Source organism: Hymenobacter glaciei (assembly GCF_039539585.1).
Classification (GTDB): domain Bacteria; phylum Bacteroidota; class Bacteroidia; order Cytophagales; family Hymenobacteraceae; genus Hymenobacter; species Hymenobacter glaciei.
Window position 1 is genome coordinate 173,015 of sequence record NZ_BAABDK010000033.1, and the last position, 57,671, is coordinate 230,685.

Consider the following 57,671-nt stretch of genomic DNA (forward strand, 5'->3'; position numbering starts at 1 on the left):
AGGCCAGCAGGAGCAGGGCGATAATGGATTTGAATAGGGAAGGCATTGGAGGATAATGCATAATTCAGAACGTCATGCAGAGCGCAGCGAAGCATCTCGCGTGCTGTTACTAATCAATGTTGCTTTCATGATTGAGTTAGTGCCACGAGCGAGATGCTTTGCTGCGCTCTGCATGGCATATGGCGACATGTTCTATCAAAACCGGAAATTGTACGTGAGCGACGGAATGACCGGAAACAACGATACCTGCTTGGCGGCAAATCCCGTAACGCGGTTTGAGGGCTTGTCGCGCACGGTGTCGAAAAACACGAAGTAGGCGTTGCGGCGGTTGTAGGCGTTGTAGATGCTCAGCGTCAAATCCTGGTTGCGGCGGGTACCGATTTTATACACTGCACCGAGGTCGAGGCGGTGGTAGGGGATGAGCTGGTAGGAATTGCGGTCGGGGTAGATGGGCACCGGGCGCGGGTCGATGCCCACGCTGGAACCCGGAATATCCTGCACGCCGAAGCGGCCGAGCGGCAAGGTGGTCAGGTTGCCCGAAGTGAAGATGAAGCTGGCCGTGAGGCTGAGCCGGGCATTGAGCTGGTGCAGCACCACCACGGTCAGGTTGTGGCGGCGGTCGTAGTTGGGGTGGAAGTCGCGGCCGCCGTTCACGCCGTTGGTGCCGTTCTGGGGCTGGAAGTTGCGCCAGCTCCAGGCCAGGGTGTAGCCAATCCAGCCGGTGGTGCGGCCGGTTTTCTTCTCCAGGTACACCTCGTTGCCGTAGGCCCAGCTTTTGCCGAAGATGAATTCCGCGTCCAAATCCGGGTTGGCAAACAGCTGCGCGCCGTCGCGGAAATCGACCTGGTTCTGCCCCCACTTGTAGTACAGCTCGTTGGTGAGCAGATACTTGCCGCCGAACAGCAGGAAGCTGGCCCCGCCGCTCACCTGCTGCGAGCGTTGCGGCTTTACCCGCAAGCGCGAGGGGTACCAGATGTCCGTCGGCAGCGTCGCGCCCGAGTTCGTGACGAGGTGTACGTACTGGTACATCAGCGCGTAATTCAGCTTGAACGAGGTGTTGTCGTTCAGCGAGTAGCGGGCGGCGGCGCGGGGCTCGAGGCCGCCGTACTGGTTGTCGCCGCTCCGAAAACCCGTCAGGCGCAGGCCGCCTTCCAGCTGCAATTTGTCGGTGGCCTTGTAGTTGTCGGAAGCATATACGGCGCCATCCAGGCCGTAGTAGTTCACGTCGGAGCCGAAGTTGATGCGGCCGTCGGCGGAGTTGGCATCGAGCCGGCCCACGCCAAAGGTGTGCTGCGTGAGGACGCCCCCGAATTTCAGCTGGTGCCGGTCGTCGGGCGTGTACTCAAAGTCGGTGCGCCCGGTGTAGTCGGTGATGCGCGAGCCCAGCGTGAAGCTGAACTGGTCGAGCTTGTTGGTCAGGGTGTACTTGTAATCGGAAACCGAGGCCGTGGTGTTCACAAACAGCTTGGGCGAAAACACGTGGTTCCAGCGCAGCGAGCCCAGCGTGTTGCCCCATTGAAAGCTGAAATTGAAGCCGTTGTTGCTGCTGAAGCCGAAGATGTCGCGGCCCAGGTAGCCGGTCAGGAACAGCTGGTCTTTCTCGCCGAGCGTGTAGTTGGCCTTGGCATTGAGGTCGTAGAAGTAGTAGTCCGGAATCGGGCTATAATCTTCCTTGTTCTCGTTGCGCTTGTTGATGGCGCGGGTGAAAATGTCAAAATACGTGCGCCGCCCGCTCACGATGAAGGAGCCTTTCCCCTTGTCAATAGGCCCCTCGAACGTGCCGCGCGACGAAATCAGTCCGATGCCGCCGGTGGTTACATACTTCTGCCGGTCGCCTTCGCGCAGCTTTACATCCACCACCGACGACAGCCGCCCGCCAAACTGCGCCGGAAATCCCGACTTGTACAGGTCCACGCTCTGCACCGCATCGGAGTTGAACACCGAAAACAGCCCGAACAAGTGGTTGGGGTTGTACACCACCGTATTATCCAGCAGCACCAGGTTCTGGTCGGCTGAACCGCCGCGTACGAACAAGCCGCTGGTGCCCTCGCCGCCGCTCTGCACACCTGGCTTCAGCTGCAGCGTTTTCAGAATATCGACTTCGCCAAACAGCGCCGGCAGCAGCTTGGCCTCCCGAATGCTGATGCGCTCGACGCCCATCTGGGTGCTTTTCAGTTTCTGCTCCAGCGACACGCTGCCGGTTACCAGCACCTCGCCTAGCTCCTGGTTGTTTTCCTCCAGGTCGAAGCTCAGGCGCTGGCTTTTCGTCAGGTTCAGGTCGCGCGTGATGGTGCGGTAGCCAATGGAGGTAACCACCAATTGCACCCGGCCGGCCGGCAAATTCAGGCGGTAGTGGCCCACCGAGTCGGCCGCCGTGCCGGTGGCCAAGGCCGGCACCGCCACGCTGGCCCCGGGCAGCGTTTCGCCGTGGGCACCCCGCACGGTGCCGCTGAGCGTTACGCGCCCAGCCTCCTGTGCCCAACTGGGCACGGCACTCAGTATCACCAGAAAAACCATGAGCCAGAAACAGCGCGTCGTCAAACTAAAAACCATACAGCAGCGAACAAGACGAAGCACAAAGGTAGCTGTCCCGCAACGCCGCACCCGGCCGGATAGTTTATGCCCGGGCCGCTATTGCTCCACAAACGGCCGCAGAGCCTGCACAATTTGTGGGGCGGGCACCACGCCGGCCTGCCGCCACACCGGCTGCCCTTTATGGAACAGAATCAGGGTCGGGATACTCTGCACCCGGTATTGCTGGGCTACGGCCTGGTTGCGGTCCACGTCTATCTTGATAACCCGCAGCTTGCCCCCGTGCTGGGCGGCCACCTGCTCCAGAATGGGCGCCATGGTTTTGCAGGGACCACACCAGGTGGCAAAGAAATCGACCAGCACGGGCATACCGGGGCTGTCGATGAGCTCGGAGAAGGACTTGCGAGGCACGGGACTACAAATTAGTAATGAAAAAATAACCGTTCAGACGGGGCCAAAACGCAACAGGCCCGGCTGGGGGCCGGGCCTGTTGTACGAGAAATGACTGGGGCCAAGATGCGCCGCTGCAATTCCTTATTGTTCTTTTTTAATAATGGTCACGTCGTTGCTCACTTCCGGGAACACAAAGCGGCCGCTCACGGCACGCGCGCCCTTCACGCGGCACTCCCAGGTGTAGCGTCCGGGCGTTGCCTGGGCTGCTTCGCCTTCACCGGTTTTGAAGTAGTCGGGGTCAGAGGGGTCCGTGGGGAAAAGCACGTCCACGCCGCTCTGGCCTCTGGGTATTTCCTTCACCAACAAATAATCCTTTTGGGTGCGCTCGTTGTGAACCACGAAGGTGGCCGTGTAAGGACCAAGCTGGCCGTATTTGTCCAAGATGCCGAGCTTGATTTGGGCGGTGGTGCTCACCATCCAGGTTTGAGCTTTGGCAGCCGGGGATAAGCCCAGGAGCAACCCGAAAAATCCGACAAATAGCAATTTTCGTAGCAGAAAAGAAGGTGCTGAAATCATCACGATATAAAGAAAAAAGTGGGTGAAATTACTGGTGCAGGATTGGTCGCCTAATGTTCCGCAGTAGGCACTTTCATGCCAAGATAATGTACTTGTAATGGGATTGCAAATGTGTGCTCTCAAATGGTTGTTCAAATATTCCAACATTTGGCGCAAGCAGAAATTGGGTTTTCGATGAACGACAATTAATCGACGTCCACAGAGGCTAAGTTGCGGCCGAAGCGCGCAGATGGAAAGTCGGCGGTTGGTTTCGCGTTAATAATCAGGCGGCTTGGCGGCGGTAACCCGGCCCGTAGTGGGAGGGTGCACGCCAGGTCGTCATTCCGACGCAGCTTTGCAAGATGAACCGCTATTTCGTGCCATTTGCCCAACTCCGCAGGCAGCCCGCTATTGTTGTCGACAGCGTGGGACTCGGCGCTGTCCTCACGCTGGCCCACTGGCGGGGGGCCGCTACGCCCAGCGTTCTGCGCGACGATACCAGTGCCGGTTCCGCCTTCCGGGCCCTGCATCATCCCGAAACGCCGGGCCTCTCGGCAGGCGCCGTTACGGCCAATCATTTCGACGTGGACGGCTTCGTGGGCGTTTGGAGCCTGCTGAACCCGGCGCTGGCGTTGCGCCACGAAGCGCTGTTGCGCCAGGTGGCCGGATTAGGCGATTTTCGGGAAATAGACTTCGCCAACCCCGAGGCCAGCCACGCGCTGCAGCTGGTGTGCTGGCTGAATGCCGAGGAAAAGGCCCGTTTTTATGAGCCTTTCGGGGCGCCTGCCCGACGACGCCGCGAGGATGAAGCTTCGGCCGAAAAATTCGACTGGTTTTTGCCGCGCTTTGCCGAAGTGCTGGACACTCCCGAAGCTTTCCGAGCGGCCTGGCAGCCCGAATTTGACCGTGTGCAAGCGGCAGTGGTCCAGCTACAAGCACCCTCAGCAAAGCGCCGGAATTATCCGGAGATTGGCTTGGCGGTAGTCGAAGCCCCCGCTCCGGTACCGTACTACGCCTTGTTTGGCCCCACTGCGGGAATGGACATCGTACTGAGCGTATACGATGGCAACCGCTACGAGCTCGAATACAAATACACTACCTGGATTGACCTCGAAAGCCGCCCTACGCTGCCCCGCCTGAACATGGCCCCGCTCGTGGCCCGGCTGAATGCGCTGGAAACCAGCGGCCGCGCCTGGGCCGCCGACGGCATCACCGATACTGGCCCGCTGCTGCGCCTCGGCGGGAAAAAGCTTACCAAAGCCGAGCGCTACGCCGACCCCGACGGCCGGCCAATTTATGCGTCATCCATTGCGCCGGCAGCGATGGAACAAGAAGTTGTGGCGTTTTTTCGGCAGGGGTACGCCGGCATCCAACCAAAGAAGTACTGGACCTGGGCGGAGGTGAAAGCAGCGGTTTAGTTGTTAGACTTGTTCCCAAATACTGAAAAGCACCAAATTGGCGGTCATGCTTCATCTTGCGTCCGCGCAGTCGAAGCATCTCTACCGCTTCGTTGCACCGATTGGATTGCTTACACGGTAGAGATGCTTCGACTGCGCGGACGCAAGATGAAGCATGACGTTCTTTTTTTGTTTTCTCTTATTGGGGAACAAGTCTATTATATGCTTGATGTCAGTTGTTAATACAAACCTGGCTGCCTGACCAACAATTGACACCACGTAACCAGCCTTACACCGCGCAATTGGTTTCGTCGCCGCGCACATCTACCACGTGCACGCTGCTGTTGCCTCCTGCACCGGGCCGCACCCGAATCTGGGTACCAATGCGCTCCTTCAGGTCGGAAACGTGGGAGATGATGCCAATCATCTTGCCCGAGTGCTGCAGCCGTTCGAGGGCGTCGAGGGCTGTATTAAGCGCATCCGGGTCGAGGGTGCCGAAGCCTTCGTCGATGAACAGCGACTCGATGCGGGCCTTGTGGCCGGCCAGCTCGCTCAGCCCCAGTGCCAGGGCTAAGCTTACAAGGAAGCTTTCGCCGCCCGAAAGCGACGCCATTGGCCGCACGGTGTCGGCCTGGTCGTGGTCAACAATTTGGAGTTCCAGGTTGCGGTTAGGCGTTTTCAGAATGGTGTAGCGGCCCGTGAGCTGGCGCAGGCGCAGGTTGGCCAGCCGGGCCAGGTGCGTGAGCGTCAGGCCCTGGGCAAACTGGCTGAACTTGTCGCCCCGCGCCGAGCCAATCTGTTCGTTGAGGTCCTGCCATCGCTGCTCTTCCTGCTGGCGTAGCAGCAGCTCTGCCAGGCCGGCGGCTTGCTGGGCGCGGGCGTCATCGTCCTGCTTCAGCTGGTTGCCCACGGCCCCAAGCTGCTGTTGCAGCACGTCATCAGCAGCCGAAAGGGTGTTGAGCTGCGCCGTGAGCTCCGCCGTGGTGTGGGGCGTGAGGCCGGCTTCGGCGTGGTGGCTTAGCTCAGTGGTAAGCTTGGCCTGAAGCGTGCGCGCCGCTTCCTGGGCCGTGCGGTGCTGCTGGCGCCGTTGGGCAAGGCGCTCGGCCTCGGCAGGAGGCAGCAGCAGGGCCTTTGCCTCGGCGGCGGTGGCAAAGCCGGCCGTGGAGAGGGCAGTAGCCAGCTCGGCCTGGCGTTCGGCAAACGCCGCCTGGTGCGTTAGCAGTTGCGTTTGCAAGGATTCCTGGGCGCTTTGCTTCACGGCCAGGTCCTGTTGCTGCGCGGCCAGCTGCTGGTGAACCTGTTTGAGGTCCTCGGCTAGCTTTTGGGTGTTGTGGTGCAGCTGCTCGGCTTCGGCGCTGGGATTGGTGCCCGCGTAGTAGGCTTGGCGGGTCGCTTGCTGCTGCTCCAAGGCCAATTCATCGTCTTTGATGGCGGTGGCGACGGCGGTTATCTCCAGGAGCCTCCGGCTCAGCTCTTCGACGCGGGCCTTGTGCACCACCTCTTTCTCCAGCAGCGCTTTTCCTAGCTGGGTCAGGGTGTTCACTTGGGCTTCGTAGTGGTCGGCTCGCTCCTGCAACGTCACCAGAATGCTGTCGTAGGGTGGCCGGGCGGGTAAAGCCAGCTGGTGCGGCCGAAGAATATCCTGGATGGTGCTACGGAAAATGTCGGCTTGTTCCTGCCATTCTACCAGCTCATCGGCCAGCTTGGCCAGTTCGAAGTCGAGGCTGCTTTGCCGCTCCAGCAGCCGCGGAATCTCGCGTTGCGCAACCGTGGCAGCTTCTCCGGCTTGCAGGTACTTCTCGCGCAAAGCAGTCAGCTTCTCATCGAGCACAGCGAGGCGGCGGCGGGCAGCCACCGCGGCGGCTTGTTCGGCAGTGGTTTCAGCCAGCAAGGTGCCCACCGCGGCGGGGTCGGCCGGCAAGCTGGGCGTGGGCACCAGCGTAGCGGCCACCGCAGTGGCGTGTTGGCGGGCTGCCTCAGCGGCATCCAGGGCTTCCTGACGAAGCTGCTGGCGCTGGCGCTGCTCGGTCTGGCGGCGGGTGCACGAGGTAGTGGCATGGCGCAGCTCTTCCTCAAGCGCCGCCAGCGTTTGCTGCTGCTGGGCCACGCGCTGCTCTTGCTCGTCGGCTTCGGCGGCAAAATCAGCGGCAAAAGCGTGCTCCAGGGCCCCGCACAGCGGGCAGGGCTGGCCATCTTGGAGTTGATGGCGGTGAGCGTTGAGGTCGGCCAGGGCTTGTTGGGCACGCAACTCGCGCCGGTAGCTTTCCAGCAGCCTCTGGCTGTCGTTGCGGCGGGTTTCGAGGTGGGCGACGGCGGTTTCGGCTGCTGCCTGGGCCGGGGCTTCCTGCGCGATTTGGGCGGCCAGGCTTTCGGCGCGGGCTTGTTGCTGGTGGGCAGTTTCGGCCTTCGGCAACAGCAGCTGCAACCCCTGCTGCCGGGTGGTGAGGTCGTCGGCGCGCTGCGCCAGGGCGGCGGCATTGGTACCGTTCAGCAGGGCGTCGCGTTCGTTGCGGCAGGGCTGGCCCTCGTCCTTGATGGCCTGCTGGCTGGCCAAGGCGTTGGCTTCGAGGCCGCGCTGGCGTAGCAGGTCGGCAGCGGCTTCGCTTTGGTTTTTGCGCAGCTCGGCCCCACGCGCTTCGCGGGTGGCTATTTCCTTTTGAGCGCCCTGCAGGTCGATAATTTCACGGCCCAGCTGCAGTAGCTGTTCCTTCAATTTCGCTTCGGGACTGTGGTCGATAAGCCAAGAGTCGAGGGTGGCGTTTTGGCGGCGCAGCTCTTCAATATTGGCGGCCTGTTGGGCCAGTGTGGCTTCGTCTTGCTGGTGGTTTTGCTGGTTTAGGAAGTGGGCGTTGCGCCTAATTGTGAGCTGATTGCGGGTAGCGGCAATTTCGGCGTCGTGCTGCTGGGCTTTGCTCAGTACTGGGCGCAGGCGGTTTTCTTCGGCCAGAGCGTCGGCGTGGGCAGCGGTGGCGGTGCGGTGGGCCGTGGCCGCGGCAGTGGCCGCCAATGCCAGGCGGGGTAGGGCCTCGGCCAGCTCCCGTAGCTGCTTTTCGTCGCTGATAACTTCCTTCTCGGCGGCCTCTGCCAATTCCAGCGGCTTGTCCACAACTGCCGCGCGCAGGTGGCCTTCGAGCCGGGTAAATTCTGGTTGCAGGGCTTCGTCGGCCAGTTGCAGGCGCTCTACATCGAGAGCTGTTGCAGCCAGCTGGCGGTCCAGCTGCTCAAGTTCGGTGCGCCAGGCCAGGCAAATGGCCAACTCCTGCTGCTCTTCATAGTGCTGCTCGGCCTGCTGGTGCAGCACGTCGAGCTGCCGTTCCAACTCGGCCCGTTCCTCGTCTGAGAGCAGGCGCGTGGCGTCCAGCTTGGCACGCAGCAGCTTGGTCTTCAACTCTTCCTCCTTCGCCTTTTCGAACGCGGCCACACTTAGCTGCGAGTAGATGCCCACGTTGGTCATCTTTTCGAGCAGAGCGCTGCGCTCTTTTTCGGGGGCGTGCAGGAAGCGGGCAAACTTGCCCTGGCTCAGCAGCACCGACTGCTCGAACTGCCCAAAGTCCAGCCCCGAAACCTCGCTCACTCGGGCGGGCACGGCTTCCTTGCCCGAAACCACGGCCACGCCCGAAGGGCTCATTACCAGGGTCATGGCATCCTGGCCGAGGCCGCCTTTATCTTCGCCGCGGGTTTTGCGCTTCACTTCCCAGCGCGAGCGGTAGCGCACGCGGTCCACCGTACCCGTGTCGGGATTGGTTTCGTGTACTTCAAATTCAACTTCCGAAAATGCGTCTTTGGCGTGGCGGCTCACCATCTCGCCCACCTGCCGGTCGTGGCGCGGCACCCGGCCGTAGAGGCCCACGGAAATTGCGTCGAGCAGCGTACTTTTGCCCGCACCCGTGGGGCCCGTAATGGCGAAGAGCCCCGTATCAGCCAGGGGCGTTTCGTCGAAGCGAATGAGGAACGGTCCGGGCAGCGAGTTTAGATTGGCAAAGCGGACGCTGATAATTTTCATAGTCTAAAATTACGCCCGCCCCACCAGCAAGAAGCAGGCGGGGCGGGCGAGAAGTCAACTTAAATGCGCCTAAAGAAGCCTATTTGGCTGTGCTTGGGACCGTAGCACGCTGGCGCCGGGCATCTTCGGCCAGGTAAAAAGCGGATTCCTGCTGGTAAGCTTGCAGGTCCCAATGCGATTGTGCACGGGCCAGGCTCACGATGGACGCCTGAAAAGCCGTGCGCTGCTCAGGCGTGCACAGGGCACTGGTCGAATCGGCCCGCAGGGCATTGCGGAAACGGTCGAGTTGGGCTTCTACGGCCGTGACTTCAGCGGCACCCTTCTTGGGTAACTGCTCGGTGGGCGTGCGCAGCACGGGGTACGACTGGCCCCGGTATTTCTCTACGTTGGCTGTCGGCAAGTCGACTGCTGCTGCTTTCCTGCGCGAAGCCATGCGGCCCAGATTGAATGCCGCCACAACGCCGTTGGCAATCAAGGAAGCCTGCGCCTGCGCGTGGTCAGCGGCGGCCATCACGAGCACTAAAGCAAGGATGGGTAGTTTTATGTTCATAAAAAGCAAATCAAGAAGGAAGAAAAATAAATCTACGGCCAAGGGCCGAACAAGTAAATATACACTGCGGGTACGCTTGCAAATGGCTTTCGCAACGACGCACAGCTTATTCGCGGCCGCCTCCCATCTGGGGGTCGGTTTCGCTCAACAGCTGACGCAGCTCGCCAAATGTGGCCGTGAGTGTGGCGGCGCGCTCGGGCGGCAGGCCTGCTACGCGCCGGGCAAATACCTCCTCTACCGTCAGCTCGTGCAATAGCGCCAGCGGGGCTGCGTCGGCGGCCAGGTCGGGCTGTTCGGTGGCGCGCTGGTGGCGCACGCCGCGTGGGGCAATTACCTGCTGCTTTTGCAGTTGCAGCACGGCCTGCACGCGGCGCTGCACTTCGGCGGGTGTTTCGTCGGAGCGCACCAGTACGTCGGCCCAGGCCACCAGCGGGAAGGCCGAGTTATCGTAAGCCAGGATGTCGGCCTCTACTTCCTCGAGCGAGCCGTGGAAGCGCTGCAGCCGCCGGGCCACCGGCACCAGCAGGCCCGTGATAGTGGGCGCGCCCGCGCCCTTAAATTCCAGGAGCAGCACCTGCTGCTTGTCATCGGCCTCGGTGAAGGACAGCGGCACTGGCGAGCCCGAGTAGCGGATGTGCGCCCGGCCACCCACCACTTGCGGGCGGTGCAGGTGGCCCAGCGCCACGTAGTCGAACGCCAGCGGGAAATGTTCGGCTCCCACCAGCCCCAGCCCGCCAATGTGCACGTCGCGCTCGGCTCCCTCGCGGGCTTCGCCGCCAGCCGCATAGAGGTGGCCGGTGGCGAGCACGGGCACGTCCTGCTCGCGCAGGCGGCGCACCACGTCCATCTCCGAGAGCGCCGCGTAATGGCCGGCAATGCTTTGGCGGATGCGGATTTGGCGGTCGTCGGGGCTTTCGCCAGCCACGGCCAGGCGAATATCGCGGTCGCGCAGAAACGGCACGGCACACACCACCAGGCCCGGGCGGCCATTGGGTCCGGCCAGGTGCAGCACTTGCTCGGCAGGGTCGGCGGGTACGCCGCCCACTACGTGAATGCGCAACTGCCGCAGCAATTGCCGCGAGGCGTTGAGCATGGTAGGCGAGTCGTGGTTGCCGCCTACTACCACAATGTCGCGGCAGCAGGTGCCCTGCATGCGCACCAAAAAGGTGTAGTATTGCTCCTGCGCCGTGTAGGAGGGCGATTGGGTATCGAAAATGTCGCCGGCAATCACCAGCGTATCAATGGCCTGGGCCTGCACCGTCAGCAGCAGCCAGTCGAGAAAAGCCTGTTGCTCGGTGGTGCGTTCCTGGCCGGTTAGGAAGTGCTGGCCGAGATGCCAGTCGGCAGTGTGGAGAACGCGCATAAGGTAGAGTGAATCTCAAAGATACCTGAACCAGGAAGAACCTTACAGTGGCCTTGGCCCGGGGTTCCCGCTGGCGCACGTTTGCGCCGCTTGCGGGCCGTTTCTGTCGCGCAGTAGTCGGTGGCAGAAGCCTGGTTCCGGGGCATACCTTCGCGCGTCGTTATATAGCCGCGCTGTTGGTGGGCTGGTTACTGCTGGTGAGGCTTTCGGTCTTCCAGGCGCACGCCGGCAGGCTGATGGAAAGCAGGCAGGCAATCAGCAGAAAACTGAACTCCATGCCGTTGCGGCCACCACCCACCACAAACCAGCCCTCCGGCCAATGCACGGTGGCAATGCCCACCAGCAGCACCACAATGTTGAACGCGGCTGCCGGCCGCAGCCACCGGTTCAGCAGCAGCAACAGGGCCGTGAGCACCTGCCCCAGTACTACTGCCCACGCCAGGGGCACGCCGAAGGGTGCAAAGCCGATTTTGTTCAGTAACAGCTCGCCAAAATCGTGCACGTCGGTACCCGTGAAAACGCCATGCAGGCTGTGAGAGAGCAGAATAATGGCTACTGCCAGCCGAAGCAGAAACAAACCCTTAAATACACGCATGCTATTGGTAAATAAAAAGCCGCAGCTGTTCATTGCATCGAATGAACGGCTGCGGCATACCCGTTTTTCGGCGGTCCTAGTGAACGGCTTGGTTCTGAAAGTCCGTAATGGCCTCGCCTAAATCCAGCACCTGCACACCGGGCAAAGCGGCTTGCACAATGCTGGCCCCCGCCGCCGAGCGGTAGCCGCCCGCGCAGTGAATGAGTACCGGCTTATCGGTCGGGATTTCGTGGGCCCGCTCGCGCAGTTCGGGCAGTGGTATCACCAGCGCATTATCGAACACTGGGGTTTTCGCTTCGGTGCGGTTGCGGATATCGACAATGGTGAACTGCCCGGGGTGCTGACGCACGGCTTCAACATCTACGGCAGGCGACGTGGCGGGCAGGGCCGCCGGGGCCAGCAGCGCCCCTTTAATATTGCCTTCGTAGCCTATTTTGGCGGTTTTGCGCTCCACAGTGTCGAGCGCAATTTTGGTGTCGGCCAGCAGGTAAAATTTCTCTTTCGGGCCCACCACCGAGCCCAGCCAGGTTTCGAATTTGCCGCCGTCCTGCAGGTTAATGGCGCCCTGTAGGTGGCCGGCGCGGAATTTGGCAGCCGGGCGGGTATCGATGAGTAGCACGCCGGGTTCCAGCGGGTCGGTACTGCCGAGGTGCGGCACTGCCCGAATGCTGTCTTCGAAGCTGGGGGCGCCCTGCTTGTTGAGCTGCACGTCGTGGGCGAAGTACTTGGGCACGAAGGGCTGGTCTTCGAGCAGCACTTTGATGAACTCCAGCTCCGACATGGGCTGCAGCGCATAGTTGGTTTTCAACTCTTTGGCGATAGTCGAGTCGAGGTCGAGGCTGGTGGTTTTGCCGCAGAGCGAGCCGGGGCCGTGCGCGGGGTATACTCGGGTGCTGCCGGGCAGGGTCATCAGCTTGTTGCGGGTGCTGCGGTAGAGCTGTGCGGCCAGGGCCTCGCGCTGGTGGCCACCCACGGCCTCGTCCTCGCGCAGGTCGGGCCGGCCCACATCGCCCACGAATAGGGTGTCGCCGGTGAATACGGCCCGGCTCTGCGCCATCTCATCCATCAGCAAAACACTGATGCTGTCGGGCGAATGCCCGGGCGTGTTGATGGCATGCAACTCCATGTTGCCAATTTTCAGGCGGTCGCCGTCATCGAAATGCTTGTGTGGGTATTTGGCCCCCACCAGCTTGCTGCAGTAGATGGTGGCTTCGGTTTCTTGGGCAATCTCCAGGTGCGACGACACAAAATCGGCGTGCGGGTGTGTCTCAATTACGGCAATGATGTTGGCCTCGTGCTCGTCGGCGAAGTCGTAGTAGGGCTGGGGGTCGCGGCCCGGGTCGATAACGGCAATCTGGCGGCCGCAGCGCACGGCGTAGCTGGCGTGGGCCAGGCCTTTGTCGTAGAACTGCTGAATTTGCACGGCCGAGGCCGTGCTACTGGGGAGGGGAGGCATAATGTAATGCGGTTGAGGAGCCTTCACAGCGGCGGCCCTGCAGATTGGTTGAGGAAGAACTCAAATATAAACGCTGGATGCGGAGTGCTCCCGGCACCGGCGGTTCAAGGCCAGGTTACACGCTCTAAATCGGGCAGCGCGCGGTCGGGCTGCCACCCCCAACCCACAATTACCTGGTTTGGCTCGATGGACAGCACCGTAGGAACAGCCGGCCGGGTGGCTACCAGGGGCCGTAATGCATGGCGGCCCGGTTCATACAGTAGCACTTGCCGGTAGGTATTTAGAATAAGGAAGCGGTGGTCGGGGCTCAGACCCAATGAGTGGAACGCGGCCGAGTGTGTGGGTGAGGTCGCAGTTGTATCGACCACTAGTAAGGTAGAAGGCAGGGTTTCGGGTACCGTCAGGGTATGCAAGTCGGTGAGCAGGCCAGTGGGCAGGCGCCGCGCCAGAATAAGCCCGGTGGGCTGTTCGTTCAGGTAATTACCAATCATGAAGAAGCCCGTCCCAGTCTGAGTAAGAAGCAGTCCACCAATAGCAGCCAAGATAATCGTTTCGGCATTAGGCACCTGCCGGAAAGTCTGGCCGATGAGCTGGTAGCTGCCACCGGGGAGGGCATACGCTCCCTGCCAATGGAAAGCCGGGCGCTTGCCACTCGGCCATAACACGGACTGGGCCAAGTGTCGTTGGCCATTGGGTTTGATGACCAGTAGGAAATCGACCCGCTTGGTGCGGGGTGTGGCCTGCCCGGCCGGTATCTGGCGCACATGTTCAGTGTCGGAATGGCCCAGCAGCAGCAGGCCCTCGGGCACCAGCGAGGCCGCTTCCAATTCGTCTTTAGTCTGCAGCGACCCTTGGTAGACTAATTCACCACTAGCTAGGGCACAAGTATGAATGAGAGGCAGCGGCGTCGCTTCGGTGAGTAGCTTTTGCTGCAATATCCATAAGTGCGTTTCGTTGGCCAGCGCCTGCAGGATGGGCTCGGCTGGCAGCTCGCGCGTCCAACGCGTCGACAAATCGGTGGTCAGGCAGCGCGCCAGGCAAGCCGTTTTGGTCGGCATTAGCAACACAAAACCCTGGCCGCCCGCCAGGCCTACCAACTGCGGTGGCGGTAGTGGCCGCAGGAGCGAATGCGCCCCGGCAAATACCAGTCGCGTCAGCCGAACTACACGCCCCAGCGAGTCGGTGAGTAGCAAGGCGCTGGAATCTGACGCGTATTTGCGTAGCACGTAAAGGCTGCGTGTTCCGCTTTGGGCCGAAGCCGTCAGCGCGTACAGTTGCGGCAGCACCACCTGCACCTGTTGGCTACTGCCGTCGGCTGCCAGCACGCATTGCAACAGCTTGTATTCGCCGGCGCGAATGGTCTGCACGTTGCTGCCGACCACGCGGGTACCGCCAGCCATTGGTTGGGCATGTAGCGAAAGGCTGGTTAGCAGCAACAGCACCAGGCTAGTCAGCCGCTGGGTATTTAAGCAGGCATTGTGAAGCAACATAAAAGGAGTAAGCAGCTAAGCAACCGACAATATTACCGCATAGCCGCCTTTGAAACCTTACCAATAGCTTCCAAAATGAGAATATGCTGGTATGTCCTCCAAAACAAAACAGCCTCGCCTGAAAAAGGCGAGGCTGCAGAAAATGCAAGCGAGGTGCGAAGCTTAAGCTTTGGCCTTCACCTTCATTTTGCCGCCGTCTTTGCCGTGGCCGTGGTGCTCGCCTTTCAGCTTGTCCATCTTGGCGTATTGCTCGGGCGTGAGAATGGCTTTGAGCTGGGTTTCGTAGCGGTCGTGGGCGGCTTTCATTTCGGTGCGGCCGGCCTTACGGTCAGTGCCGTACTTGGCTTTGAGGGTAGCGCTTTCCTGCTGACGGGCCAGCAGCAGCTGCTCAACTTTGGTTTCCTGGTCGGCATTCAGCCCGAGTTCTTTGGCCATTTTGCCGGCTTTGTGGTCGGCCATTTTGGCGGGGTCTTTCGGGCCCTGCTTGCCTTTGGCGTAGTGGCGGGCAGTCTGTTTGGCATTGGTGCCGGTGGCTTGCACAGCGGTTTGGGCGAAGCTGGTGCCGGCGGTAGTCAGGGCCAAGGCGGTGAGCAGGAACAGGGTCTTTTTCATGATTGAGAGAACGTGGGGTGGTGAAGGGGACAACCGCTGCACTAGCAAGCTGGTCGTGCACTGTGCAAGACAAGCCATGTGCCAGAACCGGGCGTTGCCCCGGGCTGCAGCTGCTTCCGCCTCGAACAGTCGACTAACCGGCTGGATTCGCCGCCCTGGAGGCGCGTTATTCCGTCGGAGCCTGAGCCGCCGGCCGGGCTCCCGGGCGAGCCACGGGCCGCCGGCCGCCGGGCAGCTTGCCCACCTGCTCAACCTTCATCTGGGTGTACTTGGTGAACTGCTCGGGCGTGAACACTGCCTTGAGCTGCTCGTCGAACTTTACTTCGGCGGCTTTCATGTCCTGGGGCGAGCCGTAGCGGCGGCCGCCGGTGGTGCGGCCGGCTCTCAGGGTCTGGAGCTGCTCGCGCTGGGCCAGCAGAATGGGCTGCAGCTTGGTTTGCTGGGCGGCGGTAAGGCCGAGCTCGGCGGTGAGGTACTCGATGCGGCGGGCCACCATGCCCTCGGGAGTTTGCTGGAGGCCACCAGCGGGCGGCACGGTACGCACAATGGTGCCGGGCGTGGAAGTAGCGGCCGGGGTTTGGGCCAGGGCGGCCGAGGTAGTAGCTCCGCCCACAGCGAGGAGCAAGAATAGCTTTTTCATGAAGCGAATAAGAAGAAAAAAGAGGATAAGCCAGCGGTAGTGCAGGCCACCGAACGGCAATATCGGAGGTGCCAAGCAAGGAGCGGGCCAGCCAGCGCGGCAACCCCGGCAGGAAACGGAGCCAAATTGCTGCCTATATTTCGGCCCCGCTGCCGTGCACGGCCCATTTTGCCGGGCTGCTTACGGGCAACGGACTCGTTTTTTTCTCCTCATTCCTTCATTTTTTCTTTCTCATTCACACCACTACACATGGCAAGTATTTTCGCCAAAAAACCTCTGGCCGTGCTCCTGGGCGAGGCCAACTCTTCCGGGCACGGCGCGCTTAAGCGCACGCTGGGCGCGGGCAACCTTGTGGCACTGGGCGTGGGCGCCATCATCGGGGCCGGCCTGTTTGTGCGCACCGCCAACGCCGCCGCGCAGGCCTCGGGCCCGGGCGTGACGCTGGCTTTCATTCTGGCGGCCTTCGGCTGCGTGTTCGCCGGCCTGTGCTACGCCGAGTTCGCCGCCATGATTCCGATTGCCGGCTCGGCCTATACCTATGCCTACACCACCATGGGCGAGTTTGTGGCCTGGGTAATTGGCTGGGCGCTGATTATGGAATACGCCCTGGGCGCGGCCACCGTGAGCATTGCCTGGAGCGAGTACCTAAACAAGCTGCTGGAGGTCTTCGGCACCAGTATACCGTATAATCTAAGCCACTCGCCCTTCGAGCACGCCGTGGTGAACGGCGTCACGCAAACCGGCCTAATGAACCTGCCGGCCCTGTTCATCATCATCGCCCTAAGCCTGCTGCTGGTGAAAGGCACCCAGGAATCGGCCATGTTCAATGCCGTCGTTGTAATACTGAAAACGGCCATTGTACTCATTTTCATCGCAGTGGGCTGGCAGTTCATCAACTCGGCCAACCACACGCCTTACCTCATTCCGGCCGATGCCGTGGTGAAAAACGCCGCCGGTGAGGTGGTGCGTACCTACACCGACTGGAACAAGCACGGCGTGGGCGGCATTTTTGGCGGCGCGGCCATTGTGTTCTTTGCTTTCATCGGGTTCGATGCCGTGAGTACGGCCGCGCAGGAAGCTAAAAACCCCAAGCGCGACATGCCCATCGGTATTCTGGGCTCGCTGGCCATTTGCACGGTGCTCTACATTCTGTTCGGCCACGTGCTGACGGGCGTAGCCAGCTGGCGCGAATTTGCTGACCCGGCTTTGGGTGGTGAGGCTTCGGTGGCCTATGCCATTCGGGCGCACATGCCCGGCTATGGCTGGCTGGCTACGGCCGTTACCTGCGGCATTTTGCTGGGTTTCACTTCGGTTATCCTGGTGATGTTGATGGGCCAGAGCCGTGTGTTCTTCTCGATGGCCAAAGACGGCCTGATGCCCAAAGCCTTTTCCGAGCTTCACCCCAAGTTCAACACGCCCTACAAGTCCAACCTCATGCTGATGGTGTTCGTGGGCCTGTTCGCCGCCTTCGTGCCCGGCTCGCTGGCCGGCGACCTGACCTCGTTCGGCACCTTGCTGGCCTTCGTACTCGTGAGCCTGGGCGTCTGGATTATGCGTCGCTCCGACCCCGACCAGCCGCGTCCGTTCCGCTCGCCGCTCTCGTCGCCCAGCTTCCCGCTGGTACCGGTGATGGGTGCCCTGGTCTGCTCGGCTCTTATTGCCAGCCTCGACTCCTTCACGCTGCAGGTGGCCGTGGGCTGGATGCTGCTGGGCTTCATCGTATACTTCCTCTACGGCAAGCGCAACTCCATGCTGCAAAAAGGCGTGGTGGTAGTGCCCACCGAGATGGACGAGGAAGCTTTCATCAAGCCCGACCCCAACAACCTCTAAACTCAGGTGTAGTATCCGCTAATCAAAAATCCCCTCCGGCGCATGCCGGAGGGGATTTTTTGTTGAAGGCAGCTTGGTCTACCCACAATCACGCGCCAATGTGCTCTGAATCACGGTAAAACCGTGCGATAAGTGGCCAGCTAGGCCAGCGCCGCATCTTCGTCGGTGAACCAGTTGGCGCGGAAGGTGCCGAAAATAGCCCTGGGTGGGGCAAAGCTGCGGGCGCTTAAGGAGTGCCACAACTCGGGCCGGGCAATGAAAGCCAGTGTGGGCCCGCCGCCCAGCACGCGGTGTACCCGGGGCAGAAATTCGTCGCTCAACCACGCATACACGTCGGGCGGGCGGGCATCAATGTCGGCGCGGCCACCGAGCAGCCAGTAGGGGTAGCGGTGCTCCCGCGCCGCGGCTAGCAGTATCTCGCAGGCTTCGGTGAATTCGAGCGAGGAAAGCGGCCGGAGCACTGTGCCCCGCAGCAGGGCGGGTGCGGACTCGTACCGCACTGCATAATATGGCTGGGAAGGAGTAGACAGCTGGGCGGGGAGAGCAATGGCAATGCATTCGTGTCGCCGGGCACTGGCAGGGCAAAAAAGTCGCTTTCAAACCAGCACTGGGCGACACAGGAAAGGCGAATGCCAGTTAAAGATAAGCCCGGACAAAGGCGCGGCGCGGCGGTTGTTACGCCACCGGCTTTACTTCGCTTTTGAGCTTGAGGACCCGATTGCCATTGTCCTGCACAATCACAAATGCCGGGTCCTCCGCCGTGCCATTGCGGTGGATTTCGGCCCCTTTGATGGTGCGCGAGGTGGGCTCTTTGTGCACCGACTCTATTTTGCCGGTGGCCGTGCCGGTGCCGTATTTCCAAGTGACAGTGGTGCCTTTGCGCATAGTGGGAGGGGGGAATGGTATGAGTGCCAGGGGAAAGTGAGTTCGCGTTTGGTCGGTGCTTAATTGCTACTGCCCGGCCATCAGATGGCGTTGGTATATATAAGGTATCGAATACCGAAATTAATTTTCATATTGCTTCGGCGGGAGGCTGGCCGGTTGAGCCGGCTTTCCGGGCTTACGCATGAATCTTCTTTGCCGTTGGGGCTTGTTACCTCGTTGGGTTGTGGTTGGGTTGCTGGGCGCGTGGCTGGCCGGTGGGCAGCCCCGAGCAGCGGCCGGCCAAGCCGCGCCGTCCGATAGCCTGGCGCGCCGCCGGGCCGTGGCCCCCGATTCGGCCCAGGCCCGGCTGCTGCTGCGCGATGCGGCGGCCCTGCTTGCCCCGGCCCCCGTCCAGGCCCGGCAACTGGCCGAGCAGGCGGTGCGAGCCGCCCGCACCAGCCGGCAGCCGGCCCACGAGCAAGCCGCACACCTGCTGCTGGGGCGCCTGGCCAATGGGCAGGGCGACTTTGCGGCGGCCGCGCGGCACCTGGTGCTGGCCCTGCAAATGGCTACCCAACGGCATGATACGCTGGGCCAGGGCATTGCCTACCTGAACCTAAGCAACACCAATAAGCGCCTCAAGCAATTGCCAAAAGCCCTGGCCGATGCCCGCCGCGCCCAGGCCCTGCTGGCCCCGCTGGCCCGCGCCGGCAATGCCAAAGCCGCCACCGCCTATGTGAAAGCGTTGAGCAACAGCGGCACGGTGCAAATGGAGATGCAGCACTACGGCCCGGCGCGCACCGACCTGCTGGCCAGCCTGCGCCAGAGCCGGGCGCTTGGCGACTCGGCCGCGGCCAGCCTGGCCCTTTATAATCTGGGGGCGGTGGCTCTAACCACCAAGCAAGGCGCTGACGCTTACCGGTACTACCGCCAAACGCTGGCCCTCGACCAGGCCAGCGGCAACCCCCAGGCCCAGGGCGAGTCGTGGCTGAACTTGGGCGATGCCCTGGCCTTGCTGCACCGGCCGGCCGAGGCCGAAGCCGCCTACCGCCGGGCGCTGCCCCTGGCCCGGGAAGCCGGCGCCTTGCCGCTGGTGCGGGTGGCCTACAATGGCTTTGCCACGCTGTATGAGGAAACCGGCCGGCCGGCGCTGGCCCTGGCTTGGCAAAAACGCTTCATCGCCCTGAACGACAGCTTGTACGAGCAGAGCCGGGCCGACCAGGCCGCCGAGCTGCAAACCAAGTACGAAACCGAAGAGCAGGCTGCTCGCAACCGCTTACAGGCCGCCCAGCTGCGCACCCAGCAGCAAATCATCCGGCGGCGCAATGTGCAGCTGGGCGCCGGGCTGGCCATTGCGGCGTTGCTGGCCGGGCTTGCCTACCTGCTGCTGAACCGCCACCGACTGCGCCGGGAAGTAGAGTTTGCCCAGGAGCGCCAGCAGCTCGCGCAGCTCCGGGCGCAAGCCGTGCTGGAGGCCGAGGAAACCGAGCGTAGACGTATTGGCGCCGACCTGCACGACGGCGTGGGCCAGCTGCTGACGGCGGCCAAGCTCAACCTGCACGCGCTGGGCGACGAGCTTGGGGTGCCCACCGCCGGCCAGCAGGCCCTGCTGCAAAACGCCCTCGACGTGGTGGATGAAAGCTTCCGCGAAGTGCGCAGCATCAGCCACAACCTGATACCCAATGCACTGATAAAGCGTGGCCTGGCGCTGGCCGTGCGCGACTTCCTGGATAAAATCCCCGCCGTGGGCCGCGTGAAAATCAACCTGGAAGTGGTGGGCATTGACCAGGGCGAACGCCTGCTGCCCGCAACCGAAAACGTGTTGTTTCGTGTCATTCAGGAGTTAATACAGAACATTCTCAAGCACGCCCACGCCACGGAGGTTACCCTGCAGCTTATCCGGCACGCCACCGAGCTGACGGTGCTGGTGGAGGATAACGGCGTGGGCTTCGACCCGGCCGCCCTGGGCGAAGAAGCCGGCATTGGGCTAAAGAATATTGGTAGCCGCATGGCTTACCTGGGCGGGTGGGCCGAGTTCGATTCTGCGCCCGGCCGTGGCACCACGGTAACCCTGGAGGTGCCGCTGGCCGCCGCTGGCTAACCCGAAAGCAGAACCGTTATATTCTGCTATATTTAATGGCCCTAATTTTCGCCTATGCCCAAACTGTACCAAATACTTCTTTTACTAAGCTTCATGCTGGCGCTGGTTACTCCGGTCGCGGCCCAGAAGGGGGTGGCCGTAGTTCCGCCCCGCAATGAGCGCGCCGTGGACAGCCTGCGCCGCGTTTTTGCCCGGCACCCGCACGACACCAACGGCACGAAGGCGCTGGTGACGCTTATGTTCAACTTTCAGTACAACGACACCGCCCAAGGCGGCCGCTACGGCCGGCAGGCCCTGCGCCTGGCCGAAGAAATTGGCGACCGGCGGCGGCAGGCGCGGGCCAGCTACAACCTGGCGACGCTCGCGGCCCAGCGGGGCCAGCCCGACGCGGCGGTGCGGCTGCATATGTACTCGGCCAAGCAGTTCCTGGCCCTGGGCAACTCACTTTGGGCCGGCCACAACTACGCCAACGCCGCCAAACGCCGCGCCAACCAGGGCCGTTACACCGAAGCCATGCGCCTGAGCCTGCGCGGCCTGCGCCTGCGCCGGGCCGCGCACGACACCGCCGCCGAGGCCGACTCGTACGGTGCCATTGGCCAGATTTACCTGGAGCAGCAAAACCTGCCGGCCGCCCAAACGGCCTACGAGCAAAGCCTGCGCGGCTGGCAGCAGATGCACGTGGCGCCCTACGTCATCAGCTGCCTCAACCACCTGGCCATCATCCACCGCGATGCGGGCCGCTTTGAGCGGGCGCGGGCCTACCTGGCCCAGGGCTTGGCCGCTGCGCGCGCCCAGCCCGACACCAGCGCCAACGGTAGCCTGCTGCTAACCCTGGCCGTGCTGGAGCAGCGCCAGAACCGCTGGGCAGCCTCGCTGCCGCTGCTGCGCCGGGTCGAAGCCGCATTTGAAGCCCGCGACCCCGGCAATGTGACGCCGGCGGCCTTCGCCGATGTATACTCCATCATGGGCGAGTCGCTGGTGCAAACCGGGCACGCTGCTGCCGCTGCTCCTTACCTGGCTAAGGCGCTGGCATTGGCCCGCGCCAGCCACGACCGGCAGGAAGAAGTTGATGCCCTCGAAGGACTGGCCGACCTGGCTGCGGCGCGCGCCGACTACCGCGGTGCCTTTACCTACCACCGCGCCATGGAAGTGCTGAAAGACACCTTGCGCCTGGCCGCCACCACGCGCACCGTGGCCGAGCTGCAAACCCAGTACGAAACCGAGCAGAAGGAAGCCCGCAACCAGGTACAGGCCGCCCAGCTGCGTGCCCAGCAGCAGGTTATTCGGCGGCGCAGCGTGCAGCTGTGGGCCGGGCTGGCGATTGCCGCGCTGCTGGGCGGCGTGGGCTACCTGATGTATACCCGCCGCCGGCTGCGCCGTGAAATTGAGTTTGAGCGGGAGCGCCAGCAACTGCAGCAGCAGCGGGCTGCCGCGGTGCTGGCAGCCGAGGAAGCCGAGCGCCGCCGCATCGGCGCCGACCTGCACGACGGCGTGGGCCAGCTGCTGAGCGTAGTCAAGCTGAACCTGAGCGGCCTGAGTGAGGAGCTGGGCTCGCGCCTGAACGCCGACGAGCAGGGCCGCTTTGCCGACGCGCTGGACGTGGTGGACGAGAGCGTGCGCGAAGTGCGCGACATCAGCCACGACCTGTTGCCCAACGCCCTGATTAAGCAGGGGTTGGCGCGGGCTGTGCGCGAGTTTCTTGACAAGCTGCAGCGGCCCGGCCGCCTGCGCATCCACCTCGAAACCCTGGGCCTCGACGCGGTGCGCCTGGCGCCGGGCGTCGAGCATGCACTCTACCGCGTGGTGCAGGAAGCCGTGCAGAACATTGTGAAGCACGCCCACGCCAGCGAAATTAACCTGCAGCTCATCCGGCATGCCACCGAGCTCACCCTGCTGGTGGAAGACAACGGCGTAGGCTTCGACACCGCCGCGCTGGGGCCCGACGCGGGCCTGGGCTTGCGCAACATGGCCACCCGGGTAGCCTACTTAGGTGGCGAGCTGGAGTTCGACAGCCGTCCCGGGCGCGGCACCAGCATCACGGCCAGCGTGCCGCTGCCAGCCTGATAAGCTCCTTTTAGACCAAGTATTTTCTTAATTGAATATAAACGTGCTATGTTTGAACAAGGCCCCGGTTCGCGCGGGAATATTGCAGCGCGGGATATTTTGTATTGTGGTATGAGCGACGTTTCCTCTGTTCCGTCCCGGGTTAATGTGCTGCTGGTCGACGACCATCCACTGGTGATTGAAGGTATTAAAACCCTGTTGCGCACCGACGCGGCCGTGCGCGTGGTGGCCCAGGCCAACTCCGGCCCCGAGGCGTTGCGCCGCCTGCGCGAGCACCCCGAGGTAGACGTGGTGCTGCTCGACCTGCACATGCCCCAGATGAGCGGCGTGGAGCTGACCCAGCACATCCGGGCCGACCATCCGGGCATCCGGGTGCTGGCCCTGAGCATGTTCCACGACCATGCTTCGGTGACGCAGGTGCTCGAAGCCGGTGGCCTGGGCTACCTGCTGAAGAACACCTCCAAGGCCGAGCTCAGCGCTGCCATTGCCGATGTGGCCGCCGGGCGCACCTACTTCAGCCAGGAAGTGGGCCAGACGCTGCTGCAAAACCTCGACGTGCCCGGGCAGCGCACCGGCGCACCGGCTGTGGTCGAACTCACGCCCCGCGAGCGCGAAATATTGCGCCTCGTGGCCGAGGAGAAGTCAAACCAGGCCATTGCCGAGGCCTTGTTCATCTCGGAGCGCACCGTGGAAACCCACCGCAAGAACATCCTCACCAAAACCAACTGCAAGTCGGTGGTTGGGCTCATTCAATACGCCATTAAGCACAAGCTGCTGGCTTAGGGGAGGAGAGCGGAGGGAAGAGCAAAAGAACGTCAATCAGAGCGCTGCGCAGCATCTCGCGTGCCACCACTAAATTGGTTAAAGCCCGCGTGATGCTTCGCAGCGCTCGGCATCACGAACCGAACTTATTTCATACTCGCTGCCCCGTTTCGCCGTTCTTTGCGGTGTTCAACCATGCGCGTTTTGTTCTGCCGCGCCCTTGCCCATGCTTCGTTTGCTGCCCTGGCTGCTGCTGCTGCCACTATTTACCCTTGCCCAAACCAATGCTTTTGTTCCCGATGAGCGGGCCTACTACGGCCTGATTGACCGGGGCAGCGGCCGCTGCCTCGACGTGGCCAGCGCCAGCACCACCAGCGGAGCGGCCGCCGTGCAGTGGGAGTTTACGCACGCCAACAGCCAGCAATGGCGGTTTGTGCCGGTGCGCCAGGGCAGCGAGTACTACCGCATCGAGGCGCGCCACAGCAGCCAGTGCCTCACGGTGGCAACTGCGGGCGAGGGCAAGGCCCTGGTGCAGCGGCCGTTTCAGGGCAGCGCCGAGCAGCAGTGGCGGCTGGTGCCGGCCGGCCCCTTGGGGAGCTTCCAGCTCGAAAACAAGAGCGAGGCCCGGGTAGCTGCGCTGGCCGCGTCCGACAAGTTCAACGGCACGCCGGTGGTGGCCCAGAAAAACAACGGCCGCGCGACGCAACAGTGGCGGCTGTTTCGGCTGCGCCTGAATGTGCTGGAAGGGCCGTCGCCGTTCGGCGCGCCGCAGCTGCTGGCCGGTGCGGTGAACTCGCCGGGCAACGAGCTGCACCCCATCCTCAGCCCCGACGGCAACACGCTGTACTTCGCCCGCACCAAGTTTGCCGGCAACACCGAGGGCAACACCGACTCGGGCGATGCCTGGCTGAGCCGCAGCACTGACAAGGGCCGTAGCTGGGGCGCCTCCGAGCGCCTTGATGCCATCAACACCCAACAAAACAACGAGGTGGTGGCAATAGGAGGGCGTGATGGCCGGCTGTTGTACGTGAGGGGAACATATGAAGCGAATGGTTTCCGCGACGACGGGTTGAGCAATATCAGCCGCGACGCTGCCAGCACTGGCTTGGCCAAAGGCGCCCGTCCCGTCCGCCTTGAAATTGCCAATCTGTACTCGGCCTCGCCCGCCACGGGCTTCTATGTGGACTCGGGCACTGGCCCGAAGGACCCCATTCTGCTGCTCTCACTGGAGCGCGGCGACTCGGAAGGCGGCAACGATTTGTACGTGAGCTTCCACGAAGCCAGCGGGGGCTATTCCGCGCCCCTGAGCCTGGGGCCGGTGCTGAACTCGCCGGGGTTTGACTTCGCGCCCTGGCTGGCGCCGGATGGGAAAACCCTGTATTTCGCCTCGTATGGCCACATGGGCTACGGCTCGGCCGACTTGTTTGTAAGCACCCGGCTCGATGATTCCTGGACGCGCTGGAGCGAGCCCCGCAACCTGGGCCCGGCCCTGAATGGCCCCGGCTTCAACGCTTATCTGAGCCTGACGGCCGACGGCAAAACGGCGTACTTTTCGTCGTCGGCCACGGCCAATGGCACCAAGGATATCTGGCGCACGGGCCGCGCCGTAGCGGCCGACTCGCTGCCGAAACCGGCAGTGGCCGAGGTATCGGAAGCAGCCGGCCGGGCTTTCCTGAGCGGGCGTGTACTCGATGCGCGTACCAAGCAGCCAGTGCCCGGCGCGCTGGTAAAGGCCAACCTGCTGGGCACCGACCGCAACAGCCCGCAGTTTCTGGCCACCAGCCGGGCCGACAACTCGGGCAACTACCAGATGTCGCTGCTGCCGGGCCGCTATGCACTCTCAGCCATCGGTGGCCTGCTCACGATGAGCGACACAATAAGCGCCAGCGGCTCGCCGCGGCGGGACATTTTGCTGAAGCCAGCCGTGGTGGGAGAGAAGGTCGACCTGCCCAGCATCATCTTCGCTCAGGGCAAGGCCACGCTGCTGGGTTCCTCGTTCATCGAGCTCAACCGGCTGGCCATTGCCCTGCAAGCAGCTCCCGCCACCGAAGTTCGTCTCGAAGGCCACACCGACAACGTGGGCCCGGCCGATAAAAACCAGCAGCTCTCTGAAGACCGGGTAGCCGAGGTGAAGCGCTACCTCGTGGGCCGCGGCATCGACGAGAAGCGCATCACCACCATCGGTTTCGGGGGCGCCAAGCCCCGCTACGGCAACGACCGCGAAGAAACCCGCCGCCTGAACCGCCGCGTCGAGCTGGTGATTGTGAAGTAGCAGTAGGACGGAGCCTTTGCTCCGTCGCCCGCCGGGGTAGTCCCGGTACTGACTGTTCAACGCCGACGGAGCGAAGGCTCCGTCCTACGCCCTCTCCGCCAGATAAAGCCGTCGAGCACGTAGTGCGTGGACTGCGGCAGCGCCAGCAGCGGCACCAGCCACATGAGCAGCGCGGGGCTGGCCACGGCGGGCAGCTGCTGAAACCAGCTGAAGACCGTGCCGTGCTCGCGCCACACCAGGCCATCCCAGAGCCCTTCTTCGAGGAAAGCCAACAGCCCCACGGCGCCCAGAAATACGGCCAGCCCGTAGCGCCCGGCCCAGGCGCCGCGCCGCGCAGGTGCCTGGGTATGGGGTTGCTTTGGCCCGCCAGCCCATACCAGCGCCAGGTAAGGAATGCCGTGCGACACCACGTTGAGGAGCGTGAAGGCCAGGTCCCCGTTGAACAGCACAATGCCCGCGTACCACGACACCAAAGTGCCGACGAGCAAGAGGTTGCGCGGCACATTGAAGGCGCGGGTGTGGTGCCACAGCCACAGTTCGCGGGCTGCATAGGCCACAATCAACCCCACATAAAGTGCGGTGGCCACGGCCCGGCCTGCTGGCCAATCGAACTGCACGAAATCTCCTTCGACAAACCAGTTGAAGTGGCGACCGGGCGATAAGTGCCAATAAATCAGTGGGTAAATGGTGGCGTAATAAACGAGGGCTGCGGCTAGCCACCGACCGGGCGCGTGCACCTCATGCCGACTGTAGATGCGCAGAAATCCGTACTGCTGCCGAATAAAATGGAACACGGCCAGGTAGGCCAACGCCCGCCAGAACACCAGCCCGCCCAGGCTGTGCAGGGCCACGCCCGCTGCATAGCAGGCCAGCGGCACCACCCACAGCAACGTGCGCCGCTGCGCCCGCCGCAAGGGGTCGAAGTACGTTTGAAATAGTGTGCCGTAGACGTGCGCCACATCAATGAGCACTACCAATGCCACCCAGGCCAGCAGCGGCATTTCGGCCGTGTGGCGGTACGAGGCGGGCAGCGCCAGCACCACCAGCAGCGCCCCAAACGGGGGCGCGAGGATGAGCAGCCCGTCGTAGCGAACGGAGCGTATCCAGGGTTGAGGAGAGGTGGGCATTAGAGGAACTAAGGAGGCTGAGAACGACACAGTTCGGTTGCGCTTTGCAGCACGTTCAACCAGCGGCGTTAGCAGCCGCCAGCATCTCTTGCGCCGCCCGAATCCCCTGATAAAACCCTTCCTCAAAAATCGAAATGCCGCTGTAATCGGTGTGCGCAAAGAAAATCCGCCCGCGCACCGGCTGCATAGCTGCTGCCCGCGCCGCGCCCCAGAGCAGCCCCGGCGTGGGCGCCACCATGCCGTGGCCCCACACCCAGAGGTCGACTTGTTGCAGGTAGGGCGTTACGCCGGGGTGGTAGGTTTCGAGCTCGGCCACCACGCGGGGCAACCACTCGGCGTAGCTGGTTTGGTAGGCACGGCGGCGGGCCGGGCCGGGTTGCTCGTCGGTAAGGGGCCAGTAGAGCGTAATGACTTTGGGGCTGCCATCATCTTGCTTGACAGACTGCTGCGTAGCGTTGATGTAGCCCAGCGAGGCGCTGCCGTAGCGCACGTTGTCCCAGCTGAGGGGGCGGCCAGGGCCTTGCGGCAGGCCTGCCACGGTGAGGTTGGCGATAAGCCAGGGCGCGTGGTGCAACGCGCCGGGCGGCGGCAACTGGTGGCCCGGCACGGCGGCCAGCAGGTGATGGGCAATGTGCTGCGGCGCGGCCAGTAGCACCTGCCGGGCGCGCACGCGGGTGCTCTGGCGGGTGGCCACGCTGTAAACCAGGGCTTCGATGCCGGTGGCGGTTTCGCGCAGGTCGTAGGCCAGGGTTTGGGTCTGGATGGGCGCGCTGGCCTGGCGGCGCAGGTGCTCGGTCAGAAAGTGGTTGCCTTCGGGCCAGGTGAGCACGTCGGAGCCAGCGGCGTTGTGGGCCTGGCCCTTGCGGCTGGCGAAGTAGTGCAGCCCGGCCCAGGCCGATACCTGGGCGGCGGTCGCGCCGTAGTCGTCGCGGCAGGCGTAGTTTAGGTACCAGCGCAGGGCGGGGGCGGTTAAGCCCTCGCGGTCGAGGTAATCAGCGAAGGAAATTTCATCGAGCTGGCGGTATTCCGCGTCAGTCGAAGACTGGTCGAGCGGAATGCGGAATACGTCGCGCCCGTCGCGGCCGACGGCGGTTTTCAACGTCTCCGTGAGTTTAAAAAACCGGGCCACCTGGGCCTGGTCGGCCGCGCTCAGGTCCAAGGCGGGCACGAGGCCTTGCTGCCAGTGGCCTTCGATGTTGAGGCGCTCCTCGGGGTCGTGGCAGAGGTGGTAGTCGTTGTAGATGGGCCGGCCATCGGGCGCATAGCCAGTGAGGGTGCCAGCGGCGTGCAGAAACTCCAGCAGCTCGGTGTTGCGCATGTCGGGCACGGGCAGGTAGTGGGCGCCCCAGGGGTAGGCCGAGGCGGCGTTGCGGCCGGCGCTGGCGTTGCCGCCGGTTTCGGGAGCCAGCTCCACTAGTAGCGTGTTGGGCTGCCCGTGGCGGTGCAGCCAGCGCCGCGCCGATAGGCCCGCCACCCCACCGCCAACGATGAGCACGTCGGTCTCAATGGTAGTGGTGGGCGCAGGAATTTTGCTGGGGTCGCGCAGCAGGTGGCCGGTGGCGGCATCGGGGCCCAGCAGCTGGCCTTTGATGTGGGCCAGTGGGTTGGTAGGCGCACAGCCGGGAAGAGCAGGCAGCAGCAGCGCGCCGGTGAGGGCCGCGCCGCTTTGGGCCAGGAAGGAGCGACGAGTGGGCATTATCTATTGCAGAAGTAGGAATAACAGAACGTCATGCCGAGCGTAGCGAAGCATCTCGCGTGTGGTAGCAATTAATTCGTTGAACGATTGAATTAGTGGTGGCACGCGAGATGCCTCGGTCTTTGCTTGATGCGCAGAATGCTCGGCATGACGTTCTATACTCGTCCCGAAGTGGTTTGCGAAAAAGGTGTAGGGTGCGGGGCTTGCCCCCGCCCGTCGTTGAACGAATCTGGACCCAATCGTTCAACGACGGGCGGGGGCAAGCCCCGCACCCTACTTCGCGACGAGTATAACTAACACGTTCTGTGCGTTACTTATCAATGCACGTACGGCCCCCAATCTTCCTCAAAATACCGCACCAATACCTGGTTGTTCAGCTGGTTCACTTCTGTGGGCACCTCGCTCATGTCGGGCGGGAAGCGGAGCATGTCGTGAATGGTGGCGGGCGTGATGTAGCGCAGCCCTGCTGGCAGTGGGCTCAGGTCGCCGCGCCAGTGGGTGTCGGGGCCGGCCAGCACGAAGCCCCATTCGCCGAAGGACGGCACGTAGAGGTGGTAGGGGATGGTGTGCAGGCCCACCGCCGCCAGCGTGTGCGCCACGCACCAAAACGACTGCCGGGCCAGAAACGGCGAGGTGCTTTGCACCACCAGCCGCCCGTCGGGGGCCAGCCGCTTCGCCAGCGCCGTGTAGAAGGCGGCCGAGTACAGCTTGCCGATGGAGTAGTTGCCCGGGTCGGGGAAGTCGACGATGACGGCGTCGTAGCGCGAGGTGTCCTGCCGAATCCACTGGTAGGCGTCGGCGTTGATGACCTGGACTTTCGGGTTGTTCAGCGCGCCTTGGTTGAGGGCCAGCAGCAGCTCGTTGTGCTTGAATAATTCGGTCATGCCCGCGTCGAGGTCGACCAGTTTGATGCTGGTGAGGCGCGGGTATTTCAGCAGTTCGCGCACGGCCAGGCCGTCGCCGCCGCCCATCACCAGCACCCGGCGGGCCTGGGGCAGGGCCTGCATAAGCGGGTGCACCAGCGCCTCGTGGTAGCGGTACTCATCGGCCGAGCTAAACTGGAGGTTGCCGTTGAGGAACAGGCGCAGCTCGCGCGGGTTGCGGGTGAGCACGATGCGCTGGTAAACCGTCGATTTCGAGTAAATCACCTGGTCCTGAAACGCCAGGGTTTCGGTATAGGCCAGCAGCTTGTTGGCGAAGCCGAACAGCACCGCCAGCCCCAGCAGCGCCGCCGCTATGCCCGCGCCAAAGCGCCGCCGGTAGGGCCGGGTTTCGGGGAAGCGGGCCAGCACCACGGCGGCCACAGCCAGGTTCAACGCGCCGAAAACCAGCGAAGTACGAATCAGCCCGAGCTGCGGTACCAGCACCAGCGGGAAAATCAGCGAAGCCAGCAGCGCACCCACGTAGTCGAAGGTGAACACCCGGGCCACCAAATCCTTGAACGGGTAGCGGTGCTCCAGAATCCGCATCAGCAGCGGAATCTCCAAACCAACCAAAACGCCCGTGAGTCCCACCAGCGTGTAGAGCAGCAGCCGGAACGAAGCCACGTACTCGAACGATACGAATAGCAGCGGGGCCATGCAGCCGCCCACGATGCCCACCAGAATTTCGAGCCGGATAAACCAGCGGAGCAGCGAGCCCTCCAGGAACTTCGAGAGCCACGAGCCGATGCCCATCGCAAACAAATACGCCCCGATGATGGTCGAAAACTGCGTGACGGAATCGCCCAGCAGGTAGGAAGCCAGCGTGCCGGCAATCAGCTCATAAATCAGCCCGCAGGTAGCGATGACGGCCACCGCCGCCAGCAGCAGGCCCGGCAGCCGCGCCTCGGGCCCGGCCGTGGCCGGAGTGCCGGGCAGGGCTTCAGCGGCGGGCGCCTCCAACAACTCAGCCATGAATGGCGGCGCTGATGATGAGGGCCACGGCCAGCATAAAAGCCGCGCCCAAAATGGCCAGGGCCGTGTTCTGGTCTTCCAGAATTTCCTTGCGCAGAGTGCCCGGCGTCAGTTTATCGAATATGAAAAAGCTGACCAGCAGCAGCACGATGCCGAGCACGGAGTACACGATGGAAGCCAGCAGCGGGTGAAGATGTAAGTCGGTCATAAGGCGCAGGTTATTTGTGAAAGTAGAGGCCGCGCCCGCCGTGGCCGTGGCTACGGGTGCCGGGCGCGTTCAGGGTTTCGGTGCTTTCGTTGTCGTCGCCGAGCAGGCGGGTGCCGGTGAGGCCGCCCCAGGCAAACCACGCCAGCGGCAGCAGCAGCAGCAGCGCGTAGAAGCGCACAGGGCGCAGAAAATCGAGTAAGTCGTTGAGCATGATTTGGTGGTGTTATTGCGTGGGGCCGTAGTCGCTCTGGCTCCAGCGTCCGGTTTCGTGGCTGGCCCGGCGCATGTAGAGCCAAACCGGGTAGATGAGCAGCGACAGCAATGCAATGAAAAAGTTGGACCACAGAAACGGGTTGGCTACCACGGTCACCACAATCTCGGGAGCGGCGGGACCGGCTTCGGTGATGGGGTAGAAGTTGAGGTGGTAGCGCCCGGCCGGAACCCGCGACAGCACGGCATCGGTGTCGCGGCGGCCTTCGGTCCAATTCTCGCCGCCTTCCACGCCCGAGTAATACTCGATGTTTTTGGTGAACTCAAATCCCTGGCCGGTCTGCTCGTTTACCAGGCTCACGGGCAGCTCCAGCCATTGGTTATTGAGAGTGGTGTTCAGTTCGATGAGCAGCGCAGCCTGGTCTTTTAGGGTGAACGAGGGCGACACAATGATGCGGCCGGTTCCGGCTGCGGCGGCAGTATCGGCTACCACACGCAGGCGTTCGCTGAGTAGGGTTTCGCGCCGGTGCCGAATGGAAAAGAGCACTTGGCCCAGCAGCAGCAGCGCCAGAGCCACTAGGGTAAGCCGTTTCAGCGCGGGCCACTTTGGTGCCGAAGGGTTGGGTTCAACAGCGCCCACGCCTTCCGGCGTGGGGAGCGAACTGGGCGGCACCTTAAAGCCAGCAGCCACGTCGCTGGGCTCCACGTGCTCGGCCCGGTACCAGGTCACTGCATTTTCGTTCCGCTCCTGCACTACCATGCGCGGGGGCAGGATGTATTCGGAAATCTTTACGGAATCATCGCCTTTGATGTCCCAGTCAAATTCCCCCACTGCCCACAATATTCGCGTCTGGTAGCGGGCGTAGAGCCGGTACGTACCCTCGGGCCTTTCCAAGGACTGGCCGACGAGTTTGATTTGGTTTTTTTGTTCGGCGAACGGACGGATAATTATCCAGTGGCCATTGAACTGGGCCAGCTGGGCATACTCGCGGGTTTCGGGTTGGTACAGCTGATACTCGCTCCAGGTGTATTGCTGGGCCTGGTACTCGCAGCGCTCCACAAAGCCAACCACCCGCCACTGCGTGCCAGCCAGCGTGCCCAGTGCGCCCAGCGGAATCAGTGGGGTGGCGTGCGTGGTCCGCGTGTATTTGCCAATGAGCTTGGGCGTTTCTTCGTTTGTGTGCTGGAAATAGGCGTGGCAGTTCGGGCAGGCGTAGAATTCGCTGCCTGCCACGTCGTAATACGTGATGCTGGTGCGGCACTCGGGGCAGTCCAGCTGCGCCGACTCGGGCCGGGGCGTAACGGTTTCGCTCATCGGCGCACTTCGGTTTGGGTGAGCTCGGTGCCTTCGAAAAACGCCAGCGTGGCCGCGTACAGGCGGCGCACCGTGGTCGAATTATCGCGCCGGAAATTAGAGAGAAACACATCGAACGTGGCCAGCCCGTGCTCGGGCCAGGTGTGAATGCTGAGGTGCGACTCGGTGAGGGCCAGCACCGCCGTAAAGCCCCCATCGCCGGTATCATCGGCCGGGAAGCTGTGGTACGCCTCGCCGACTTTCTCCAACCCAAAGGCCAGAACCTGAGCATCGAAGAAGGCGCGGCAGGCCTCGGCATTGCGCAGGGCAGGGGCAGGAGCCGCGAAAGTGGCCAGAATGTGCAGGCCGGGAGTATAGGTAGGCATGGAAAGGAGCGCAGGGCGAGCGCGGCGGCAAGATACTGAGCCCGCTGCGTTGGTGCTGTGCGGCTACTTGCCAGCTACATCGCCCGGGTCACCTCGTGCATTACATCCGGCCGGTTGTCGGAGCCATGTAGTTAGTTGCGGGCCAAACGCCCACAATTCCTTATGAGAGCCACTATCCTTTCCGAAAACCAGATTCCCGGGCTGCCCTCGGCCTCCGGGGTTGAAATAATTGGCCCGGCGGCTTACGTCATCGGCGACGACTCGCCGGTGCTCTACCAGCTCGATGCGGCTACGCTGACGCTCACGCGCCGCATTCCGCTCTTCGATGCGGGCGAGACCTTTGCTGCGGGCCGCCTGCCCAAGCTCGACAAGCCCGACCTGGAATGCATGGTGGCCCTGACCTGGCCCGATGGCCGGCTCGGCCTGCTGCTGCTGGGTTCGGGCAGCCGCCCCAACCGGGCCCGTGCCTGGTTTGTGCCCACCGAAACGCCTACACCCGAAGCCGTGGACCTCACGGCCTTATACGCCCAGCTCGCGGCTCAGCTGCCCGCCGGCGTGGTTCTCAACCTCGAAGCCGCTGCTACTACCGATACCGAGCTGCTGCTGTTTCAGCGCACTGTGGGGCGCGCCGATGCGGCGCTGCTATTCGTGCTGCCGCTGGCCGCAACGCTGGCTTTTTTAACGAACCCGACTAGTGCAAATCCGCCGGCTGCGCATCAGCTCATATTCGAGCTGCCGCAGATTAATGGCTGCCCGGCCGGGTTTTCAGGGGCCACGTTCGCCGACGGGCAACTGTTTGTGTCGGCCTCGGTGGAGGATACCGCCGATGCGGTGCTCGACGGCGCGGTGCTGGGCTCGTTTGTGGGGGTGGTGGATGTAGCCGCCCAAACGGCCACGTTTGCCCAGCTGGCCTGGGCCGATGGGCGGGCGTATTTCGGCAAGGTGGAGGGCCTGGCCGTGCGCCAGCAGCTGGCCCCGGGCCAATTCGAGCTGCTGCTCGTGACCGACGACGATGCCGGCGGCAGTACCGCCGCCACCGCCCACCTCGTGCTGTAGGGTGCGGGGCTTGCCCCCGCCCGTCGTGGAACGAGTGAAATGAGATTCGTTCAACGACGGGCGGGGGCAAGCCCCGCACCCTACAGCACGAAGCGGCTGGTTTGGGCGAAATGATTTTCGCGTAAATCAGCCGTTTGACGTTGGGCCGAAATTTATTTCGGTGCGCTCCCTGCACTACGCGCTGGAAATGGGGTTTTCGGACTTGGCACTGGGATTGAAAACAGGGAGGCATCTCTCATTCAATCACCCTTGTCAACCATGCACAACATCGACCGAACCCTCCAGGAGTTTGAATCCGGAGCCGCCACGAATGGCGAATTTGAAAGCTACGAAACCAATGGCGAGTACGGCCAGGAAATGGGGCAGGAGTATGGCCAGGAAATGGGCCAGGAATACGGCCACGAGCTAAGCGGCGAATTCGGGCAGGAATTCGGCCAGGAAACGAGCGGCGAGTCGTTCGAGATGAACAACGAGGAGGAGCAGTTTCTGGGCAGCCTGGTGAGCGGGCTTTTTGAGGTGAGCAACGAGCAGGAACTGAACATGTTCCTCGGCGACCTCATGCGCAAAGCCACGGGAGCTGCTTCGGCCCTGGTGACCTCGCCGGCCGGGCAGAGCGTGGGCCGCTACCTCGTGGACCTCGGGAAGAAAACCCTGCCGCAGCTGGGTGGCCAATACGGCGGGCAGGCGGGTGCCAACCTGGGCGGGCGGGCCGGGGCCGCGCTGGGCGGCCGACTCGGGCCGCTGGGTGCCCGCGCCGGGCAGTGGGCGGGCAGCAAAGCCGGCAACTACCTGGGCACGGCCGGCGGCAACTGGGCCGGCACCCAAGCCGGTAACCTGCTGGCCAACACCGCCCAGGAAGTATTCGGCCTCGAGCTCGAAAGCCTCAGCCCCGAAAGCCAGGAGATGGAAATCGGTCGCGCCTACGTGCGCTTCGCCACCGACGTAGCCCGCCGCGCCAACCGCACCCTGCGCCGCTACCCCAACATCAGCCCCGGGGCGCTGGGCCGGCAGGTGCTGGGCTCATCGGCTCCCTATTTCGCCCCCGGCCTGCTCGATGGCGCCCTGCAGCTCAGCGGCCCTTCGCGCCGCGCCCGCCAGGGCACCTGGGAGCGCCGCAACGGCGTGGTGGTGCTGTATGATTTGTAGGACGCAGCCTTTGCTGCGTCACGAGCGCACGGTTCACACGACGCTCACCGATTACCCCCGCAAATACTGCGGGCTACTGGAACCCTTCACGATTGGCGGAGCAAAGGCTCCGCCCTACACCCTTTCACATTTTACCCCCAATGTCATGTACAACAACGAATTTTCTCAGGAATTTGAGCAAGCCATCGGCCAGGAACTGGAAACCGGCGAATCCTCTCTGGAAACCTTCGAATTCAACCCCGAATTCATGGGCGAAACCTACGGTGAGACTCAGGGTGAGTCGTTCGAAATGAACGAGTTCAGCGGCGAGCTCAATGAAAGCCAGGAGATGGAGCTGGCCCACGAGCTGCTCGAAGTAAGCAACGAAGAGGAGCTGAACATGTTCCTGGGCAACCTCATCAAAAAGGCCGGCCGCGGCCTCAGCAACTTCGCCAAATCATCGGTGGGGCGGGCCATTGGCGGCGCGCTCAAGTCGGTGGCCAAAACGGTTATTCCCATTGCCGGCGGTGCCCTGGGCACCATGGTGGGCGGGCCCCTGGGCGGCATGGTGGGCAGCAAGCTCGGCGGCATGGCCAGCAACCTGTTCGAGCTGGAGCTCGAGGGCCTCAGCCCCGAAGACCGGGAGTTTGAAGTGGCCCGCGCTTACGTGCGATTCGCCAATTCGGCTGCCCAGCGCGGGGCGGCCACGCAGCGCCGCAACCCCGGTGCTCCGGCGCCGGCCGTGACGCGCCAGGCCCTGGCCGGCGCCGCCCGCCAGCACGCCCCCGGCCTGCTGCGCCCTCGCAACCCCGACGGTACTTTCCGCTCGATGAATGGCCGGCCCGGCCAGCGCCCAACTGGGCGGCCCGGCCAAAACGGCGCGCGTCGCCCAGCCCACGGCGGCCAGCGCCGCCCCGGTGCTGGCGCTCCCGGCCGCCCAGCCTATGGCGGAGCCCCAGCGTATGGCGCGCCCTCATATGGTGCCCCCGCCTACGGCGGTGCCCCAGCTTATGCGGGCAACGATGCCGCGCAGTCGGGCAATGGCTACGACCAACCGGCCTACGACGACGCGGGCGACCAGGGCCAGGGCGGCGGTTACGCGGCCGCCCGGCCCACCCGGGGCACCTGGATGCGCCGAGGCCGCACGCTGGTTATTCAACTGTAGTAGGGCGGAGCAGGAGGGCGCATCTGGGTTTGGTGCAATTTGATTGAAGGGGGCTACCCGCCACTTTGCTCGAACGATGAACGAACCCAGAGCGAACCCATCCTTTCGCCGCTCAAGCCGGGATTTCCCGGATAAAGTCAATCTCTGTGCTCATTCACTCGCGCTTGCCAACCTCATGCGAACCCCTGCTGATACCCGGTTTCTGGTGAACGAAACGCTGGCCCTGTTCAGCCGGCTCCAGACCGTGCGCTCGTTTTCGCTGAGCACGCCCATGGTGCTGGCGGCGGCCGTGTCGGCGCCGGCGCAGGCGGCCATCAACGCCCACCTGGCGCACGTGGCCTTCGACCTGCGCCGCAAGCTGCTCGAGTTTGTGCGCTGGCTGAAAGGGCCCGAAAGCCGGAGCCTGAGCGCCGCCAAAACCCAGGCCCGCTACGTGCTCCTCAAGCTGCGCTTCAACAACCTGCTCGACCAGGTCGACATTTTTGGCGACGTGCTGGGGCAGCGCAGCGAACACGGCACCGGCACCTGGGTGGCGGGGCTCGACGTGCTGGCCGAGGATGCCTTGGCGCTGGCCGGCGGCTACTACACGCCGCCGCCGCTCATTTGCTTTCTGGAGCGGGGGCACGGGGCCGCCATTCGGCGGGCCCGCACCCGGCTGCCGGGCGGCGACCTGAGCCCGGTGGGCGTGATTCAGATTCCGCGCGAGCGCATGGTTGGCTCGGGCATCGCCTCCTCGCTCATCCACGAAGTGGGCCACCAGGGCTCCGAGCTGCTCGATTTAACCTCGTCCATCCGGGCCGAGCTCGAGCAGCTCATCGCCAACAATACGGCCGAAGCCGCGCTGCCCTGGCAGCTGCTGAGCCGCTGGCTGAACGAGATACTGAGCGACTGCTGGGCCATTGGTCACCTGGGCATTACGGCTACCTACGGCCTGCTGAGCGTGGTGAGTTTGCCGAGCTACTTCGTGTTTCGCATCGGCACCGACGGCCCGCACCCGTTCCCCTGGATTCGGGTGAAAATCAGCCTCGCGCTGGGCCAGGCCCTGTACCCCGACCCGCAGTGGGCGGCCCTGAACCAGCAGTGGAACGGCCTGTACCCCACAAACGAGCTCAGCACGGACAAGCAGGCGCTTATCCGGCGGCTGGAGGCAGTGCTGCCGGTTTTTGCCGACCTCGTGCTCAGCCACCGGCCCAAGTCCCTGCGGGGGCAGCGGGTGGGCGACATCTTCCCCACCGCCGGGCGGCGGCCCGAACAGCTGCGCGCCCACTACGACCTCTGGCAGCAGCAGCCTTACCAGCGCGAGCACTGCGCGCCGTCGCTGGTATTCGCGGTGGTGGGCCAGGCCAAAGCCGATGGCCGCATCTCGACCCAAGACGAGGCCCGCATTCTTACCCACATGCTCGAGCGCTGGGCCCTGAACCGGGCCCGCAACTACTGCGCCGTGCCGCCGGCCCTGCCGGTGTCGCCTTCATCTTCCACTTTAACCCTAAAACCCCGTACTCATGCTCCGCGAATTAAGCATTGACGCCTCTCAGGTGGCGCTCGGCGACGACTCCACCCTGACCCTGACGCTCAGCACCGACCCCCAGCATAAGTCGCTGGAAGAGTCGCTGGGCCAGCAGGGCACCATCACCCTGAATTTTGACCTGATGGCCGATGACTACGAGGCGCAGCCCCACGTTTTCAACTATATCGTTGAGAACGACACGCTCCGGCTCAAAGTCGACACCGACCCCAACGAGGGCCCGAAGCTCTTCGGCAAAATTGTGCTGGTGTCGAAGAAAGTATCCCTCGCCGACAAGCTCAGCGTGGACGTGGTGTGGGACGTGCGCACCTGGGACGCCCCCGGTACCTACACCATTGCCGGAGCGGTGGTGCACGGCGGACAGGCGGCCAGGCGCTTCGGCAAAACCCCGCCTACCTTCGATTTTGGCCCTTTGAAGCTGCGCGTGCAGGACCAGGACGAAACGCCGCCCATCCGCGTGTCGTTGGGCGAGGCCAAGCGCGAAGAAACCTTCGACCAGACCTTGTGGGGCCTCATCCGGCGCCGCAGCGTCAACTTCAGCTACTACCGGGGCTTCATCGACCGGGTGCTGTGCACCCAGGATGGCCAGGAGGGCAAAGCGGCCCGGGCGTATGCCCAGGCGCGCCAGCTGCCGTTCAGCCGCTCGGCCTCCTACGGCATGCTGAAGTATGCCACCGAGTACTTCCTGATGCAGGAAGCCGGCATGGCGCCCGACGACGAGCCAGGCGGCGGAATTGCCGGCAACATCAACCGCCACCGCCCCAATAATAAGGTGAATGCGGATGAGCTGCGCCGCATTGGAGGACCGGCGTTTAGCCTGGGTTCCTTGCGCGACCAGTACCTCGAGCAGCTCGAAAACGAGGAGGGCAAGGTGCTGCCGTATTTTAAGATTATCCGGGAAAAGCTGTCGGAAGTTCCCCTGAAAAGCCCGGAGGACCTGGTTCCTGGCGACGACATCTGCTACGGCATCCTGAAGTCGAAGCTGCAAGGGCCGCCGCTGATGGAGCTCATCTGGTCGTACTGGCACGAGGAGGGCGGGCTGGTGCAAACCATGAACGCCCTAAGCCTGCGTTTCCAGAACGTGCGCCGCCCCGGCCCGGGCCCCGACCCGCTGGCCAACATGGCCATCGACCCGCTGCGGCCCCTGAACAACATCATCTGGGGCTACATCGAGGACGAGCGCAACCGCCTCACCATGAACCGCCGCAACCTGGAGTACCAGTACGAGTACGGCTTCGGGCTGATTGGGCGCGGCGTGCAGCCCATTGCCGTGGCCGAAAACCGCACGTTCTTCCTGCGGGGCTTTCACTCGCTGCTGCGGGCCGCCACCGAGTTCTACCAGCAGGCCAATTTCACGACGGTGATTCCGGACGGTTTCCCCATCCTAAACCACCTGCGCGAAGTGCACCTGACGCTGGCCGAAGGCGCCCACAACCAGTACGGCGACCTGCCCTGGACGGCCCGCGCCGAGATGCTGACCCAGCAATGGATTCTGGCCCGGCCCGAGGTGCGCGAGTTTCTGGGCGGCCGCATCATGGTGCCCTACACCGAGCCGTGGATGGACCGCGTGGACAACATGAAGAGCCTGCAGGGCTGGAACCCCACCAACATCTCGCACTTCCGCGACCTGGGCGCATTTGGCGAGCAGCTGCTGCTCAGCATCCGCTACGGCTCCTGGAACTCGCCCACCGTGGGCGCCACCAACGCGGCCAACTGGGCCCACTATTGGAGGGAGGAAATCCAGCGCTACATCCACGCCTACAAAGCGGTAACGGGCATCGACTTGGCTACCGACCTCGGCGATATCCGCCAGAACGCCCCCGACAACGAGGAACGGTACCTGCAGCCTGCCCAGCTCATCGAGCGCCAGAACGCTATTCAGCAGGGTCAGCTGCGCCGCAACCGCATCAGCGGCGGGCAGAGTGCGCCAATTCGTCCCATGGCGGCGCCCATCACGCGCCGCCGCGCTTTGAACGACTAGTAGGACGCAGCCTTTGCTGCGTCAGCCGTTCGGACAGCCAACAGTTGCCAGCCGGGGCTGAGAACTCGAAATGCATATGCAACGCTGGGTGCCGCAAAGCCAGCGGGCTACACCGCATCCAACGATTGACGCAGCAAAGGCTGCGTCCTACAGCCAACTTCTGCGTGCTACAACATGCCCGATTTCACCTCTGCGCTGTACCTGGGGCCGAAAGCCTTGCCGGCCCCGCCGGCTGGCCTGCTGCTGACCACTGGCCGCCCGGCCATCCTAACCGAGGATGCGCGGGCCGCGGCCGCTGCGAAGGAAGTGGCCCGCCGCCAGGGTTTGGAAGCCGGCGTGTTGGCCCCGTCCACGCTCCATTTGTTCTGGGACGTGTTCGGGTTGGTGCCGAGCAACGGGGTGGTGCTGCTCGACCACCGCCTGTACCCGGTGGGGCAGTGGGGGGCGTTGCGGGCCCGGGCGCGGGGCCTGCCGGTGGTGAAGTTTCGGGCCGATGACCTGCCTGGGCTGGCCCGGCTGCTGCACACCTACCGGCAGCAGGGCCGCACCCCCTGGCTTGTAACCGACGGCTGGCACCCCGGCCGGGGCCCCGCGCCGTTGGCCGGGTTCGCCGAGCTGCTGGCCCCGTACCCCGGGGCCGTGCTGCTGCTCGATGATACCCAGGCCTTTGGGGTGCTGGGTGCTCGGCCCGGCCCGGTAAACCGGCTGGGCCAGGGCGGTGGGGGCAGCCTGCTCTGGGCCGATATCAACCCCAGCAACGGTCCCGAAATCCTCACCATTACCTCGCTGTCTAAAGGCCTGGGCGTACCGGTAGCGGTGCTGGCCGGCCGTGCGGCCCGGCTGCGGCAATTCCAGCGCCGGGCCGAAACGCGGGTGCATACCAGCCCGGTTTCGGCCTGGCATGCCTGGGCCGCGGTGGCCGCGCTGCACCACGATGCCCGCCACGGCGAAGCGGCCCGCCAGCGGCTGGAGCGCCGGGTGGCGCAGTTCCGGCAGACTCTGCTGCGGGCCGGGCTGCGGCCCCGGGGTGGCCCTTTCCCAGTGCAGAAGCTGGTGCTCGCCCGCACCACCGCCGCGCTGAGCCTGCACCAGCAGCTGCGGCAGGCCGGCATCGAAACGCTGCTGCTGGCCGGTGAACAACGCCCCGGCGTGCCGGAAATAGCCTTCTGCCTGCGTGCCGACCACTCGGCGGCCGACATTGACCGGGCCACTACTACCCTGGCCGCGCTGGCCCGCCGCACCGACTGGTTTTCTTCCAACCCTTCCGTCTCTCCCTCGCCATGAACCTGACTTCGACCCTTGTAAACCAGCGCCCCCGCCGTGCCCGGATGATGGGCTCCGCGCCCGCTGCTGTGGCCATTCTCTACCCCAAGGTGGGCAATGTAATGCGCGTGCCCTTGCGCCGTACCACGACCCGCGGTCGCACCGGCTGCGAGCAGCACCCCGAGCGCCAGTTCATCGTGTGGTTCAACCGCATGGCGGCGGCCCGGCCGGGGTTTCCAGCTCAGATTAAGAGCATTCTCCTCATCACCGGCCAGCCACTGTGCGCCAGTTGCCACCGGGCACTGGCTACCTACCTGAGCCGCTACTACTTGGCCGACAAGCTGCGGCTACGCTCGGTGGCGTCCTCCTGCGGCTGTGGGTGCGGCGGACAGTGCAGCCATGGGGCCGATGCTGGCGGCTACAGCCCGCGCGAAGAAGCCGTGGGCCGTCTGGTGCTCGATGGCTTGCTGGCTGACCCGTATTCCGATGAGCTGGAAGAAGAAGGCTGGTGGAACCGGGTGCGCGACGTAGGCCGGGCGGCGCTGCTCAGCGGGGCCCTGGCGCTGGGGCCCCAGGGCGTATCCAAGCCGGTATTCGATGCGGCCAAAGCGGTAGCTGGTGCCGTGGAACGCCGCCGGAAGATGCAGCAGACCGTGGACTCGAATACCCCGCCCAATGCCCCAACTTCGGGCCAGCAGGAAATGGAGTACCTGGCGGGTGAGCTGGAAGCGGCTTCCTGCCCCAATCCCGGCCCGGCCCGGCCCACGCTCCGCAACGGCGCGCGCGGCGAGTACGTGCGCTACCTGCAGTGCCGGCTGAACTATTTGCACGAGGGCCTGAGCCTGCCCTTGGTGGAAGACGGTGCGTGGGGACCCAAAACCCAGGACGCCGTGCGCAGCTTCCAGCAAGCCAAGGGCCTGGTGGCCGATGCCGTGGTGGGCCCGCTGACCTGGGCCAAGCTCGACGCCGGCAGCCCGATGGTACCCACTATACCCCCCAGAACCACGCCCGGCGGCACCCCAGCCACTACCGACGTGGGGTTGGTGCGCTTTCGCAACGCAGCCGACATCAACGCCTTCTTCGTGGCCAAAACCGGCCAGGGCTTTGTGGACTGGTTCCGGACCCGGGTGGGTGGCCGGGGGGCCTGGGTCCGTACCCGGCAAGGCACCAGCACCCCCGTAACCATGCCCGCCACGGCCGATGCGAAGGCCGGGTTTCAGCAGTTCTGGGATGGCATTCCGCTCATCTTCAATACACCCCAAATCAATTTTGCGCAGTTTGCGGCCCTGCAAAGTATTCTGGTGAACGAAACCGGGGGGCGCATGCGCCCCATCGCCGAAGGGGTGGGCACGGCGGGCCACCCGGGCATTGCCTACGCCTTTGACCGCATTGCGGGCCTGAAGCAGTCCTACAACAAGGCCCCCAACAAGACGGCGCTGGCGCTGTTCAACGACTCCGAATTCGTGCGGGCCCACGGCCAGAAGCCCTTGGGCGCGCAACTGGCCAACACCCAGGACGGGCGCTGGGCCGGCGATGTGTACCCGGCTGGCTCGTATTCGCCCAGCACCGACCCGGCCCAGAACGGGTTTGTGCAGGAGGCGGATTTCTACAAGTTTCGGGGCCGCGGCTACATCCAGATTACCTGGCGCAACGCCTACCAGTGGCTTATCCCGTCGGTGCAGGACTACCACGGCACCGACCCCGTCATCCGGCGCTACCAGGCGCAGTGGCAGGGCTTGAGCCTCGACACCGTGGCCACCCGCTCGAGCAATGCCGACTGGGATGAGTTGTTCATGCGCAGCCCCGAGTTTCCGCTGAGCGCGCTTCGGGTGTTTTTCGGCCACAAAAGCGACAGCATCAACCACGCCGCGGTGGGCGACTGGGCCAGCGTGCGCCGGGTGGCTTGCGATGTGATGTGCACCACCAGCTACCAAAACCTGTTTGAGCAGCGAGTGCGCCAGATTTTCGATGCTTTGGCGGCCTCGCCGGCCCCAGTAGGTCCCGTGCCCACACCCGGTGGCGGCGCGGTGCCCCAGCCCATTCCGGCCACCGGCCACACTCAAGCCGAGCAGCGCGACGCCATCGTGGCCAATGCCTTGCGCATGATGGCTGCGCCGCCCATCGCCGCCAAACAGCGGGGCGCCGACGGTTTCCGGCAGGGTTGGGAGAAGCTCAAGGCAATTTTCGAACTGGCTGCGCCGGCCTTTATTGGGGCTGGCTGGGAAGAAAATAACCTCAAGCGCAGCACCGCCGTGAGCAACCAGGCCGGCATCCCGCATTGGTGCGGCATCTTCGCGGTGTGGGCCACCAAGGCGGCGGGCCGGCCGGTGGGCACCTGGCAGATTGGGACGGGCATCGCCCGCACGCCCGGCTTCCGGTCCATCACCCCGGCGCAGGTGCAGCGCGGCGACATTGGCTACATCAACCAGCCCTACCAGCACCACTTCATTGTGCGCGAGGTGCACCCGGACGGCACCATCGATACCATCGACGGCAATTCGGCGGGCACCAGTACCGTCAGCACCAAGAGCCGGGTACCCCGGCAAAACATCACCGGTTTCTTCAGCTCGTTTTAGCGGCCCTGCGCGTGAAAACGGCTTCGAATCCCCGTTTCCTGCGCGAATTGCAGGAGTTGGTGGCCTTCCCCAGCATTAGCACCGACCCGCAGTTTGCGCCAGCGGTGCGGGCCTGCGCCACCTGGCTGGCGCGGCACCTGCGGGCCATTGGACTCGGCGGGGTGCGGGTGTTTGAAACGCCGCGCCACCCCATCGTCTACGCCGAGAAGCGGGTGAGCGAGGCGCTGCCCACGCTGCTCATCTACGGGCACTACGACGTGCAGCCCGTGGCTCCGGCCGCCGCCTGGACGGTGCCGCCCTTCGGCGGGCTCATCCGCGACAACCGGCTCTACGGCCGTGGCGCTTCGGATGATAAGGGCCAATTCTTCACCCATATCAAAGCCCTCGAAATCATGCTGAAATCCGGCCGCCAGCTGCCGCTCAACGTCAAACTATTGCTCGAAGGGGAGGAGGAAATTGGCAGCCCCAACCTGGGCGCGTTCATCCGTCAGCACCGCCGCCTGCTGCACGCCGACTGCGCCGTGCTCTCCGATACCAACCTGTTATCGGCTGACCAGCCGGCGCTCACGTTTGGCCTGCGCGGCAGCTTCAGTGCCGAGCTGGAAGTGCGCGGCCCCCGCGCCGAGCTGCACTCCGGTATTTTCGGCGGGGCCGTGCTCAATCCGCTGCAAGCCCTTTGCACCTTGCTGGCCGGCCTGCACAACCCGCATGGCCGCATCACGCTGCCCGGTTTCTACGATAATGTGCAGCCGATAACTCCCGCTGAACGAACCTATGCCAACCACCACGCGCCCTCCGATGCGCAGCTGCTGCACGAGGCTGGGGTAGGGCAGGGCTGGGGCGAAACCGGCTACAGCCTCTACGAGCGCACCACGCTCCGGCCCTCGCTCAGCATCACGGGCCTGAGCGGGGGCTACGAGGGCGCGGGCACCAAGTCGATTATTCCGCCGGCAGCCCGCGCCAAGCTCAGCTTCCGCTTGGCTCCCGGCCAGAACCCGCACGCGGTGGAGCAGCAACTGCGCGCCTACCTGGCCCGGCACGCGCCGCCGCAGGTGCAGGCCACGCTCACGGCGCAATTGCACGCGCCGCCCTACCAACTTGCACCCAGCCACCCGGCCATGCGCGCCGCCGCGCGGGCGTATGCGGTGGGCTTTGGGCGGCCGCCGGTGCTGCAGCGCTCCGGCGGCACCATTCCGGTGGCGGTGCTGCTGGAAGAAGCGCTGGGCCTGAAAACCGTCCTCATGGGTTTCGGCCTGCCCGACGACCGCAAGCACGGCCCCGATGAGTTCCTGTACCTGCCCAACTTCTGGCGCGGCATTCAAACCAGTCTGGCCTTTATGCGGGAAGTAGGACGCAGCCTTCGCTGCGTCACCCCTCAAACGATTCACAGCCGAAGTCCCAGAGCAAAAGCAACTGTCGAATCCTGAAAACAGCCAATTACTCTCAGCTGCGTCCGTTAGCGGCGCGAAATCCTGACGCAGCAAAGGCTGCGTCCTACTCATCATGCTCATCATCGACTGCCACTGCCACGCCGGGCGCGGCGACGGCCTCACCGGCCCCTGGGATACCGACGCGCCCCTGAAACCCTACCTCGCCTGGGCCGACGAGGCCGGCATTGAGCGCACGGTGCTCTTTGCCGCTTTCCACTCCGATTATGCGGTGGCCAACCGCCAGGTGGCCCAGCTGGTGCATCAGCAGCCGGAGCGGTTTTATGGCTTTGCCTTTGTGCACGCCCAGCGCGACCGGGGCCGGGTGCTGGACATGGTGCGCACCGCCGTGGAGCAATACGGCTTTGTGGGTATCAAGCTGCATCGCTACGATGCGCGCATCAGCCGCGAGGTCTGCGACGTAGCACGGGCCTTCCGCCTGCCGGTGCTCTACGACGTGGTGGGCGAAATCTCGGTGGTCGACCTGCTCGCCACCCAGTACCCGGATGTCAACTTCATCATCCCGCACCTGGGCTCGTTCTCCGACGACTGGCGCGCCCAAACTGGCCTCATCGACTACCTCGTGCGCTGTCCCAACATCTACACCGATACCTCGGGGGTGCGCCGCTTCGATATTCTGGAGCGGGCCGTGGCGCGGGCCGGCGCCGGCAAGTTCCTCTTCGGTTCCGATGGCCCCTGGCTGCACCCCGGCGTTGAACTAAGCAAAATAAAAGCCCTGCATCTCACTCCCGCCGATGCCCAAAAGGTGCTGGCCGGCAACTTGCTGCAGCTCATCGGCCGGGTGCGGCAGGAGGTGAGCGGTGGAGTGGCGCGCCGCGTGAGCGTGGCCGCCGAACCACTGGCCAACGAGTGGCGCGACCCCTGGCTGACAACGTAGGACGCAGCCTTTGCTGCGTCGGGCACCCACGCCGAGAGGGCAAAAGCCCGCCGATTGACGCAGCAAAGGCTGCGTGCTACAGCAGCTCCCGCCACTCATCGGCCACGAAAGTTGCCGGCCATTCTTCCCACTGTTGGCATAAACTCGCTTTCACCGGGTTATAAGCCGTGTAACGGATAGCGTGCAGCAGCGCATCAGGCTGGCCTTCCCGGATAATATGGTCGTAGGTTTCGTCCTGCCAGAAGCGCCCAGACTGCGCCAATTGGCGGTTTGCCTGTAATGCTGTATAGCTTTTGAAACGTTGCAGCACCCGGAAAAAAGGCGTGGAACTGGTATCGGGCAGGCGCAGCACGCAGTGCAGGTGGTTGGGCATGGCGCATGCGGCGAGCAGCGCGTAACAGCCATTAGTGGCCTGATGATGTAGACCCGCCAGCACGAGCACGGCCACGGCCGGTTGGCTCAGCCAAGTGGGGCCGTAGCCACCGGCCTCCAACTGTTGCTCGTAGCGGGCAAAGCGTTGGCGCTGGCTGAGTCCGTCGGCGGCATCGGCCCGGAGCTCATCGACCAAGGCTTGGGGCAGCGAGCCTGCTAAGCGCATGGTCAGAAATAGCGCGGCCCCCGGTGGATGCAGGTGCGGCAAGTGGCGCCGGTAGTGGGTAGGCATGAGTAGGACGCAGCCTTTGCTGCGTCGAGGGGGTAGACGGAAATGTAGAATGCAGCTTTCGCACCATCTCACGGAGCTAACGGAAAAGCTTGCCTAAAGCAAGGGGATTGCTGCCGATTAGCCGAAAAGATGCATTCGGTGCGGGTGCCCGACGCAGCAAAGGCTGCGTCCTACGCCAGGCGCAGCTGCGTTTCGGGCTCGTCGCGGCGGTGCATTTGCAAAATCCGCTCGCTGCAGCGCAGGCGCATGGCGGCCAGCTTCAGGTTGCCGTGCTCGTGGGTGATGGCGACTTTCTTGGCGATTTCCGTTACCTGGTCCTTGATTTCCTTCAGGCCCAAGCCCTGGTAGAGCAGGGTGGTTACGCCGGCTTCGAGCTCATCGCCGGTGGGGGTGGGCACGCCCAGCTTGGCAAAGTCGGGCCAGTCGGCGCGCGGAATGTCGCCGATGGTGATGGGGCCCTCGCCGAGGTGGCGGCTGGCAATGCGCGTTACGAGTTGTTGCAGTTCGCGCACGTTGCCGGGGTAGTCGCGCAGCAGCAAGAAATCGTATACCTGCCGGTCGACGGGCTGTTTAATGCCGTGCTGCTGGGTGAAAAAGTGCTCGGCCAGCGGCTGAATGTCCTCCTTGCGCTCGCGCAGCGGCGGCAGGTGGCAGGTCCAGCCCGACACGCGGTAGTACAGGTCCTGCCGGAAAGTGCCCTTTTGCACTTCGGCCAGCAGGTCGCGGTTGGTGGCGCTCACTAGCCGGAAGCGGGCCTGCCGCCAGGTGTTGCTGCCCACGCGCTTGTACGTGCCCTCCTGCAGGGCCCGCAGAAACTCGGCCTGCAGCGGCAGCGGCAGCTCGCCCAGTTCATCCAGAAACAGCGTGCCATCGTGGGCCAGGGCCACGGCCCCGTCGCGGGTGCTGATGGCGTTGGTGAACGCCCCCTTCTCGTGCCCGAACAGCTCGCTGCCCGACAGGCCCGGAATCAGGTTCGTGCAGTCGACCACCACGCAGTCGCGCTTGGCGGGGCGCGTGTCGAGGCGATGAATCTCCTGGGCCACCAGCTCCTTGCCGGTACCGCTTTCGCCGGTTATCAGCACCTGGCAGCTCGAGTGCGCCATGTCCACTACCTGCCGTAGCGCTTCGGACCAGCGCGGGCTGCTGCCCACCAGGCGGGTTTGCAGCTCCGCTACGGTGGCGTCGAGGTCGAGCCAGTAGCGTAGGCGCGACGTCACGATATCTACCGGGTGGTCAACGTCGAACCACGAAAATACATCGGATACCCCGCTGCGTAGCAGCGCCCAAGTGCTCGGGCCCGGCAGTCGGCCGATGCTCACGGCGAGTACGTTGCACGTGGTTTCGGAAGACAATTCGGCCAGCGCATCGGCTACTTTGGGCAATTCCGAGTCGGCATCGAGAAACAAAATGCCCGGCCCGCCGAAGGCATCGTGCGGGCGCCGGGCCACGAGTTCCATTCCCTCGTGTTCGAGGGCCACAATGATGTCGGCCAGACGGGCGTGCTGGCGCGTGAAGGGCACAAACCAGACAGGGCAAGGGGTAGCCATTGCGAACAGGGGTTGGTGGAAAATCACATGGAGAGGAGAAGTAAATTTAAGTAAATATATGGAATCAGCAATATTATTTTTCCTCCTCCGGTTTAGTCACAAAGCCCTTATTGGCCGGCTGGCAAAAGCCCTTTGCAAAGCGTGTCGTATGGGCTTGTAAACATTCAGCAGGGCATGATTCGGGTTGCCTGGCCAGGGCCCACCACGGCGGCAAGGCGGTGCTTTGTTGGCCGTTACTCTTAAAGTAAAGTTGAGGCTGGCCCCTCCATGCGTCGAAGCGCGGGGCAGCTTCTCGCTTTTCTTTCCTCCATGAGTTTTCAATCCCAGACCCTGGAAACGCTGTACTTTCAAAATGCCGCCGGCCGGTTGTATTATCAGCCCGCTGCCCAGGTGGTGCGCCTGGCCTGTGCCCCGGAGCGTATTGCCGTAGCTGCCATTCAGGAGTACTACGAGCAGGTACTGGCCCTGATGCTGAGCACCGGCAGCCACAAAATTCTGTCGTGCCACGGCCAGCGCGCGCCAATATTAGCCGCCGCGCAGGAGTGGCTCACCAGCAACTGGATTCCGCGCGCCATTGCGCAGGCCGGGGCCCGCTACTGCGCCATCGTGGAAGGGGCCGACCCTTTACACCGGCTCTTCACGCAGTCGGTGGTTGCGGCGTCGCCCAACGGCCTGCAGTTTCAGCGCTTCGCCGAGCTTGGCGAAGCGCCGAAACTGGCTAGGTCAGGTAAGCGGTTAGTATTGAATGTCAGTCAGCTGAATTGCTTGCTACGGTGGCGTCCTTACTGACACATCTGGTAGTAGCCTACTTCTTGCCCTCGGACGCTCGCACTGCCTTTGTGGCCGGGTTGATTTTGCGGCCGCGCGGGGTTTCCTCGTCGCCGAGCACCATGCCCCAGGGCTTGAGCGACTCGATGCGGTCGAACACAATTTTCAGGATGGCAATAACCGGCAGGGCCAGGAACATGCCTGCTACGCCGCCAATGGCATTGCCCACCAGCACCCCCACGATGGCCACCAGCGCATTCACCTGTATTTTCGAGGCCACGATGCGCGGAATCAGAAAGTGGTTGTCGGTGAATTGAATGAGTAGGTAGGCCGCCAGCACAGCAATGGCGTGGCCATAGCCGGGATGAGCCACAAAGGCCATGAGCATGGGCAGCGCAATGGCAATGAGCCCGCCGATGTAGGGAATGAAGTTGAGCAGCGCGCCCATCACGCCCAGTAGCAGGGCATAAGGCACCCCAATGATGAGCAGAACCGTGACGTTGAGCGTGGCCACGATGCTACCCTCAATGAGCAGGCCCACCATGTAGCTCTGGATGGCGGCCTTGCTCTCGCGCAACACTTCGCTCACACCACTGTCGCGGCGGTGCCCCGAAAAAGCCTGCACCAGAAAGTCGACCAGCCGCCTCTGGTACAGAAACAGCAGAAAGATGTAAACCGGAATGAGGGTGAACGTGACCAGTAGGCCGGATACGGCCGAAAGCGTGCCGCCCAACAGGCCCTGCGCCTTGGTGCCGGCCTCGCTCATCCAGCTTTGCAGCTTCTGGTCGCTCAGCCCAAAGCGGTTTTGCAGCCATTCGTGCAGCTGGGCCGTGGTCTCGGCAAACTTCTTCTTGAACATCGGCATCTGGTCCGAGAGCTGCGCCGCTTCCATGCTGATGAAGTACACCAGCCCCACTACCGCCGCCACGCCCAGCACCACCGTGAGGGTGATGGCCAGCAGCTGCGGCACGCGCTTGCGAATAAGCCACTGCTCCACCGGGTGCAGCATGATGGCAAAAATGGCCGCGAAAAATAGCGGGAAAATGATTTCCGAGGCGATGTGCAGCGTGAACACCAGCAGCGCCAGCCCCAGCAAAATTAGCGGGGCTTTCACGTAGAGGGGGAACTGGAGCTCGCGGGTGGGCGGCGTGGGGTCGAAGTCGGCCATAACAAACGGGGTGGGTCGGCGAATAGTCGCGGGCTGCGCCACTTACGGCTGGAAATTCCGCGCGTTGCCCGCTCGGGGCCGGTGAGGCACTATTTGCGGAAATCTTCGACCACCCCCACAAACATGGGCGAGGGCACCGTGGCTTGCTGCCCGGTGGGCGTGAGCAGCCCCGAAAACGGGTCGACGCGGTAGCTGACGAGGTTATTGGAATTCTGGTTGGCCACCAACAGGAGGCGGCCGCTGGGGTCGAGGGCGAAGTTGCGCGGGGTTTTGCCCTGCGTGTCCACGTCCTGAATGGGTACCAGCGTGCCGTTGCTGCTGTCGATGGCAAACACGGCGATGCTGTTGTGGCCCCGGTTCGAAGCGTAGATGAACAGGCCATTGGGGGCCACGTGCACGTCGGCGCAGGAGTTGTCGCCGGTGTAGCTGGCCGGCAGCGCCGACACGGTTTGCAACTCGCGGAAATGGCCGGTGGCCGCGTCGTAAGCCAGCGTGGTCAGCGTCGAGTTCAACTCGTTGATGAGGTAGGCGGTTTTGCCGTTGGGGTGGAAGGTGAGGTGGCGCGGCCCGGCCCCGGGCTTGGCTACGAAGGCCGGCTCGGGCAGGCGCGTGAGGCGGCTGGCGGCCGCATCGAGGCGGTAGCCCACCACCTGGTCCGTTCCCAGGTTCACGGCGAAGGCGAACTTATTGGCCGGGTCGGGCAGCAGGCAGTGGGCGTGCGAGGCATTCTGGTTTTTGTGCGGGCCGCTGCCAGTGTGCTGGTCGGTAGTAGGTACGCTGAGCTGGCCGTCGGCCGCCACTGGTAACAAGCTCACGTTGCCGCCCATGTAGTTTGCCACCAGGGCATTTTTCCCGCTGTGGTCCAGGCTGATGTAGCACGGCGAAGCACCGCCTGAAGGCTGCTGGCCCAGTGCTTTCAGCCCACCCGAGTGCGGGTCGATGGCGAAGCTGCTCACGCCCCCGCCCGGCGCGCCCCGAAAGGTCTGGGTTTCGCTCACGGCATACAGAAACCGGTGGTTGGGCGCGAGGGTGAGATACGTGGGGCTGGCCCCGCCCAGCTGCGCGCTGAGCTTCGTGAAAGCCCCGGTGCCGGCATTCACGCGGTACAGAAAGATGCTGCTGTCCTGGGCCCCGCCTTGGTTGGTGCCGATGTAGAGCAGGTAATCGGCCGGTAGGGTGGCCGTAGCAGGCCGGCCGCAGCCAGCCACCAGGACGGCTGCCGCCAGGCCGAAGCAACCCAACAGAACGCGTGAAGGATGCGAAAATCGAAAAACAGAAAGAGCCATGGAAACGGGAGTAGCTGAAGCCGCAAAAGTGCGTCAAGCTACGGCAAATGCCGCCGGACTGCCAACATAAGCGCCCCAACCCATGTGAGTGAACCCGCCATTTTGCCTGAGTAGCGGCAGTCGTACCAGGTTTCGGTGGCGGCAAGGGGCTACTTTTGGCCTGGCAACTGTGCATCGGTTCATTTTATTGCTGCGCCTAGCCGAGTCGCCAACTTTTCATTTTTCACCCTGTGCCGGTCGTGGCCGCGCCTTCATTTCCGCTTGCCATGTCTGCACCCCAGTCGACTTCCGCCTCCGATTTAGCCGCCGAAAAATTGCTCGCCGCCACCACTGCCGTGGGCTGGGTGCGCGACGGCATGCGCGTGGGCCTGGGCACGGGCAGCACGGCCGCGCCTTTCATCACCCTGCTCGGCCAGCGGGTGCGCGAGGGCGGCCTGCGCATCGAAGCCACTGCCACTTCCCGCGCCAGCGAGGAGCTGGCCCGCCAGGTCGGCATTCCGCTGCTGGAACCCCGCCGCGGCCTGCGTTTCGACCTCACGGTGGACGGCGCCGACGAGCTCGACGCCCAGCTGCGCCTCATCAAAGGCGGCGGCGGAGCATTGTTGCGCGAAAAAATCATTGCCACTGCTTCCGATTACCTGCTCATCGTGGCCGACTCCACCAAGGCCGTGGGCCAGCTCGGCCGCTTCCCACTGCCGCTCGAAGTCGTGCCGTTCGCCCTGCCTTGGGTGATTGATGCCGTGGCCAACCTCGGCGGCGCGCCCGTGCTGCGCATGAACAAGCAAAACCCACTGGAGCCCGCCCAATCGGACCAGGGCAACCTGCTCGTCGACTGCCACTTCCAGCAGATTAGCGACCCAGATTCATTGGCTGCGCAACTCATTGTCATTCCCGGGATAGTTGAGCACGGCTTGTTTCTGGGGCTGGCTCGCGCCGCCGTGGTGGCGCAGGGCGGGCAGGCGCAGGTGTGGCGTCCGGGCCAAGCCCCAGCACCTGCCGAGGCGTTCACGGCACTGCCGTAGCGGGACTGCTTTTTTCAGAAAGCAGAGCAGTGTCCATCTCAGAACGTCATGCTTATCTGGCGTCCGCTTGCCGAAGCATCTCTACCGCAGTAGTAATCCTGTTGATTGAATTGCGCTGCGCAGTAGAGATGCTTCGGCTGCGCTCAGCATGACGTTCTTTTCTTATGTCCGTTCCTGCCCCAATGCCTGAATCAACTTCCCGTTTCACCATTCCGGCGGTGCCTGCTGTGGTGCTCTCCATTGTGAGCGTACAGGGCGGGGCGGCCATTGCCAAAGGCTTGTTTCCGATGCTGGGGCCAGCAGGTACTACCAGCCTGCGCGTCGGGATTTCGGCGCTGGTGCTGTTGCTGGTGGTGCGCCCGCGGCTGGGGCGTTTATCGGCAGTGCAGTGGCGGGCCGTGGTGCCATACGGGCTGGCGCTGGGCCTGATGAACCTGCTGTTTTACTACTCGCTGGCCCGCATTCCGCTCGGCTTGGCCGTTACGCTGGAGTTCGTTGGGCCGCTGGGGCTGGCGCTGGCGGGCTCGCGGCGCTGGGTCGACGTGGTGTGGGTGCTGCTGGCCGCGGCCGGCATCGCCCTCATTGCCCCGTGGCAGGGCCAAGGCATCGATATGCTGGGCCTGGGCTTTGCGCTGGCGGCCGGTGGAGCCTGGGCCGTGTACATCGTGCTGGGCCAGCGCACGGCCACCGTGCTGCCCGGGCAGCAGGCGGTGGCCATCGGAATGCTGTTTGCAGCCCTGCCGGTGCTGCCGTTGGGTGTTGCCGGTGGCAGCCTGCAGGTCCTCACGCCGCACCTGTGGTTGCTGGGTGGGTTGTTGGCGCTGTTCTCCAGCGTGTTGCCCTTTTCGCTCGAAATGCAGGCGCTGCGCACCATGCCCACCCGCACTTTCAGCATCCTGATGAGCCTGGAGCCCGTAGCCGCTGCCCTCTCGGGGTGGTTGTTGTTGGGCGAGCGCCTGCTGCTGCCCCAGTGGCTGGCCGTGGGCTTTATTGTGGCAGCCAGCCTAGGCGCCACGCTCACGTCTCGCCCCGTTGGGCCGGTGGCCGTGGGCAACTAGCCGCCGGGTGCTGACTTTACGCGAGCTGCAGCGCCGCACTGCCCGGCCCGTCAGCTGGTTCGCGGGTAAATAGGAGCCTAATAAGACCGACTCGGCTGCCATTTATATTATCAATTAATTATCCTTATGTTATCAATTGGGCCGGTCTCAATTGTTATGCAATCATCACTTCTTGGTTACTCTAACTTTGCGGCTCAATCCCGAGAGTATTTCGGGAGTAACTAACAACCAAAGAGTTATGAAGTTTTTGTTGCGTTTTTTGATTGGGTTGGTACTGCTGGCCAATGGCTTGCAGGCCGCTGCCCAAGGGGTTACCACATCGGCCATTAAGGGGCTGGTGCTCGACAGCAAAGGGCAGCCGCTGCCGGGTGCTACCGTGATTGCCACGCACTTGCCCTCGGGCACTACGTATGGAAACGCCACCCGCGACAACGGCCAGTTCGACCTGCTGAACATGCGCATCGGCGGCCCCTACGAAATCAAAGTGTCGTTTGTGGGCTACGAAACCTACGTGCAGAACAACGTGCAGCTGGTGCTGGGCAAAACCTTCGAAACCCGCGTGACGCTGAAAGAAGGGGAGGGCCAGAAGCTCGACGAAGTGGTAGTGAAGGGCAATCGCGACGGCCAGATTAACCCCGACCGCACGGGGGCCGTCACCAACATCAGCTCCACGGCCATTCGCACGCTGCCCACTATCAGCCGCTCGCAGGAGGATTTTACCCGCCTCACCCCGCAGGCCAGCGGCCAGAGCTTTGGCGGCCGCAACACGCTGTATAACAACTTCTCGCTCGACGGCTCCATCTTCAACAACTCGTTTGGCCTCGACTCGCCCACGCCCGGCGGTCAGACCAACTCGCAGCCCGTGAGCCTCGACGCCATCGAGCAGATTCAGGTGAGCCTGGCGCCCTACGACGTGCGCCAGGGCGGTTTCACCGGCGCCGGCATCAACGCCGTAACCAAGAGCGGCACCAACGACATCAAGGGCACGGTGTACACCTACTTCCGCAACGAAAGCCTGATTGGCAAGAAGGTGGAGGGCGCGACCATCGACAACCCCAGCCTGAAATTCAACCAGACGGGCATTGCCCTCGGCGGCCCGATTATCAAGAACAAGCTGTTCTTCTTCGCCAATGCCGAGCTGACCCGCCAGACCGACCCGGGCCAGACCTTCCGGCCGGCCACCAGCGCCGCCGAAGCCACCGCTGCCCAAAACGGCCAGCTCAACGGGGTGAGCCGGGTGCAGCGGTCCGATTTGCAGGCCATCCGCGACCGCCTGACGTCGGTGTACGGCTACGACCCGGGCGCTTTTGAGGGCTTTAACTACCGTACCTACTCGGATAAAATTCTGGCCAAAATCGACTGGAACATCAACCCCCAGAACACCTTCTCCATCCGCTACAACTACCTGAAAAGCTACCGCCAGCAGGGCCCGCACCCGATTGCCATCGCGCCGTCGTCGCGCGTGCCCGGCGTGAACACCCTGCAGTTTGCCAACTCGGGCTACACCATCAACAACAACCTCAACTCGCTGGTGGCCGAGTTGAACAGCTCGTTCGGCAACGGCAAGTTCAGCAACAAGGCCCAGGCCAGCTTCTCGGCCTTCCGCGATTTCCGCGAGCTGCCCTCGGACAAGTTCTTTCCCATGATTGACATCACGCAAGGCGGCACTACCTATGCCAGCGTGGGCACCGAGCAGTTTTCGGCTAACAATACCCTGGACCAGAACATCCTGCAGCTCACCGACAACCTGAGCTACTTTGCCGGCGCCCACATCCTCACGGCGGGCGTCAACTACGAGCGGTTCCAGTTCGTGAACGGTTTCAACCTGCAGCGCTACGGCTACCAGCGCCTGGAACTGGCCGACTTTTACGCCAACACCCGCCCCGGCACCGCCACCAACCCTAATCCCAACTTCCTGGACCTGAACGCGCAGGCTGCCGCCGGCGGCAAGCTGCCCGTGAAGCAGGTGGACGTGACCGTGGCGCAGCTTGGCCTGTACGTGCAGGACGAATTCCAAGTGAACCCGGCCCTGAAGCTGACGCTGGGCGTGCGCGCCGACTTGCCCATCTACAGCACCACGGTGGCGCCCAACGCGCAGATTTCGGCCGCTACTTTCCGCGATGCCAGCGGCAACCTCACCAAAGTCGACGTGTCGGAGCTGCCCAAGTCGACGCCGCTGTTTTCGCCCCGCCTGGGCTTCAACTACACCTCGCAGAACGACGGCGCCAAAACCCAGGTGCGCGGCGGCACGGGCATTTTCACCGGCCGCATCCCGTTCGTCTGGATTTCGAACCAGGCCTCGAATGCTCAGTTCGGCGATTTCTACACCTTTCAAATTAACTCGACCGGCCGCGACTTCAAGTTTCCGCAGGTGTGGCGCTCGAACCTGGCCATCGACCAAGAACTGCCCGGTGGTGTGGTTGCTACCCTCGAAGCCATCTACTCGAAGGACCGCAACGCCGTGGTGCACCGCAACTACAACCTCCTCACGCCTACCCAAACGCTTTCGGGCGCTAATGGCGGCGACAACCGCCAGATTTACCCGGCCACCGGCCCGCGCCTCAACTCCTTCAACGGACCCAACGGCCAGTTCACCTTCCTCGATGCCGGCGTGATTGGCCTTGAAAACACCAACCAGGGCTACCAGTATTCCCTCACCGGACAGCTGCGCAAGGAGTTCGCCAGCGGCTTCTACGGCTCGGCCGCCTACACCTACTCGCAGGCCAAGGACCTGACTTCGAACCCCGGCGAGATTGCCGGCGACGCCTTCCAGCGCCTGCCCGTGGTGGGCAACCCCAACCAGCCGCAGCTTTCGTACAGCGATTTTGGCCTGCGCCACCGCATCATTGCCGCCGCCGGCCGCCGCTTTGCCTACGCCAACAACAAGCTGGGCACTACGCTCGGGCTGGTGTTTGAAGCCGGCCAGGGCAACCGCTTTAGCTACACCTACGCCGGCGACCTGAACCGCGACGGCATCGACGGCAACGACCTGCTTTTTGTGCCGGCCAGCCAGAATCAGGTGAACCTAGTGCCCTACACCAACGCCGCCGGCCAAATCGTGACGGCCGCCCAGCAGTGGCAGCAGCTCGACGCCTACATCAACCAGGACGACTACCTGAGCAGCCGCCGCGGCAGCTACGCCGAGCGCAACGGCGCCATCTCGCCCTGGTACACCCAGCTCGACGCCAAGCTGATGCAGGATTTCACGCTGACCACCAGCGGCGGCAAGAAGAACACCCTGCAGCTGTCGTTCGACATCCTCAACCTCGGCAACCTGCTCAACGCCAGCTGGGGCAACCGCCAGCTCGTGGGCAACAACCGCCTCGTTGAGGCCACTTACGCGGCCAATTCCAATACACCCGCCTACACTTTCCGGGGTGGCAACCAGACGTTCTTCACCGATACTAACCTGGCCAGCCGCTGGCGGGCCCAAGTGGGCGTGCGCTACATTTTCGATTAGCCTACGCGGCAAATACGCAGGATAAAAGAGGCCCCGGCAACATTCGCCGGGGCCTCTTTTTGTGAAAACCCGATAGCAGGAGAATGGATTTGAACGGCTGGGAACGATGTAGAGACGCAACCCATCGCGTCTCATCGTTCGCGCCGCGCTGCTTTCATTCTACGTCTGTCGTTCAACGCCGAGACGCGAAGGGTCGCGTCTCTACATCGTTTTGAAGACGCCAACGGCAGCTTAGCCGGCCAGGTCCGCCGCGGCCGGAGCATCCAGAAACCAGCGCCGCTCGCCCGCCGAGGGCATGATGAGTTGGGCCGGAAACTCTTCGGCATTGCGCGGGCCCTGGCGCACGCGGCGCACGGCGGCTGCCTTATCGGCCCCAAACACCAGAAAGGCCACCGCCCGTGCCTGATTGATGAGCGGCGCCGTGAAGGTGAGGCGGTACATGTCGACTTCGGGCACGAACACCGCCTGCACTTCGGCCGTGGTGGCGCGCAGCACTTCGGTGTGTGGGAAGAGCGAAGCCGTGTGCGAGTTATCGCCCAGGCCCAGCAGCACCAGGTCGAACCGGGCCGGCTTGGGGCTGAAGAATGCGTTGATTTCCGTGGTGTAAGCAGCGGCTGCTGCAGTGGGGGCCAGTTCGGTACGAAAGGCAAAAATGTGGTCGTCGGCAATGCCCAGCGGGGCCAGCAGCGCGGTTTTGGCCATCAGGTAGTTGCTCTGCGGGTCGGTGCGGGGCACGTTGCGCTCATCGCCGAAAAAGAAGTACACCTCAGGCCAGGCAATTTGGTCGCGGTAACTGGATGAGGCCAGCAGCTCATACAGTTTTTTGGGGGAGCTGCCGCCAGAAAGGGCCACAACAAAGCGGCCCCGCGCGGTTATCGCCTCACGGGCTTTCCCAACGAAATAATCGGCTAAGTCGTGTAGCGTGGCTTCTATGGTAGGATGGATGTGCAGGGGCATGAGGTTGTTTTCAGGAAGTAGAGAGTAGGGAAGGATAGGCTGGCGGAGTAGAGACGCAAGTAGGCGTCTCTACCTGCAGCTTAGGCTTTTTTCTTGTCGCCGCCTTTCAGCGGCAGCGTGAACCAGTGGAAACCGTCGCGGGCAATCAGCGCTTCGGCCACTTCGGGGCCCCATGAGTCGGCCGAGTAGTTGGGGAAACTCATGCTGGGGCGGTTCTGCCAGGAGGTGAGGATGGGCATCACGAGGTCCCAGGCCTCCTCAACCTGGTCGCCGCGCATAAACAGCGTCTGGTCACCGAGCATGGTGTCGAGCAGCAGGGTTTCGTAGGCTTCGGGGGCTTCGGTGGTGTAGGTACCGTCGTAGTCGAACACCATGTCCACGGTGTTCAGCATCATGTCGAGGCCCGGGCGCTTGGCCTGAACCTGCAGCC

The 57,671-nt window shown here is 63.5% G+C and carries 46 protein-coding genes (2 of these 46 running past the window's edge); 19 read left to right on the forward strand and 27 right to left on the reverse strand.

Features of this window, described 5'->3' with window-relative positions; genetic code table 11:
• The 4 genes from ABD837_RS22415 to ABD837_RS22430 form a co-directional block, all read right to left on the reverse strand.
• On the reverse strand, positions 1–46 hold the start of the coding sequence (locus tag ABD837_RS22415) for a DUF4249 domain-containing protein (protein WP_345059066.1). The gene continues 812 nt to the left of window position 1, outside the view; 46 of the gene's 858 nt are visible here — the first part of the coding sequence; its start codon is at positions 44–46; its stop codon lies beyond the left edge, outside the window.
• 149 nt (positions 47–195) lie between these two features.
• A complete protein-coding gene (locus ABD837_RS22420) occupies positions 196–2,553 on the reverse strand; it encodes a TonB-dependent receptor (RefSeq protein WP_345059068.1) in 2,358 nt (785 codons plus the stop codon).
• 78 nt (positions 2,554–2,631) lie between these two features.
• Positions 2,632–2,943 carry a thioredoxin gene (trxA, locus tag ABD837_RS22425; RefSeq protein WP_345059070.1) on the reverse strand — a complete coding sequence of 104 codons (312 nt, stop codon included), beginning with the start codon at positions 2,941–2,943 and terminating at the stop codon, positions 2,632–2,634.
• A 123-nt stretch (positions 2,944–3,066) separates the two neighbouring features.
• A complete protein-coding gene (locus ABD837_RS22430) occupies positions 3,067–3,504 on the reverse strand; it encodes a hypothetical protein (protein ID WP_345059072.1) in 438 nt (145 codons plus the stop codon).
• Between the two features lie 338 nt (positions 3,505–3,842).
• Here ABD837_RS22430 and ABD837_RS22435 point away from each other — a divergent pair, with 338 nt between their 5' ends.
• Positions 3,843–4,898, forward strand: coding sequence for a DUF6687 family protein (locus tag ABD837_RS22435; RefSeq protein WP_345059074.1), 1,056 nt, complete (start codon positions 3,843–3,845; stop codon positions 4,896–4,898).
• A gap of 268 nt (positions 4,899–5,166) precedes the next feature.
• On the opposite strand, the gene ABD837_RS22440 is transcribed toward ABD837_RS22435, so the two are convergent.
• The 8 genes from ABD837_RS22440 to ABD837_RS22475 form a co-directional block, all read right to left on the reverse strand.
• Positions 5,167–8,880 (reverse strand): AAA family ATPase, encoded by a 3,714-nt coding sequence (locus ABD837_RS22440; RefSeq protein WP_345059076.1) that lies wholly within the window; start codon positions 8,878–8,880, stop codon positions 5,167–5,169.
• 79 nt (positions 8,881–8,959) lie between these two features.
• Entirely contained in the window at positions 8,960–9,430 is a 471-nt protein-coding gene (locus tag ABD837_RS22445) for a hypothetical protein (RefSeq protein ID WP_345059078.1), read from the reverse strand.
• Between the two features lie 106 nt (positions 9,431–9,536).
• Entirely contained in the window at positions 9,537–10,793 is a 1,257-nt protein-coding gene (locus ABD837_RS22450; RefSeq protein WP_345059080.1) for an exonuclease SbcCD subunit D C-terminal domain-containing protein, read from the reverse strand.
• Between the two features lie 160 nt (positions 10,794–10,953).
• On the reverse strand, positions 10,954–11,388 hold the full coding sequence (locus ABD837_RS22455; RefSeq protein WP_345059082.1) for a DoxX family protein: 435 nt from the start codon (positions 11,386–11,388) through the stop codon (positions 10,954–10,956).
• A gap of 76 nt (positions 11,389–11,464) precedes the next feature.
• Positions 11,465–12,844: an MBL fold metallo-hydrolase gene (locus ABD837_RS22460; RefSeq protein WP_345059084.1), complete on the reverse strand. Its 1,380-nt coding sequence runs from the start codon at positions 12,842–12,844 to the stop codon at positions 11,465–11,467.
• A gap of 104 nt (positions 12,845–12,948) precedes the next feature.
• Positions 12,949–14,334, reverse strand: coding sequence for a hypothetical protein (locus ABD837_RS22465; RefSeq protein ID WP_345059086.1), 1,386 nt, complete (start codon positions 14,332–14,334; stop codon positions 12,949–12,951).
• Positions 14,335–14,496: 162 nt separating this feature from the next.
• A complete protein-coding gene (locus ABD837_RS22470; RefSeq protein ID WP_345059087.1) occupies positions 14,497–14,946 on the reverse strand; it encodes a hypothetical protein in 450 nt (149 codons plus the stop codon).
• Positions 14,947–15,112: 166 nt separating this feature from the next.
• The gene (locus tag ABD837_RS22475; RefSeq protein WP_345059088.1) at positions 15,113–15,586 is read right to left on the reverse strand and encodes a hypothetical protein; all 474 of its coding nucleotides are present in this window, start codon (positions 15,584–15,586) and stop codon (positions 15,113–15,115) included.
• A gap of 249 nt (positions 15,587–15,835) precedes the next feature.
• Here ABD837_RS22475 and ABD837_RS22480 point away from each other — a divergent pair, with 249 nt between their 5' ends.
• Entirely contained in the window at positions 15,836–17,416 is a 1,581-nt protein-coding gene (locus ABD837_RS22480; RefSeq protein ID WP_345059089.1) for an amino acid permease, read from the forward strand.
• A 140-nt stretch (positions 17,417–17,556) separates the two neighbouring features.
• Here the strand turns inward: ABD837_RS22480 and ABD837_RS22485 are convergent, their stop codons facing one another.
• Both ABD837_RS22485 and ABD837_RS22490 read right to left on the reverse strand, forming a co-directional pair.
• A complete protein-coding gene (locus ABD837_RS22485; protein WP_345059090.1) occupies positions 17,557–17,916 on the reverse strand; it encodes a hypothetical protein in 360 nt (119 codons plus the stop codon).
• A gap of 175 nt (positions 17,917–18,091) precedes the next feature.
• Positions 18,092–18,301, reverse strand: a complete 210-nt coding sequence (locus tag ABD837_RS22490; RefSeq protein WP_345059092.1) for a hypervirulence associated TUDOR domain-containing protein — start codon at positions 18,299–18,301, stop codon at positions 18,092–18,094.
• A gap of 181 nt (positions 18,302–18,482) precedes the next feature.
• Here ABD837_RS22490 and ABD837_RS22495 point away from each other — a divergent pair, with 181 nt between their 5' ends.
• From ABD837_RS22495 to ABD837_RS22510, 4 genes are all read left to right on the forward strand, one after another.
• Positions 18,483–20,381 (forward strand): tetratricopeptide repeat-containing sensor histidine kinase, encoded by a 1,899-nt coding sequence (locus tag ABD837_RS22495; RefSeq protein ID WP_345059094.1) that lies wholly within the window; start codon positions 18,483–18,485, stop codon positions 20,379–20,381.
• A 54-nt stretch (positions 20,382–20,435) separates the two neighbouring features.
• The gene (locus ABD837_RS22500; RefSeq protein WP_345059096.1) at positions 20,436–22,445 is read left to right on the forward strand and encodes a tetratricopeptide repeat-containing sensor histidine kinase; all 2,010 of its coding nucleotides are present in this window, start codon (positions 20,436–20,438) and stop codon (positions 22,443–22,445) included.
• Positions 22,446–22,556: 111 nt separating this feature from the next.
• Positions 22,557–23,228 (forward strand): response regulator, encoded by a 672-nt coding sequence (locus ABD837_RS22505; RefSeq protein ID WP_345059098.1) that lies wholly within the window; start codon positions 22,557–22,559, stop codon positions 23,226–23,228.
• 205 nt (positions 23,229–23,433) lie between these two features.
• Positions 23,434–25,479, forward strand: a complete 2,046-nt coding sequence (locus tag ABD837_RS22510) for an RICIN domain-containing protein (RefSeq protein WP_345059100.1) — start codon at positions 23,434–23,436, stop codon at positions 25,477–25,479.
• A gap of 56 nt (positions 25,480–25,535) precedes the next feature.
• On the opposite strand, the gene ABD837_RS22515 is transcribed toward ABD837_RS22510, so the two are convergent.
• The 7 genes from ABD837_RS22515 to ABD837_RS22545 form a co-directional block, all read right to left on the reverse strand.
• Entirely contained in the window at positions 25,536–26,606 is a 1,071-nt protein-coding gene (locus ABD837_RS22515) for a hypothetical protein (RefSeq protein WP_345059102.1), read from the reverse strand.
• Between the two features lie 55 nt (positions 26,607–26,661).
• Entirely contained in the window at positions 26,662–28,302 is a 1,641-nt protein-coding gene (locus ABD837_RS22520) for an FAD-binding protein (RefSeq protein WP_345059104.1), read from the reverse strand.
• A 317-nt stretch (positions 28,303–28,619) separates the two neighbouring features.
• A complete protein-coding gene (locus ABD837_RS22525; RefSeq protein ID WP_345059106.1) occupies positions 28,620–30,197 on the reverse strand; it encodes a polyamine aminopropyltransferase in 1,578 nt (525 codons plus the stop codon).
• Positions 30,190–30,405, reverse strand: coding sequence for a DUF350 domain-containing protein (locus ABD837_RS22530; protein ID WP_345059107.1), 216 nt, complete (start codon positions 30,403–30,405; stop codon positions 30,190–30,192). The genes ABD837_RS22525 and ABD837_RS22530 overlap by 8 nt, the downstream gene beginning before the upstream one ends.
• A gap of 10 nt (positions 30,406–30,415) precedes the next feature.
• Positions 30,416–30,616: a hypothetical protein gene (locus ABD837_RS22535; protein ID WP_345059109.1), complete on the reverse strand. Its 201-nt coding sequence runs from the start codon at positions 30,614–30,616 to the stop codon at positions 30,416–30,418.
• A gap of 12 nt (positions 30,617–30,628) precedes the next feature.
• On the reverse strand, positions 30,629–31,930 hold the full coding sequence (locus ABD837_RS22540) for a DUF4178 domain-containing protein (RefSeq protein WP_345059111.1): 1,302 nt from the start codon (positions 31,928–31,930) through the stop codon (positions 30,629–30,631).
• Positions 31,927–32,295, reverse strand: coding sequence for an S-adenosylmethionine decarboxylase family protein (locus ABD837_RS22545; RefSeq protein ID WP_345059113.1), 369 nt, complete (start codon positions 32,293–32,295; stop codon positions 31,927–31,929). Before ABD837_RS22545 ends, ABD837_RS22540 begins: the two co-directional genes overlap by 4 nt.
• A 162-nt stretch (positions 32,296–32,457) precedes the next feature.
• Here ABD837_RS22545 and ABD837_RS22550 point away from each other — a divergent pair, with 162 nt between their 5' ends.
• The 9 genes from ABD837_RS22550 (at position 32,458) to ABD837_RS22590 (ending at position 45,311) form a co-directional block, all read left to right on the forward strand.
• Entirely contained in the window at positions 32,458–33,351 is an 894-nt protein-coding gene (locus ABD837_RS22550) for a DUF6929 family protein (protein WP_345059115.1), read from the forward strand.
• Between the two features lie 258 nt (positions 33,352–33,609).
• Positions 33,610–34,497 carry a hypothetical protein gene (locus ABD837_RS22555; RefSeq protein ID WP_345059117.1) on the forward strand — a complete coding sequence of 296 codons (888 nt, stop codon included), beginning with the start codon at positions 33,610–33,612 and terminating at the stop codon, positions 34,495–34,497.
• Between the two features lie 145 nt (positions 34,498–34,642).
• Positions 34,643–35,641, forward strand: coding sequence for a hypothetical protein (locus tag ABD837_RS22560; RefSeq protein ID WP_345059119.1), 999 nt, complete (start codon positions 34,643–34,645; stop codon positions 35,639–35,641).
• Between the two features lie 175 nt (positions 35,642–35,816).
• Positions 35,817–37,166, forward strand: a complete 1,350-nt coding sequence (locus ABD837_RS22565) for a hypothetical protein (protein WP_345059121.1) — start codon at positions 35,817–35,819, stop codon at positions 37,164–37,166.
• Positions 37,144–39,147 carry a hypothetical protein gene (locus tag ABD837_RS22570; protein ID WP_345059122.1) on the forward strand — a complete coding sequence of 668 codons (2,004 nt, stop codon included), beginning with the start codon at positions 37,144–37,146 and terminating at the stop codon, positions 39,145–39,147. Before ABD837_RS22565 ends, ABD837_RS22570 begins: the two co-directional genes overlap by 23 nt.
• A 174-nt stretch (positions 39,148–39,321) precedes the next feature.
• Positions 39,322–40,431: an aminotransferase class I/II-fold pyridoxal phosphate-dependent enzyme gene (locus ABD837_RS22575; RefSeq protein WP_345059124.1), complete on the forward strand. Its 1,110-nt coding sequence runs from the start codon at positions 39,322–39,324 to the stop codon at positions 40,429–40,431.
• Positions 40,428–42,986 carry a peptidoglycan-binding domain-containing protein gene (locus ABD837_RS22580; RefSeq protein ID WP_345059125.1) on the forward strand — a complete coding sequence of 853 codons (2,559 nt, stop codon included), beginning with the start codon at positions 40,428–40,430 and terminating at the stop codon, positions 42,984–42,986. The genes ABD837_RS22575 and ABD837_RS22580 overlap by 4 nt, the downstream gene beginning before the upstream one ends.
• A gap of 11 nt (positions 42,987–42,997) precedes the next feature.
• Positions 42,998–44,413 (forward strand): dipeptidase, encoded by a 1,416-nt coding sequence (locus tag ABD837_RS22585; RefSeq protein ID WP_345059126.1) that lies wholly within the window; start codon positions 42,998–43,000, stop codon positions 44,411–44,413.
• Between the two features lie 76 nt (positions 44,414–44,489).
• Positions 44,490–45,311 carry an amidohydrolase family protein gene (locus ABD837_RS22590; RefSeq protein ID WP_345059127.1) on the forward strand — a complete coding sequence of 274 codons (822 nt, stop codon included), beginning with the start codon at positions 44,490–44,492 and terminating at the stop codon, positions 45,309–45,311.
• 76 nt (positions 45,312–45,387) lie between these two features.
• On the opposite strand, the gene ABD837_RS22595 is transcribed toward ABD837_RS22590, so the two are convergent.
• The gene (locus ABD837_RS22595; RefSeq protein ID WP_345059129.1) at positions 45,388–45,975 is read right to left on the reverse strand and encodes a hypothetical protein; all 588 of its coding nucleotides are present in this window, start codon (positions 45,973–45,975) and stop codon (positions 45,388–45,390) included.
• A gap of 170 nt (positions 45,976–46,145) precedes the next feature.
• Positions 46,146–47,522: a sigma 54-interacting transcriptional regulator gene (locus ABD837_RS22600; RefSeq protein ID WP_345059131.1), complete on the reverse strand. Its 1,377-nt coding sequence runs from the start codon at positions 47,520–47,522 to the stop codon at positions 46,146–46,148.
• A 309-nt stretch (positions 47,523–47,831) separates the two neighbouring features.
• Between ABD837_RS22600 and ABD837_RS22605 the strand changes: the two genes are divergently transcribed.
• Positions 47,832–48,311 (forward strand): hypothetical protein, encoded by a 480-nt coding sequence (locus ABD837_RS22605; RefSeq protein ID WP_345059133.1) that lies wholly within the window; start codon positions 47,832–47,834, stop codon positions 48,309–48,311.
• 16 nt (positions 48,312–48,327) lie between these two features.
• On the opposite strand, the gene ABD837_RS22610 is transcribed toward ABD837_RS22605, so the two are convergent.
• Together ABD837_RS22610 and ABD837_RS22615 are read right to left on the reverse strand one after the other, a co-directional pair.
• Positions 48,328–49,458, reverse strand: coding sequence for an AI-2E family transporter (locus ABD837_RS22610; protein ID WP_345059135.1), 1,131 nt, complete (start codon positions 49,456–49,458; stop codon positions 48,328–48,330).
• Between the two features lie 89 nt (positions 49,459–49,547).
• Positions 49,548–50,744, reverse strand: coding sequence for a lactonase family protein (locus tag ABD837_RS22615; RefSeq protein ID WP_345059137.1), 1,197 nt, complete (start codon positions 50,742–50,744; stop codon positions 49,548–49,550).
• Positions 50,745–51,010: 266 nt separating this feature from the next.
• Between ABD837_RS22615 and rpiA the strand changes: the two genes are divergently transcribed.
• From rpiA to ABD837_RS22630, 3 genes are all read left to right on the forward strand, one after another.
• Positions 51,011–51,766: a ribose-5-phosphate isomerase RpiA gene (gene rpiA, locus ABD837_RS22620; RefSeq protein WP_345059139.1), complete on the forward strand. Its 756-nt coding sequence runs from the start codon at positions 51,011–51,013 to the stop codon at positions 51,764–51,766.
• A 182-nt stretch (positions 51,767–51,948) separates the two neighbouring features.
• Entirely contained in the window at positions 51,949–52,824 is an 876-nt protein-coding gene (locus ABD837_RS22625; RefSeq protein ID WP_345059141.1) for an EamA family transporter, read from the forward strand.
• A gap of 238 nt (positions 52,825–53,062) precedes the next feature.
• Positions 53,063–56,284, forward strand: a complete 3,222-nt coding sequence (locus tag ABD837_RS22630) for a TonB-dependent receptor (RefSeq protein WP_345059143.1) — start codon at positions 53,063–53,065, stop codon at positions 56,282–56,284.
• 231 nt (positions 56,285–56,515) lie between these two features.
• Here ABD837_RS22630 and pgl read toward each other — a convergent pair whose 3' ends face one another.
• Together pgl and zwf are read right to left on the reverse strand one after the other, a co-directional pair.
• Positions 56,516–57,241: a 6-phosphogluconolactonase gene (pgl, locus tag ABD837_RS22635; protein WP_345059145.1), complete on the reverse strand. Its 726-nt coding sequence runs from the start codon at positions 57,239–57,241 to the stop codon at positions 56,516–56,518.
• 80 nt (positions 57,242–57,321) lie between these two features.
• Positions 57,322–57,671, reverse strand: the end of a protein-coding gene (gene zwf, locus ABD837_RS22640; protein ID WP_345059147.1) for a glucose-6-phosphate dehydrogenase. 1,180 nt of this gene lie beyond the right edge of the window; only the last 350 of its 1,530 coding nucleotides appear in the window; its start codon lies off the right edge, out of view; it ends in the stop codon at positions 57,322–57,324.

Coding starts and splice junctions, on each gene's coding strand:
- ABD837_RS22505 (WP_345059098.1), top strand. CDS start 22,557: ATGAGCGACGTTTCCTCTGTTCCGTCCCGGGTTAATGTGCTGCTGGTC.
- ABD837_RS22580 (WP_345059125.1), top strand. CDS start 40,428: ATGAACCTGACTTCGACCCTTGTAAACCAGCGCCCCCGCCGTGCCCGG.
- ABD837_RS22480 (WP_345059089.1), top strand. CDS start 15,836: ATGGCAAGTATTTTCGCCAAAAAACCTCTGGCCGTGCTCCTGGGCGAG.
- ABD837_RS22475 (WP_345059088.1), bottom strand. CDS start 15,586: ATGAAAAAGCTATTCTTGCTCCTCGCTGTGGGCGGAGCTACTACCTCG.
- ABD837_RS22470 (WP_345059087.1), bottom strand. CDS start 14,946: ATGAAAAAGACCCTGTTCCTGCTCACCGCCTTGGCCCTGACTACCGCC.
- ABD837_RS22460 (WP_345059084.1), bottom strand. CDS start 12,844: ATGCCTCCCCTCCCCAGTAGCACGGCCTCGGCCGTGCAAATTCAGCAG.
- ABD837_RS22465 (WP_345059086.1), bottom strand. CDS start 14,334: ATGTTGCTTCACAATGCCTGCTTAAATACCCAGCGGCTGACTAGCCTG.
- ABD837_RS22560 (WP_345059119.1), top strand. CDS start 34,643: ATGTACAACAACGAATTTTCTCAGGAATTTGAGCAAGCCATCGGCCAG.
- ABD837_RS22575 (WP_345059124.1), top strand. CDS start 39,322: ATGCCCGATTTCACCTCTGCGCTGTACCTGGGGCCGAAAGCCTTGCCG.
- ABD837_RS22545 (WP_345059113.1), bottom strand. CDS start 32,295: ATGCCTACCTATACTCCCGGCCTGCACATTCTGGCCACTTTCGCGGCT.
- ABD837_RS22440 (WP_345059076.1), bottom strand. CDS start 8,880: ATGAAAATTATCAGCGTCCGCTTTGCCAATCTAAACTCGCTGCCCGGA.
- ABD837_RS22445 (WP_345059078.1), bottom strand. CDS start 9,430: ATGAACATAAAACTACCCATCCTTGCTTTAGTGCTCGTGATGGCCGCC.
- ABD837_RS22595 (WP_345059129.1), bottom strand. CDS start 45,975: ATGCCTACCCACTACCGGCGCCACTTGCCGCACCTGCATCCACCGGGG.
- ABD837_RS22625 (WP_345059141.1), top strand. CDS start 51,949: ATGCCTGAATCAACTTCCCGTTTCACCATTCCGGCGGTGCCTGCTGTG.
- ABD837_RS22495 (WP_345059094.1), top strand. CDS start 18,483: ATGAATCTTCTTTGCCGTTGGGGCTTGTTACCTCGTTGGGTTGTGGTT.
- ABD837_RS22450 (WP_345059080.1), bottom strand. CDS start 10,793: ATGCGCGTTCTCCACACTGCCGACTGGCATCTCGGCCAGCACTTCCTA.
- ABD837_RS22435 (WP_345059074.1), top strand. CDS start 3,843: ATGAACCGCTATTTCGTGCCATTTGCCCAACTCCGCAGGCAGCCCGCT.
- ABD837_RS22550 (WP_345059115.1), top strand. CDS start 32,458: ATGAGAGCCACTATCCTTTCCGAAAACCAGATTCCCGGGCTGCCCTCG.
- ABD837_RS22420 (WP_345059068.1), bottom strand. CDS start 2,553: ATGGTTTTTAGTTTGACGACGCGCTGTTTCTGGCTCATGGTTTTTCTG.
- ABD837_RS22455 (WP_345059082.1), bottom strand. CDS start 11,388: ATGCGTGTATTTAAGGGTTTGTTTCTGCTTCGGCTGGCAGTAGCCATT.
- ABD837_RS22610 (WP_345059135.1), bottom strand. CDS start 49,458: ATGGCCGACTTCGACCCCACGCCGCCCACCCGCGAGCTCCAGTTCCCC.
- ABD837_RS22565 (WP_345059121.1), top strand. CDS start 35,817: ATGCGAACCCCTGCTGATACCCGGTTTCTGGTGAACGAAACGCTGGCC.
- ABD837_RS22510 (WP_345059100.1), top strand. CDS start 23,434: ATGCTTCGTTTGCTGCCCTGGCTGCTGCTGCTGCCACTATTTACCCTT.
- ABD837_RS22605 (WP_345059133.1), top strand. CDS start 47,832: ATGAGTTTTCAATCCCAGACCCTGGAAACGCTGTACTTTCAAAATGCC.
- ABD837_RS22490 (WP_345059092.1), bottom strand. CDS start 18,301: ATGCGCAAAGGCACCACTGTCACTTGGAAATACGGCACCGGCACGGCC.
- ABD837_RS22630 (WP_345059143.1), top strand. CDS start 53,063: ATGAAGTTTTTGTTGCGTTTTTTGATTGGGTTGGTACTGCTGGCCAAT.
- ABD837_RS22500 (WP_345059096.1), top strand. CDS start 20,436: ATGCCCAAACTGTACCAAATACTTCTTTTACTAAGCTTCATGCTGGCG.
- ABD837_RS22600 (WP_345059131.1), bottom strand. CDS start 47,522: ATGGCTACCCCTTGCCCTGTCTGGTTTGTGCCCTTCACGCGCCAGCAC.
- ABD837_RS22535 (WP_345059109.1), bottom strand. CDS start 30,616: ATGCTCAACGACTTACTCGATTTTCTGCGCCCTGTGCGCTTCTACGCG.
- ABD837_RS22515 (WP_345059102.1), bottom strand. CDS start 26,606: ATGCCCACCTCTCCTCAACCCTGGATACGCTCCGTTCGCTACGACGGG.
- ABD837_RS22520 (WP_345059104.1), bottom strand. CDS start 28,302: ATGCCCACTCGTCGCTCCTTCCTGGCCCAAAGCGGCGCGGCCCTCACC.
- ABD837_RS22570 (WP_345059122.1), top strand. CDS start 37,144: ATGCTCCGCGAATTAAGCATTGACGCCTCTCAGGTGGCGCTCGGCGAC.
- pgl (WP_345059145.1), bottom strand. CDS start 57,241: ATGCCCCTGCACATCCATCCTACCATAGAAGCCACGCTACACGACTTA.
- rpiA (WP_345059139.1), top strand. CDS start 51,011: ATGTCTGCACCCCAGTCGACTTCCGCCTCCGATTTAGCCGCCGAAAAA.
- ABD837_RS22540 (WP_345059111.1), bottom strand. CDS start 31,930: ATGAGCGAAACCGTTACGCCCCGGCCCGAGTCGGCGCAGCTGGACTGC.
- ABD837_RS22590 (WP_345059127.1), top strand. CDS start 44,490: ATGCTCATCATCGACTGCCACTGCCACGCCGGGCGCGGCGACGGCCTC.
- ABD837_RS22525 (WP_345059106.1), bottom strand. CDS start 30,197: ATGGCTGAGTTGTTGGAGGCGCCCGCCGCTGAAGCCCTGCCCGGCACT.
- ABD837_RS22555 (WP_345059117.1), top strand. CDS start 33,610: ATGCACAACATCGACCGAACCCTCCAGGAGTTTGAATCCGGAGCCGCC.
- ABD837_RS22530 (WP_345059107.1), bottom strand. CDS start 30,405: ATGACCGACTTACATCTTCACCCGCTGCTGGCTTCCATCGTGTACTCC.
- ABD837_RS22615 (WP_345059137.1), bottom strand. CDS start 50,744: ATGGCTCTTTCTGTTTTTCGATTTTCGCATCCTTCACGCGTTCTGTTG.